Origin of the sequence: Paenibacillus sp. PAMC 26794 (assembly GCF_000316035.1) — a bacterium.
Classification (GTDB): domain Bacteria; phylum Bacillota; class Bacilli; order Paenibacillales; family Paenibacillaceae; genus Paenibacillus.
In genome coordinates, this window is record NZ_ANHX01000040.1 from 57672 (window position 1) to 115342 (window position 57671).

A 57671-nucleotide genomic window follows, 5' to 3' on the forward strand; every position below is an offset into this window, starting at 1 on the left:
ACTTGCGAATGAAAAATTGCAGTTCCCCGCAATCCCACCATTGGAAACCAATAGCATCATGGGTATCTATCTTCAACAGCAGCAACGTATCGGATAGTTCCTGCCATGTCCGATCCTCATCTCCGCCGTAATATTTGGTCAGTTTCTTCTCACATTCCTGCTCATTATAATCGTACCCTTCTCCCAGTGCGATCTGTAACAAGGCACGATGCTCGGCATCCGGATGCTGCCCGTCAGGATATCCAAACATACCGCCCCAATTCAGCGTACTTGGATGATTCCAACTCGACTCGAATTCAAGGTAACGGTCATACAGACTCACTTCCGTTTCGGTCTCATCGGTCTCAAGCAGAGACGGCGAGAGCTCATTCAGCGCGTTGGCGTCTATATATGCATATGTAGGAAACTCAAGATTAGGCAGCACAGTCACCGAATGTGCAACAAACGGGGCTCCATCCAGCGCGGTATCACCTTCAGGCTCTCGCCTTATCAGGTTATGAGAACTCGGCTCAAAAATCACACGATGTTCAATGGGACAAGCAGATTCATCCGTGCCAACGAAAAAGTATAACATGCCACGTTCAGGCAAAGTCCCGCGCCCATCATTCGGCGTATACGGCGACAAATCCACCAGGTTCAACTGGGCCAGGAAAGTCATAGGAATTCCTTTCTGTGTTACGGGCCACTCCATGCGACTTGGCAAATCCGGATGTCCACCCACACGTGAGTTTCCTGTTCTGCGATATTCGTCCAGTGTGGATACATCGAGGCGAATTCCCCAGCGGCTTGAAGATAACAACAGATCGGCAGCGACACCCAAACCATATTCCTCAAGTGTTTTACGGGCTTTTCTGGTTAGACGTTCACATTGTTCTGGCTTAATCATATAGATCCTCCCCTTTTGACAATACACCTATGCTGAGACATATTCAGGTTCACACCTGTATATTCTTCCGTCCTGACGTCTTTCCCTGCTTCTAGCAAAAAAAGAGACTGACACGCTCTGTCAGTCCCTTTCCTTATCCTGTATTCAATTTCAACGATTTGGATCAGAAGACTTTTCCTGGTAAGCGCGTATATGCTCCTCACCGTCCAGGAATTCATGGGCCTGATGGGCTGCCATCACCCCATGATAACTGATATCCAGACCTAGATCTTCCTCTTCTTCTGTCGAACGCACAGGCACAATTTTGCCAATCAACTTTAACCCGATCCAAGTCATGGCGAATCCCCAGATGACCAAGGCTGTAAGGCCAAGTGCCTGAACACCCAGCAACCTCCAGCCGCCGCCCATGAATAATCCACCATCCGTGGCAAACAGACCTACAGCAATCGTGCCCCACATTCCGGATGCGGCATGCACCGGGAAAGCACCAACTGGATCATCAATCTGCCGACGGTCCAGCCAGTTAGTGGCAGCCATCATCAATAAACCGGATACTGCCCCAATGAATATCGCTGCTACATCGCCAACAAAAGCACAGCCTGCCGTAATTCCGACCAGTCCCGCAAGCGAACCGTTAATGACTGATGGTGCATCTGAACGATTGAAGCGGAATAACGTATACAGCAACGTAACCGCACCACCCGAAGCCGCAGATAACATCGTGACAATCGCAATGTGACCAATTCTCACATCCGTCGCGCTGAGAGTACTACCCGCATTGAAGCCAAACCAGCCGAACCATAACAGAAATGCACCTACAGATGCCAGTGGTAGATTGCTCGGGAGTGCAATGGCACTTACGCCAAGTGGCGTGTACTTCCCTTTACGAGGACCAATGATAATCGCAGCAGCGAGTGCCGAGAATCCGCCGAGCGCATGGATGACAGCCGAACCGGCAAAGTCCTGCATCCCCAGCTGACTAAGCCAGCCGCCGCCCCATGCCCAGTGTCCACCAATCGGATAGATGATCGCCGTCATCAATATGATATACAGAAGATAAGCACGGAAGTTGATGCGCTCGGCTACCGCTCCTGAAACGATGGAAATTACGGCAATGGTAAAAGCGGCCTGGAACAACCAGAATGTCTCCAGAGATACCGGTACGTCCAGGTGAGACAAATCCCCATTCAGGAAAAATCCCGTTACTCCCGCAAAACCGCCAACGTCCGAACCATACATCAGTCCAAAACCGATGGCATAGAACAGCAACGTTCCAATCGTAATGTCAGCAAATACCTTCATAATAATGTTCACACTATTTTTATAACGCACAAAGCCAGCCTCGAGCAGGGCGAATCCACCCTCCATCAATAAAATCATCGCTGCACTCAGTACGACCCAGACCGTATCAATCCCGGTGCTTAACGTCTCCAAAGTCATGCTTGTACATCCTCCGTTTCACTAAGCTGTCTGAGCTCACGGATTGTATCGGGCGCAAGCTCAATCTCGTCCCGCTCAATGCTGTCCGGATGCTTAATTCGTTCTGCGATCTGTTCCAATTCACGTATGCGTCTGCGAATCTGTTCCATCTTGCGAAAACGTTCCTTCACCTGCACCATATACTCTACCGCCTGATGGTGGGATGCGGGATGTCCCGCGAACCATTTGCGTACGGTTGACAACGATTGATAAGCGACCTCTTCCGCTCGACGCTTTTGTTCGAACTGTTCGATCTTCTGCTTGAGCGTTTGGATCTCATTTTCTTTTTTGACCTTCAGCCGTTTGATAAGGTACAATAAATCGGACGATGATATTTGCAATGCTGTATGGTGATACACCTCGTCGATCACTAACATATCATGTCAGGACTCCTTACATATCAAGTTACTTGTACCGATTATAGTTTGCCGGGGTCTGCCCGTCAATCTTTTTTTGGACTTGGGATGGATACAAATGAACCGTTCATAGAGAACGGCTTTTTTTATTAGGCACAGATTACATCTAACAAGGCTAATCTTGCCTATGATTCGCATTCACTCTTTCCATTCTCAATGCTTATAGAATAAGCATCCACATTTTGGGTAATGAACATACACAGACTACCTGTATCATAGAACCTGTATATAAGGAGAGGATTGCACAATGTTTACTCGTAATGACGATATACGCAACCAAATCTGGGAAGCCGTCTCGGGACTCGAAGAAGAACAATTGAACCGAAAACCTTCACCCGAACAATGGAGTATTATGCAAGTATTACGTCATCTGAATCTGATGGAAAATGTAATTGGAAAACAAGCCCGCCTTGCACTTGAGAAGGAACAGACAATGTCTGTGGACAAAAAACCATATGAGTTATCGTTGGATCGCAGCCGCTCCGTCGAGGCACCACCCCATCTTCAGCCTCCAGCAGCGCCTGAAGCACTCGCAGATGTACGCAGTGATCTGGACGAATCTCATCAAGCGTTAAACAACTTTGCATTGGATCATGATCCTGACCTGCTGCACAGCAAGTCCTTTCCTCATCCCGTATTTGGTGAGATGGATCTTACCCACTGGATTGACTTTGCAAGTTATCATGAGGAACGTCATCTGGGACAGATTCAAGAGATTAAACAGCAGCTTGGCGTATAGCACAACTCCCACGTTCACATAGCGAAGAATATACTTGTACGACAAAAAACCTCCAATCCTATTAATTAAGGTTGGAGGTTTCAACGTTCCAATATAGTGTTGAACTATTCAGACATCCCCATGCTCAAATCACAAATAAGCACAGCGCTTATATTTTTTTGCCCAAAATCGCCAAATCTCTATTCACACCATCCAGCACGGCAACTTCCGGATAATATCCCCACTGTTCAAAACCATGCTTGCGCAATAACCCCAGACTCGGTTCGTTATGCCCGAAGACAAATCCAAGAATGGTCTTAATTCCAAGTGCAGGACACGCCGCAAATACCGTTTCGAGCAAACGTCCACCAGCCCCAATTCCGCGGCATTGCTGATCCACGTATACACTAACTTCCACCGTTCCATTATACGCAGGACGTCCATAGAATGAACTGAGACTCGCCCAAGCTACCACCTGTCCTGCCTGCTTCATCACCCACAGAGGACGATGATCCGGTGAATGTTCCTCGAACCACGGGACACGTTGCTCCACTGTCACCGGTTCCAAATCCGCTGTTGCCATACGGCTCTCAATGGTAGAATTATAAATTTCTACAATCCTCGGCAAGTCTTCAAGGCGCGCATATTCAATCTGCAAATTTTCCAGTTTCATCGCTATTCCTCCATCATTTCAGATCGTTCTATTATCATAGAGGATATTATAATGGAAAAGAGAAGCCTTCGTCATCCCTAACATTCTGACAGAGAATTACTCTGCCAGTCCTTGAATTGTGTTTCCACGAGTTAACTGCTGAGTCTGGTCTGCCCAACGAATGTTAATTGAGCGAGATGTGAACAGATCCGGGCCGTCCGATACCTGGAAATGCAGATGAGCTTCACTGGAGTTCCCCGAATTACCAAGCTCACCGATAGGGTCTCCCTGCTTGAGCTTATCTCCTTTTTTGACCGAAACACTGCCTTCCTTGATGTGTCCTGTGATGCTGTATTCACTGTTGCCATGGTCGATCACCACATAGTTACCGGCTGGTTCTTCCGGATTCATGACACCCGGTACATTGTCCGGAATATCGTTTTTGATTTCGATAACGGTTCCATCCGCAGCTGCATAGAGTGGTTCACCAAAAGCATAGTAGTTTTGATTTTCCTTTGCATCACCTTGATAACTTGACTGTTCTTTGGTCCGAACGATATCCAATGCGTAGCGCTGCGTTTCATGCTCATAATGATAGTTCGACAACACATCATTGCCTCCCCAGAATACATACCATTCTCCCTTCATCGGCAATTGAAATTCGGTTTTGGTGAATTTGGCATCCGTGTCCTCATGAGCTTGCAGCGGTTGGATCGACAGAGCCTCAATCTGATTTTCTTCGGAAAAATAGGCTCGAATCCCTTTCGTCCCAGTCTGATCCTTCCAGGCATGCTCAGATAATTGATTCATTTCAGAGTCTACCACTTGCTCCCATGATTCAACACCTTCCAGAAAAGGATCAGCCGTTGTTTTGAACTGTTCAAGTGTTAACGTCCCCTTCAATTCGGGAGAGAATTGATTATAGATTGCATCCTTTGAACCGTTCATCAGCGTATCTATGAAATTGTCCGGTGTAACCACCGCGCTCACCTCTGAACTTGAGTTCTGCTCCTGATTGGAGTTCTCGCTCGCTTCATTATTGGACGCCTGTTCAGCTGACTGCTGCTCCGCCTGGTCGGAAGTAATCGAGTTGCCGTTGCCGCAAGCAGACAATATCACGCAAGCTCCAAGGGTAATCGCAAGCACCTTCCACCCCCTTTTATTCTGTAATTTCGAATGTGTATGTTGCTCTGATTTCACATGACCTTCTCTGTTCATTTTCAACATCCCTTCTGCTAATCGTTATACTTTCCAGTTAAGTGTACAGAATGAGTCTTATCCTTCGTCTAACCCCATCTTACATGCAGTTAAACTTGCAACGCCTTTTGAGGCTGCATAATTAAGATTCCGTTAAGATAGCTTGTAAGCTATACAGCCCTCTTGGATGGTATGATTAGCAATACACACAACGGAAGGATCAGGAGGTCATTTTTAAACTATGGATAACGTCTCATTACTGCTCGTGGATGATGAACAGGCTATTCTGCATATGCTCAAAACCGTTCTGCTCAAAGAGCAGTTTCTCGATATTGATACCGTTACAACAGGCGAAGCTGCCATTGAGGCGTGCAACAACAAGACGTATCATTGCATCGTGCTCGACATCATGCTTCCTGGCAAAAGCGGACTGGAAATCTGTCCTTTTCTACGGCAGGTCACCGATGCGCCCATCCTGTTTCTAACGGCCAAAACAACCGATTATGACAAATTAACCGGATTCGCCGTTGGTGGCGACGATTATGTCGCCAAACCCTTTAATCCGCTGGAAGTCGTTGCTCGAATTAAATCATTACTGAAGCGTTATTTACCTTCTAAAACCGCAGCGATCTCGGATCACGTCCCATCTAACGTAAATGCGTCATCTCCTAGCACATCGGAAGGCGTGTACGACTTTGGACGATTCCAGGTGCTGGAGTGGGCTGGTGAGCTTCGGGTTGAAGGAGAATCCGTATCCTGTCCGGCACTTGTGTTTCAACTGTTACTCTTTTTCTGCAAACATCCCAATCGAATCTTCACCAAATCAGATCTATATGAGCGGGTCTGGGGCTCGGAAGCCATTAGTGATGACAATACCGTGATGGTTCATATTCACCGCATTCGGGAGCGCATTGAAGCCGATCCTTCCAATCCGGTGTTTCTCGTAAACGTCCGGGGTCTGGGTTACAAACTGATTCAGCCAGAACATGTGTCACGCCCATGAGTATTCGTCGCAGGTTAATGACCCGGTTTATCGGGATGCTTGCCGGTGCAGTCGTTCTTATCATCCTGCTTGGGTCCGTAGCCACCTACTGGGTCGTGCAAAAGGTAAATGAAGTGACTCTGGTGGATGACTTTGCTGCTAACGGTCTGGACCAATTGATTAATACAGCAGAGATCCTGCCAGATAATACGATCCGATATGACCCCGAATTGCTAAAGCAAGTGGATAAATATCAAGGCTGGCTCCAAGTTCTGGATGAACAAGGTTACGCCATTGATGAATACCACACACCCGCCGATGTTCCTACTCACTATAAACCGGGGGAATTGATTGCATACTGGGAAGGCCAGAAGCCCTTCCCTTATCAGATCGTCATGCTGATCCGGGAGAAAAACGGGAAGAACTTCACCTTGTTATATGGCGAGAGTAACCCGGCCAAGTCCTTAATGAATAACATTCGTTCAGATCTTGCTTTCACCAACGGGAAGCTTGATCTTCAGCCCGACCAACAGGAGGCCCTCCGTACCGCCAATGCTTATCTTCAAGTATTGGACGCGTCAGGAAGCGAACTCTCCTCCTATAACAAACCGGCCATGGGTGTACCAAGCGAATACACTATTCAGGAACTGGTTCTGCAAATTCGCTATCCGAGTCGATCAGGTATGTCTGTTGCAACGTGGTACGACGAACAGAATGAAACCACCTGGCTGATTAGCATACCTGGTGATCCCTTGGCGACCGGAACTCAAAACCCCTACAGTTTTATTCTGGAACCGGCACTGATCGTCCTGATCGTGTCTATCATCATGCTGCTCATTTTGCTTGCCTTCTGGTATGCCAACCGATTTGGCTCGCCCATGCTGCATATGCTCCAATGGTTACAACGTCTGGAGCGAGGACATTACGAGGAACCTGCCGGAGCCTTTGGAGTGCCTCGCAGTCAGCGTCGTAACGGAAAGTGGAAGCGAAAATACCACGTGTATGCTGAAGTGCTTCGCTCCATGCAGGCCCTGTCTCACACTTTGAAGCAAGATGAAGAACTTCGGAAACAGACCGATTCTCTGCGGGAGGAGTGGATTGCTGGCATAACACATGACCTGAAGACACCCCTCTCCTCCATTCAGGGATATGCTCATATGCTTGAGGCGGATAAGTATAGTTGGACCGCGGAGGAAGTCAGGGAATTCGCAGGCATAATGCTGGATAAGTCCATGTATATGGACAGGCTTGTCAACGACCTTGCCATGACCTATCGATTACGCAGTGGAGGATATCAACCTGTGGTGGAAGAGACTGACGTAAATACGTTGCTCCGTGATCTGATCCAGCGCGCCGAACGGAATCCGGCATATGGGGAAGGTCGCATCATATTCCAACCTTCCGAAGTGCCTGTGTATGGACTTGTCCATATTCCGTCGATTGAACGAATTGTGGATAATCTGACTGCCAATGCCCTTCTTCATAATCCGCCCGAGTCCATCCTGGTTGTCAGTGTGCATTCTGGTAAGCAGGCAGATGAATTCAGCATTCAGTTTGCCGATAATGGAAGAGGCATGGACTCCGAGACGGTATGGAAGTTATTTGAACGATACTATCGCGGTACAGATACAGGTACATCGGACGTTGGATCAGGGCTGGGCATGGCGGTAACCAAAGGTTTGATCGAAGCCATGAATGGTCGTATTGAGGTACAGTCCACCCCTGATGAAGGAACGATCATTCGCTTAATATGGGATGGGTCGTCCGAAACCAATTAAAATGTTCCGCTTGACCTTTCCATTTTCAGTCTATATAATCGACACTCAATAACACCTGTTCCATTATATTGATATTGAATGCAACACATTTCAGGATAACTTTAATGAGTTGATCTAACATATTTGGCGATGACCAGAGACAAGATTTCGTTTGCGTGCTGCCCAGAGAGAGAGGGGATTGGTGAAACCTTCTTCAGCGAACGGACCGGAATTACCCCTCTGCAGCCGTGACCTCGAACCTCAACATATCGAACTTCCCTCGGATGTTCAGCATGTTGCCAGTAGAGTTCACCGCCTGATCCCCGATAACGGATTCCAATGAGGGTTATGATGTTTCCTGTTCACGGCGGCTGGCCGAGAGCAGGGTGAACCATAACCAAAATTAGGGTGGAACCACGAGCCAAGCGCACTCGTCCCTTTTCCGGGACGGGTGTTTTTTGCGCTTTCATTTTAAGAAATGGAGAGTGGTTCACATGAGCAAACAAGAAAAAAGTAACTCAGCAAGCAACAAATCAGGTAACGAAATAAACAACCAAGCAAATGATCTTCAACCATCCAGTCATTCCATTGAGGTCCGTCTGCAAGGTGGCGTGGTACGTTCTTACGAAGCAGGCATCACTGTAGGTGCGGTTGCCTCATCCATCAGCACAAGCCTGGGAAAACAGGCCATTGGCGGTATTGTAGATGGTCAGAATGTCGATCTCGATTGGGTGCTCAAGCAAGATTGCGAACTTGTTATCGTTACTTTGGAAAGTGCGGAAGGTCTGTATCGTTATCGTCACAGCGCAGCACATGTGCTCGCACAGGCACTCAAACGCATCTACGGTGCAGAACAAGTGAAACTGGGTATCGGCCCAGTCATTGAAGATGGATTCTATTACGATGTTGATCTGGAGCATGCCCTGTCCATCAGTGATCTGGCTGCCATCGAGCGGGAAATGAACAAAATTATTCAGGAAAATGAAAAGATCAGTCGGCGCGTCGTTAGCCGGGAAGAAGTCCTCCGTATCTTCAGAGAAATCCAGGACCCTTACAAGCTTGAACTCATTCAGGATTTGCCAGAGGATGCCGAGCTTTCGATCTATGATCAAGGAGAGTTCTTCGATCTGTGTCGTGGTCCCCATCTTCCATCCACTGGTCGGATCAAAGCGTTCAAGTTGTTAAATGTGGCTGGTGCGTACTGGCGGGGGAACTCGGATAATAAGATGCTGCAACGCATCTACGGCACTGCTTTCCCGAACAAAGCCCAGCTGAATGAACATCTGCACATGCTCGAAGAAGCGAAGAAACGGGATCACCGTAAACTTGGCAAAGAGCTTGAACTGTTCATGTTCTCCGAAGAAGCGCCCGGCATGCCCTTCTATCTGCCCAAAGGTATGACTGTTCGCACTGAACTGGAGCAATTCTCCCGTGAGCTGCAATTGCAGGAAGGGTATCAGGAAGTTCGGACTCCTCTCATGATGAACAACCGGCTGTGGGAGCAATCCGGCCATTGGGAGCATTACAAGGACAACATGTATTTCTCCGAAGTGGACGATGCCACTTTTGCACTGAAACCGATGAACTGTCCTGGGCATATGCTGATCTTCAAAAACACACTTCATTCCTATCGCGAATTACCGATTCGCATGATGGAATTCGGTCAGGTTCACCGCCATGAATTCTCAGGTGCCCTGAACGGCATGATGCGTGTGCGGACATTCTGCCAGGATGATGCTCATCTCTACGTCATGCCAGAGCAGATCGAGGACGAGATTAATCAGGCGATCTCACTGATCGGACGTATGTACGATATCTTTGGGTTCGAATATAAGATTGAATTGTCCACTCGTCCAGAAGATTCCATGGGATCTGAGGAACTGTGGGATCAGGCGGAACGCGCATTGCAAAATGTTCTGGATCGTCGGGGCGTGGAGTATCGCATTAACGAAGGAGACGGTGCCTTTTATGGACCGAAAATTGACTTTCATATCCTCGATGCGCTGAAGCGTAGCTGGCAGTGCGGAACAATCCAGCTTGATTTTCAAATGCCAGAGAAGTTCGACCTCACTTACATTGGCGAGGATAGCCTGAAACACCGTCCGGTCGTGATCCATCGTGCCATCTATGGTTCCATCGATCGTTTCATCGGCATCCTGACTGAGCACTATGCAGGAGCGTTCCCACTCTGGCTCGCACCTGTGCAAGTGAAGCTCCTACCTGTATCAGATCATTACGCAGACTATGCACTCCAAGTACAGAGCGAGCTCCGGGCTGCGGGCATTCGGGTAGAAACAGATCTGCGCAGCGAGAAGCTCGGGTACAAGATCCGTGAAGCCCAGATGGAAAAAGTGCCTTATTCGCTCGTGCTAGGTGAGAATGAGAAAAATGCCTCATCCGCCTCTGTCCGTGCACACGGTCAGGGAGATCAAGGCATCCAACGTATTGAAGCTGTTATTGAAATGATCCAACAAGCTGTAAAAGCAAAAGTATAAAAGATGTAACGACTCTATTCATCGGTCACTCATCAGCTTGTGCTGAATTACAACTTCTCGTCATCTCTTAGCCCCACCTGTTCTTCGCTCCACGTCCAGAAACGCTCAGCTGAAGCATCATCAACGGCATGTGCCTTCAGCTGCTGCTCTTTCTGCTGATAGTAGTAACGCCCGGTGATCCCGACAACTTCAGGGCTTGTGGCCAGATAAACAGCCGTTCGCGCACCTTCTTCAGGCGACAAAAAGAATGGAAGTTTACCTGCAAACGCCATAATGCGTGTGCCAAATCCGGTATTGCGATCTACGCCAATACTCGTTCCCACCGCACCAGGGTGTAGACAGTTCACTGTGACAGACGTACCTGACAGTTTGCTTGCCAGTGCACGAGTGAACAGCACGTTCGCCAGTTTGGATTGAGCATAACTTTTGATCGGATTATACCCTTTGTGCAGATGTGGATCTTCGAAGTGGATTTTGCCGGCCTTGTAAGCACCTGACGAAACGTTCACAACCCGTCCCTGCTTCGCAGCTTTCAGTGGTTCTATCAAAAGTAAGGTCAGCAGGAAATGCCCCAGATGGTTAATGCCAATACTCTGTTCGAACCCGTCTGAAGTTTCCTTCCGCTTGACCATCACCACCCCCGCATTATTAACCAGAACGTCAAGGCAATCATGACGCTCGCGGAAAGTGCGGGCAAACTGGCGTATACTTTCGAGTGAACCCAGATCACACAACATCAATTCAATTGCAGAAGAACCGGACTGACGCACAGCCTCCTGAAGAGCATCCTGTCCGCGCTTCTCACTGCGGCATGCCATAATTACGCGATATCCTTGCCTTGCAAGTTCAATGGTGGTTGCCAACCCCATACCTGAGTTAGCTCCTGTTACAATTGCTGTCTGATTGGACATGAGGTACTTCCCTTCTGAACCTGAGGTTCCGAAATTAGAGGCGCGACGACGGACAATATGAGATAATGATAGGATCACATCTCGGTTTCCATGGGAGGACAAGTATGCTGACCAAAGAAGATTTTAAAAAAGTTAAAAAACAAGCCAAACTTGAAATCGCACTACTCGAACAGGAATATCAGGAAATCTTGCAGACCGTTGATTCTACGCTGTATGAAAAATACGGTGTCTTGGACAAAGAAGAAACATGTGAGCTCACCCGAAAACGTAAAAACCGAAGATATGCTTCACTGGTCATCGAACTATGCGCCATTATTGAACAAATGTTACATCAACTGTACAGCGACGTATATCAGAAAAAGTTTAATTCGACTCAGCTGATGAAAACTCCTGCCTACCGTGCACGCTCCAACATGGAGATTATTCAGGCTGAACTGAGTAAAGAGTTCATTGCTCTGGAATCCGTAAAGGAACACTTCGCTGAAGCCCTTAGTCTGGTGTTTCAGACGAGGAACAAACTTGTTCATGAACACTTCTCGTTTGTCTCCATCGTTAAGGATGGCAGTAATGAAGAAGAAACGTTCGAAGCGCTACTCCATACTGTAAAAAAATATAGAAAACATTTAAAATATAATCGCCCTGAATAACAACAATCATCGCTGAAAAAGAAAAGGAGGTGTACCGGACTACGGTCCGGATCACCATGAGCCATCCAACAACTTCGATTACTGTGCTAAATCTTCAGATTCCTACACCTTCTGGGAACAGCCCCATATTCCCCGTCATGCTTCGTGATGTAGATGGCGTTACCCTGGTGGATACAGGCATGATTGGACAATTCGCTGAACTTCAATCCGCATTGGAACAAGAGGGCGTACAGCTCTCGGACGTCAAACGTGTGATTATTACTCATCAGGACATCGATCATATCGGTAACTTGGGTGCTCTTTTGGATGCCATTCCTGATCTGGAAATCTGGGCACATGCCGATGAGATTCCATATCTAACCGGTGAGAAGCCTTTGATCAAGTTCATGCCTGAACGTCGTGCTCTGCTGCCCGCACCAGTTTTGGCACTGGCAGACCAACTGCTCTTGCAGCTGCCTGAAGTGAACATTAGTAGAACTCTGGCGGACGGAGACTTGTTACCCCTTCAAGGTGGTACACAGGTCATTCACACACCGGGACATACCCCAGGCCATATCTGCCTGTATTTCGGGGAGCAGCAGTTCCTTCTCGCTGCCGATGAACTTCGTGTGGTCGATGATAAACTGGTTGGCCCTGCACCACAAGCGACACCGGACATGCCTGAAGCGCTGCGAAGCCTGAAGAAACTGACCGACCTGAAGCTCAATAAAGTTCTCTGTTATCACGGTGGAGAGTGCATGAATGATCCGGCTCAGCGTATTGCCACACTTGCGGAGAGCGCAGAGTAAGTAAATAACGCGGAGCTGTGAGTGTTTTTGGAATGACACAAGCATCCTATTAACGCTGTTTCTCTTCGTGCGGCATTGTGCGGAGTAGCTCATTCAAGATTAGGATGACACATACATTACAATCAAGGAGCTGTCCCAAATGTCATGAATTTGACGGGGACAGCTCCTTTGATTAGTTAACCACGCACTTCTACTACTGCACTGGTGTTGACCGTATGGTAGCTCCTATTGCGCACGATATGCATACAGTATGTACGCAGTATCTTATATTGCACCGCGGCATGTGCACAGTATCTTTCCCCTGCCCGTTTGGCAAAACAATTCACCGGAAAATCCGTAACGTAGGTGTCTACTTATTGACTGAGGTCCGCCTCTAATGAATTGGGCACAGTCTAAACGCTATAGTTGTTTTGTAACGAATCTCAGACACCCTATACGCAGTATTTTGAGTATCAAGATTTTCTAACGAACTCCAGACAGCTTAGTTACTCATTTCATTGGTTTTGCCGCAGGTTTCGAGTGAATTTTGGCGATATAGCGCGGCTGAGGTTCGTTAAATTCTACGATCGTCACCAAACCTCTATTTAAGGTGCGTCAGGTTCGTTAGAAAAATTTTATTTAGAGCGATTTAGATTCAGGGCACTTCAGGGCTTTGGCTCAAGATAAGCGGCAACCGTTCGTTTTAAACTCACTCCATTCGCTACCTTACGGCGGGACCAATTCGGTTCGATGCTGTCCTGCAACACTGATTTTATATCCCCTGACTCCCAACTCAACTCTCCGGAGTAAGTAAAATTAGTTTGTCATCCCCATCACGTGGCGATCCCCGTCCATCCCGATTGTTCGTAAGTACGTATAACTTTCCGTCCTCTCCAGCACTTACATTGCGAATCCGGCCCCATTCATCTTCGAAGATGGGTTCCACCTTCTCCACCTGTGTGCCATCTTCCGAAAGAGTAACCTTCAGCAGCTGCTCTCCACGCAGATTCGCAGCAATCAGTGATCCAGCCCAAGGTCCTTCCTCAACAAAAGCTACACCAGACGGCGCCCATGTATCATTCCCACTATGTGCAAGCGGAGCCTGATATGCGCCATTGTCATCATCGTCTCCTTCTACCTCGGGCCAGCCATAATTCTCCCCGGCCACAATCCGGTTGATCTCATCATGATTCCGCTGACCATGCTCAGTGGAATAGAGGTAACCGTTATCCGGGTTCCATGCCAGTCCCTGTGCGTTGCGGTGTCCCATACTGTATACGGGTGAATTCGGCCATGGGTTGTCTGCTGGGATCGATCCGTCGAGACCAATCCGCAATATTTTACCCCCAAGGCTATCTTCGTTCTGTGACAATTCCGGTTCATAGCGCTCACCTGTCGTGAAATAGAGCAACTTGTCCGGGCCAATTTTGATCCGCCCACCGTTATGATTCGTTCCGCCTGGAATGTTACCAAGCAACTCTTGATCTATGACGGCTTTGCCATCATTCACCTTGAGGCGTAACACACGATTGGCAATGTCGTCGCCTTCCAGATAGGAGTGGTATGCATACAAGTAACCGTTCTCCTCAAAGTCCGGATCTGCTGCAAGGCCCAATAGACCTCCTTCACCTTCTTCATTAAACGGAGCTGAGAATTCAATCAGTGGTTCAGAGACTAGTTTTCCATCCTCAATGATCCGAATCGCACCAGGGCGTTCCGTTACAAACATCCGACCATCAGGCACACTCACAATCTCCCATGGTGCATTCATTCCTTCAACCAGAACGGAAGCCTGATAGGGAATACCCACCTCTCCCTGCGCTCCACTCTCGTCTCCACTTGCACTGGTATTGCCTCCGTTGGCTGTCTGTCCCTGACCGGTTCCCTGTCCCTGAGACGACTGCCCTGTTCCTCCCGTAAAGGGTTCGCCTGAAGAACATGACGCTGTTAACAGTGCCACACTTAATAATGAAGCATACAGTGGAACGGTTACTCGATTATTCATGATTACATCTCCCTTCGCATATCGTTCTTTTGTATCAAATAAATAAGCCATGCTTCAACGTATTGTTAATGTATTGTTCTCTATAGTTGTGGTGTTATTATTCATCTGTAAAGCGGTTTCGCCCTGTATTACCCTTCATACCAGCCGCTTAAACCGAGAATTCAAGGTATTCCGAGGATATGAAATCACCGCAGTTTGGAATTCCATCATAATCTTTTATAATAGAAGGATAGTATGAATGGAAAGGTGGACAACTACACTTATGAATCAAAACCCTTTATCTCGTCTTGAAGCCGATCTGTCCGGGCAAGGATTGGACGCCATGCTGATCACAGATCCGAAACATATCTACTATTTAACTGGATTTGCGAGCAATCCGCATGAACGCTTCCTTGGTCTGGTTCTCGCACGCGGCGAAGAACCATTATTGATTGTACCCGCTCTGGACGCTGAAGCTGCTGCAGCCGCTTCCTCGGTATCCAACATTGCTACTCACACGGATACGGATAATCCATACGCTTTGTTTGATCGTTATCAGGGGCGCTTGGCCCGAGTAGGTCTCGAAAAAGAATATGTGACAGTATCACGTTATGAGCAGCTGACCGCCGCTCTCGGTACTGCCAGCTTTGAAGATGTTGGCCCCCTGCTTCGCACATTACGTGTGAAAAAAACACCGGATGAGGTAGCCCGCATTCGCCACGCCATTTATCTGATCGAAGAAACATTGCGTCAAGGCCTCTCTCATGTTCGCACAGGCGTAACCGAGATTGAACTTGTCGCTGAGATGGAGTATCAGATGAAAAAGCTGGGTGCCGATGGCCCTTCCTTTGATACCATGGTGCTCACAGGACCCAAAACAGGTCTGCCACACGGTACACCGGGTGAACGGAAACTGCAACATGGTGACCTGTTAATGTTTGATATGGGTGTCTATGCTGAAGGGTATGCCTCGGATATCACACGTACATTCGCTTTTGGTGACATCTCACCTGAACTCAAAACCATCTATAACACCGTGCTCGCAGCGAACGAAGCTGCTATCCAAGTCGTGAAACCAGGCATCACCTGCGCCGAAGTGGATCGTGCAGCACGCCAGGTCACGGAAGAAGCGGGATACGGCGAGCGTTTTATGCATAGAGTAGGCCATGGATTGGGTATCGACGTACATGAGTATCCTTCTCTCCATGGAGAGAATATGGACATCCTTAATGAAGGTACCGTATTCACGATTGAACCGGGCATATATACCGCAGCAGGCGGCGTCCGTATCGAGGATGATGTAATTGTGACTGAGACGGGTGTAGAAGTTCTGACAACATATCCAAAAGAACTGCAAATTCTTAGCGACTAATCCAATTGGATTTATGTCAAAAACAGCCCATATACATCAATGCTCAGCCGATATTATGCATCATGAACTAAACTGCACGAAACTGTGCTGAACTGTATCTTCAAAATAATATACTCCTTTCGCGTACGCCTCAGGCCTGTATACAGAAAAAGTAGCAAGTACACACGCGAACGCAAAAATCCCGCAAATCCATGAATATCATGGGTTGCGGGATTTTAATTAATACGAAGCATATCCTAAATTACTCCGTCTGCATTCTACGTAATCTTATTCCTGCTCACTCATTTACCATTAGTCAAACTCATGCGTGATATCCTGCCAAGACTCCAGCTGTGGCAGCTGTTGCTTCCCCTAGTAATCCAGAAACCATTGAATAATCCCAGTCGTATCCGTTGTTCTGCAGCTGTAATGTCGGAAACCGTCCTCGCCTTCCTGCAAACGAATCTCTGCCACCATTTGCCCTGGTTCCTCAAGCGCAGCAGCCTGCATATACATACTTCCCTCCACCAGCTCCGAAGGTTCAAGTACTACGTATTCCTGCAATTCCAGATTGGAGATCAACTCCACCAATAACGAGGCATTAATGCTATCATTCTCGTAGGTTGTGCCATTGCTTTCCAGTGTATAACGCAGTGTAGAGTACATGTGCGATTCCCCTTTGTATGAAATCATCGTTGGCTAATGATACACGCTCATAACGACAGGTCGTTATACTCTTTGAATATTGTCTAAGCTTCATCCTTAAACTTAAAGCTACGTGCAGCATACAGAAACGGCGTTCCAACCGCAGTTAATACAAATTTGATAATATACGTCGTCAGGAAGATTTCCAGCCAAACATCCCAAGGATAGATGAACGCAAACGCGATCGTACAGAACACCAGTGTATCCACAAATGAACTGATGATCGAACTACCGTTGGTGCGAATCCACAACTGATTGCGCCCTGGGGCTACCTTGCGTAACCAGGAGTACAATCGAACATCCAGGAACTGACTGATGAAGTAAGCGGTCAGACTTCCGAGGGCCAGACGTGGCAGCAGACCGAACAGCTTCGCCATGGATTCCTGTGCAAAGTCCGTCGGTGCCGGGTCAAAAAACAACACCATCTGCATCAGAACCGTCGTCATGATGAGCGTGAAAAATCCAAACCATACGGCTTTGCGTGCCTCACCTGGTCCATATTTCTCATTGAGAAGGTCACTGGTCAGGTACATGCTGACATACATCGTGTTGCCTAACGTCAGCACGATCCCCATTATATCTATCGTTTTGGTCACCTGAATGTTGGCTATAACCGTAGCCACACCAATCCAGGCATAGAGACCTTTTTTACCGAACAAGCGGTAACACAGCAGGAAAAATCCATAAGTTACGAGAACAAAAACTGCTCCCCACCCTAAGTTAAACATAAATACATACACTGCCTTCCTAGTTTTGATTACGCGGGATGGTTACGAACCGCGGTTTGGCTCAGGGCCAAAACATGAATACTCTATCACATTTCTCGTCCCATGAACAGAACTAAATAACTCCAAGTGTGCCTGAGTGACTACGATCCCGCCTATATTCCTCCCGTGTCCCTCTCGACCATACGACTGTTTTTGTATCTCCTTGCCTTGCACCATGTATCGAAAAAGAAGACTGCATCACACACCGTGTAAAGTATAATTTGATTGCCGCAAAAAAACCGCCCTCCGGATTCCTCCGAAGGACGGCTCTAGCTATCTTAATGTGAGCTTCTATCTAATCCATTCTGTATTAAGCCTGAGCCGCAGAATCCAGCTCACGGCTCTGATCGTTAAACGTGTCCCGATCGTTTTCCTTCAAAATTCTGCTCGTCACGAGTCCTGATGTCATCGACCCGTTCACGTTAAGCGCTGTACGACCCATGTCGATCAGCGGCTCCACGGAAATGAGCAGTCCAACCAGAGCCACAGGCAGATTCATGGTGGACAATACGATCAGGGAAGCGAAGGTTGCCCCGCCGCCAACGCCAGCCACACCAAACGAACTGATCATGACTACGAGGATCAAAGTCACAATGAAGTCCCAGCTCAGCGGGTCGATGCCGACCGTCGGAGCAATCATAACCGCCAGCATGGCCGGATAGATCCCGGCGCAGCCGTTTTGCCCAATTGTAGCCCCAAAGCTTGCAGACAGGTTCGCAATGCCGTCCGATACGCCCAGTTTCTTCGTCTGTGTCTCCACATTCAGCGGAATCGCCGCTGCACTTGAACGGGAGGTAAAGGCAAATACCAGTGCTGGCAGAACCTTTTTCACATACGTAATCGGGTTGAACCCGGACAGCGAGATGATGATCAAGTGAATGATAAACATCACGATGAGTGCCACGTAGGACGCAATGACGAATTTGATCAACTTGAGAATCTCATCCGGATTCGTTGTCGCCGTCACCTTGGTAATGAGCGCAAGAATCCCGTATGGCGTAAGCCTGAGCACCAATGTTACAATCCGCATAACGACGGCATATACCGCATTAACCATACCTCGGAAGGTTTCCGCCTGCTGTGGTTTTTTGCGATCCAGTCCCAGTACAGCTACACCGATAAACGCGGAGAAGATAACCACCGCCAGTGTGGATGTACGACGTTCTCCTGTCATATCTGCAAATGGATTCGAAGGAATGAATTCCAGCACTTGCTGCGGGATTGTCTGATCCTTCACATCAACAAGCCGTTCCTCCACCTTCTGAATCTGCGCATTCTCCCGGTCTCCTCCTTGAATCTCAATGGAAGTCAGGTTGAAGCCCAGACTGGTCACAATGCTGACCCCTGCGGCAATCGCTGTGGTGATCAACAGAATGGCAATAATGGAAACACTCATCTTGCCGAGATTTTGTTTGCCCTTCAGATTCATAATGGCCGAGATGATGGACACCATGATCAATGGGATCACGACCATTTGCAACAAACGAACATATCCTGAACCGACCAGATTGAACCAATCGACTGATTTCGTAACTACATCAGAACCTGATGTGTACACCAATTGAAGAATAACCCCGTACACAACCCCCAGTCCCAGACCCGCAAATACGCGTTTCGTAAAGGAGATATGTTTTTTCTGCATCCAGTAGAGGATGCCAAGTAAGGCAAGCATAACCACTACATTCAATATGACTAGAAAAGTATCCATTTCTTTAAATCCTCCTCAGGTATGTGTGTAACCGGAACATATCCGATTTTCTCTTCTATCTTTTGTACTTCCGATAAAGACATTTTACAATATATCATATAACAAACTATTCTGGTAGGTATTAATTGATATTATGTAATATGCATGTAACAGATTCATCTATTTCTGAAAAAAATACACCAAATCGTGAAAATTGTGCTATTCAACCTCCGGTTAATTCGGTAATATAGGTATATCCGCTTATTCCCAAGATTTCTCAACGTAAAATTTAGGTCTTTCTTCATTGATAGATAGGTCTAATAATTACGGAAAAGCGACAATGTTAATGAACTTGACGTGAAAGGATGATCATATGTTTCGTAATCGCACCGTTGCCGGTAAAATCAGAGGCACCTTGTTCCTCGTTCTGCTGGTTGCTTCCCTGTTGTTCAGTATTAGTTTTTATGCCGTATCGATGAATATTATTCAAAGCTACGTTCTTCCGCAGTTTGACAAAGTCCTAAACACGTCCATTCAGGATATATACAAAAATACTTCAGCATCCAAAATCCTGCAGGTACAGAGTGGCGGAGCCGGTTCTGAGGGTGCTGCCATGACCGTGGAATCATATCTGGCAGATAAAGCAAAAGAACACAACCTCGATGCCGCTTACGTTGTTGCTATACAGGACGGCTCAGCCAAAGTTGTTGTGGCCAGCTCTTCCTCAGGCATGAAAGCCCAGGATGAGATTAATGTAGAACCAGCAATGAATGCGGCTATTGAGAGCAAAGAAATGGTAATCAGCGAGGTCTACTCCGATTCCTTTGGTGTACATAAAGCAGCCTTTATTCCCATTGCAGGAAGTAATATGATTATGGCTGTAAGCATGGATGCTCAGTTCATTCAGGATAAGATTACCCAGATTTTCTGGTTGTGTCTTGGAATTACAGCATTAGTGTTCGTGCTCGGCTGGCTTATCTCCACTAGTATGATCAAAAGAGTGACCAAACCAATCATCAAGCTCGTTCAACATAGCAAACAAATATCCCAAGGTGATCTAACCGCTGAGCTAGAGATAAAAGGTAAAGATGAAATTGCCCAGCTTGCCGCAAGCTTCCAGACGATGACGCATAATCTGAAAGAAATGATTAGCCGTGCCTTGTCCACGTCCAATGAAGTTGTGTCAGGCTCCAATGACCTGCTTCAGCGGGTTGAATCGATGTCCGGTATGGTTCGAAACTCCAGCCGCTCCGCAGAAGATGCAGAAAAAGGCAGCATCAGCATTGCGTCAAGCGCATCCGAGAACGCCAGAGCTATGGAAGAAATTACGCAAGGTATCATGCATATTGCTTCTTCTTCCGCTGAAGTGTCTGAGCAGATTGGTGAAGCAGCCAACGAGGCAGTTAACGGTAACAGACTGGCTCAGAATGCCGTTGAGCAGATGGAGCGTGTAGGCCAGACAGCAAGTGAATCGTTGCGTTATGTTGAAACTATGAATGAACGTTCAGTAGCCATCGGCACCATTGTTGCTTCCATTTTTGAAATCACCAAACAGATTAACATGCTGTCACTCAACGCCTCCATTGAAGCAGCACGTGCCGGAGAGCATGGCCGCGGATTCGCTGTTGTTGCCGGAGAAGTTCGTAAACTTGCCGAGCAATCCAAGACAGCCACCGAAGAAATTTCGGATTATCTGGGTACCATTCGTGAAGACGCTGAACGCTCCGTTGATGCCATGAACCGTGTAACCCAGGAGATTGGTTCAGGCACAACTGTCGTTCAACAAGCAGGCTCAGCCTTCCAGCAACTGAATGAATTGATCCAGAACGTGAATCTGACCATTCAGACCGTCTCGGCTTCTACACAACAAGTATCTGCTGGTGCTGAAGAAGTGAGTGCGTCCGTTGAAGAAACGGCACAGATTACGACCAAATCCCGTGAAAGCATGTTACAGATTGCTTCAACAGCAGATCTTCAGCTTAGCGAGATGGATTCACATTCGAATACGGTTCGTCATCTGCATGAACAAGCTGTAGAGCTGCAATCCGCTATGAAGAATTTCAAAATAAACTAACAGGTTAACCATTAACCTATCATCACCTGTTTTAAACCTCATTTAATCATAGGATATACAATACCCCCATGCCGCTAACATTCCGTTTCTAGAGAACGGTTTGTCGGACATGGGGGTATTGTTGTTTCACTCGGGTGCCTGAACATCCATAATCTCGTACACGCGCTTCATATCCAATGCCGAACGCAATGATTCGGCTACCCGATCAAACTCCATCTCCTTACGTTCATGCGCACTATATGTCTCCTGAAGCGGAGCCAGTCCCTTTCCTGCACGCAAGGCATTCAGCCACGAACGCCGGAATTGATCACTTTCAAACAAACCATGCAGGTAGGTTCCCCACACGCTGCCATCTACTGAGCCCCAGCCTTCTTGGAAAGGTTGACCACCTGGATGTGAGATTTCAAACAACGCGGTTACACGTTCAGGCTCGTGACACTCCGTAACGCCCATATGAATCTCATATCCATTAACAGGTAATGAAGCATCTGTTACATCTCGCTCACCATACAGACGAATCGGGTGATTAGGCTGCACCCGTCCGGATGCTCTGAAGGTCTGCTTTTCCTGAAGAAACGTTGTCGATAGTGGGAGCCAGCCAAGTCCTTTTGCTTCCTGGATCTGATTCGCCTCCACAGCGAACGGGTCCTTCAGATGACGTCCCAGCATCTGGTATCCGCCACATATCCCTACGAGCTGAACATGCTCACGCTCGGTCTGGCTGGCAATCGCCTGCTCCAGACCAGACTCACGCAGAAATGCCAGGTCACCTATGGTATCCTTCGTACCCGGTAGAAGAATGGCATCCGGACTGCCCAATTCCTCTGGCGAGGTCACGTAACGCACATTCACATCTGGTTCACGGGAAAGTGCATCAAAATCTGTAAAGTTGGAAATTCGCGGATATCGGATCACCGCCAGATCCAGCTCGGTTTTGCCGGTTTTCCCATGACGCATAGAGTCCAGCACCACTGAATCCTCTGCTTCAATCTGAATATCTCTTATGTAAGGCAATACACCTAATACTGGAATGCCTGTCCGTTCTTCGAGCCAGTCGAGTCCTGGCTGCAACAGGGACAGATCGCCGCGGAACTTGTTGATAATGAACCCTTTGACACGCGCCACCTCATGGGGTTCCAGCAGCTCCAGCGTACCTACAATGGAAGCGAACACCCCGCCCCGATCAATATCGGAGATCAGAATCACCGGCGCATCGGCCCAGCCTGCCAGATTCATGTTGACGATATCCCGGTCCTTCAGATTGATCTCGGCCGGACTGCCCGCTCCTTCCATCAGCACAATATCATAGGTATCCCGTAGCCGGTTCAACGCATCCATAACCGTCTGCTTTGCTTCAGGCAGGAAATGCTGACGGTAGTCGGATGCACTCATCTGGGCAAAAGGTACACCATGTACCACGATCTGCGAATGCATGTCCCGTACGGGCTTAATCAGGATCGGGTTCATGTCGGTTGTCGCGTCAATACCGCAGGCCTCGGCCTGTGCTCCCTGAGCCCGACCAATCTCCTTGCCATCTTCCGTCACATAGGAATTCAGTGCCATATTCTGTGACTTGAACGGAGCAGGCTTGAAGCCATCCTGCTTAAAAATCCGGCACAATGCCGTTGTGATGACACTTTTGCCCACATCAGAAGCCGTTCCTTGCAGCATCAGTACCGCCGCTGGTTGTGATGGCCTATCTTCCACGCTCTCTCCCCCTGTCTCCGTGTTATATCCAGATCACCTTGCTCCCAACCTCATGCGTAACACTTTCCATACTGCTTCTTACTTCAAAAGTTACAGCCAGAACAGTCCTTGAAGCACGCTCAGCACGGTCAACAAAGCCGCCTCCAGCAGCTCATTCATGGCACCATACGTATCCCCGGTTAAACCGCCGAGCCGTTCACTGATCTGGGCAGCCACGAATCGGCCGATATAATAACACGCCACAGGCAGTATAATAACTGCCGTCACCGGGTATAGCCACCATGGCAGTGTTCCCAGCCCACTCACCATCGCATCCGCAATCCCCATATCCGGCTTGAAAAGCCACACCGCGGCAAACGTAAGTGCCCCTGCGACCAAGGTCAGGCCCACAGCTGAACTTCGTGCACGCTGGACCTCCTTCCGCTTACCCAGACCTTTAAACAATACGGCAAGTCCATCATCTCCGCGTGCATTCGGCCAGGCCGACATCGCATACACCATGAACCAGCGGCTCCAGATCATGGGGAGGATCAGCAGCGCACCGTACACCCAGTGGCCCCGGGCAATAAAATCGGCGATCAGCGCCGCTTTCATCATCAGCAGCAAGACGCAGGCGATCACACCCATGGCCCCTACACGGCTGTCCTTCATAATCTCCAGCATCCGTTCACGGGTACGATAACTGAGCAAGCCATCCGCCGTATCCATCCATCCGTCAAGATGGAGCCCTCCGGTGAGCCATACCCATAACGTCAAGGTCAGGACAGCAGCCGGAAAGGCGGGAAGCACTGCACCACTTAAGGCTCCCGCGAGCCAGACACACAGACCAATAGTAGCACCGACCAGCGGATAAAAAACTACACTTTCCCGCAGCAGCGGCGGGACAAAATCGATTTGCATTTTGACAGGGAAACGGGACAAAAATTGAAAAGCGGCTGCCGCCGCATGTTTGCGCTGAGGAGCAGGCGTGCCATCCTTCATAAGCGGTACTCCTTGCTTTTTAGTTCAATCGCAATGCCTACGGTCACCAGAAACACTTCACCGCATATCGCCGCAATGCGCTGATTCAGTACACCGGCCAAATCCCGATATTTTCTGCCAAGGGCATATTCCGGTACGATCCCGTCTCCCACTTCATTCGTAACCAGAACAAGCAAACCGGGATAGGTTCGAATCGCTTCAACCATCGCGTCCAAATGTGCCTGTAACAACTGCTTCTCGTCATGCTCATGCGCTAACAAAACATTTGTCAGCCACAGCGTCAGGCAATCCACCAGAATGGTGGGTGCAGAAGTCCCTGTATGCCCTTCACCCATGCGGTTTATCAAAGCAGGCAGATGTATCGGTTCTTCCATCGTGTGCCACAGATACCCTGATGCCTCGCGCTGATGCTGATGCATGGCGATACGCTCACGCATTTCATCATCATACGCCTGAGCTGTCGCCACATACCAAGCCTCCGAGGAACGCTGCATGCAGAGACGCTCGGCAAAGGAGCTTTTGCCACTGCGTGCCCCGCCCGTCACCAGTACACTCATCGGGAACCCTCTCTTTGCAGGGATGAAGCACCAGTAACATCAGAGTCCGCTACATCTCCCTCACTTCCACAGACTTCGGTATCCGAAGCCTTGTTCGTTCCATCCGATACCCCTGCACTTGCAAAGGTCGCCATCTCATTCAGAATGAGACAGGCTGCATCAATCAGATGAAGACTGAGCACACCGCCTGTGCCCTCACCCAGACGCATGTCCAGATCCAGCATCGGTTTCAGATCAAGTTCACGAAGCAGAGTTGCATGTCCACTTTCATGTGAAGTATGAGAAGCGACCATATAGGCTGTGCTCAGAGGTGCAAGTTGTCTCGCAACCAGCGCGGCCGCGGTCGAGATGAACCCGTCTACAACGACCGGGCAACGATGAGCAGCGGCCGCGAGAATAACCCCGGTGAGTCCAGCAATCTCCAGGCCACCCACCTTGCACAGAACATCCAGTGCATCTTCCGGGTTCGGTGCGTTTACGCTAAGCGCCCGGCTGACTACAGCAGCCTTGCGCTGCAAGCCTGCATCATCAATGCCGGTGCCTCTCCCCACGGCGGCAGCTGGTGCAACTCCGGTTAACGCGCTCATTACCGCAGCACTTGCGGTGGTGTTGCCAATCCCCATTTCCCCGGTGACAAACAGTTGTGTTCCCTTCGCCACCTCTGCCGATACAACTTCGGCTCCTGCAAGGATAGCGCTGACTGCCTCATCCCGGGTCATCGCTGCACCTCGGGCCATGTTGGCCGTGCCTTTGCGAATTTTACGGGAAAGCAGGTCCGGATGTTCAAGATCGGCATTCACACCGATATCCACACAGATCACATCAGCTCCGGCGTGACGGGCAAGCACATTCACCGCAGCGCCTCCAGCGAGGAAATTCAGGACCATCTGCGGGGTCACTTCAGCAGGAAAAGCACTGATGCCTTCTTCCACTACGCCGTGATCTGCGGCCATGACAATGACCGCTCTGTGATCAAAACGTGGACGTGCATTGCCCGTCATACCTGCCAGACGGATCACCAGCTCTTCCAATTTGCCCAGACTTCCCGGTGGCTTCGTCAACGAATCCACATGCGCAGAGGTTTCTGCCGCCACTTGCTGATCAGGAGCAGTAATCTTACTTATTAAATGCTCCAACACCTGTTCATTATTCATACAACCAGCACTTCCTTCATCAAAATATGGGTTGCCCCGCTTCATTTAATCGATGTCCCGCCGCAGCAGCAGTTGAGGTATGGCATGGTCGGGATGAGAGACAATCGCGGGTTTGACGCGAAATATGTCCTGGATATTCTCATCGTTGATCAACGTATGAGGCGTGCCCTTTCCAACCACCATGCCCTCACGCAGCGCCAGAATGTGATCGCAAAATAACGCGGCCAGATTCAAATCATGCAGCACAGCCACAATCGTAATGTTAGTTCTCTGTCGCCATGCCGATAACAATTCCATGAATTGCAATTGATATTTAATATCCAGAAACGTGGTCGGCTCGTCCAGCAGCAGCAACCGCGGCTCCTGAGCCATAACTTTGGCAAGTGCGACCCGCTGCCGTTGCCCGCCGCTGAGTGCATCCAGCGGTCTGTCCGCCAGCTCTGTCAATCCCAGGTCTTCAAGCACCCTGTCCACCACAAGTGCCCCATCGCCCGCTTCCCGCCCCAACCAGTTCTGGTACGGATATCGCCCCATCTCCACCACGTCTCGCACGGGATAGGAGATGGCTGGCAGGCCGTCCTGCTGCAATACAGCGATCATGCGCGACAGGTCCTTACGGCTGTAAGAGCCGATGTCTCGACCATCGATACGGATCTGACCTTCGCTTAACTGTTCCGTTCCGGCAATAAGCTGGATCAGGGTGGACTTGCCACTGCCGTTTGGTCCGACAACTCCCCACCAGTCACCTTCGCCAACATGCCAGTCTACATTGCGCAGTGCCTGATGATTGCCATATGACTTCCCTGCTCCCTTAACGGAGATAAGTGAAGTCGAGTTGGAACTGGTACTGGAATTCATGGCATCATCCCCTTCTGCAACTTTTTGTTCCGGTGCAGCAGGTAAGCAAAGAACGGCGCACCAACAAAGGCGGTGACAACACCGAGCGGAATTTCAGTTGGCGCCAGCAACGACCTTGCGATGGTATCGGCCCACACCATGAAGATCGCTCCGCCAATGGCAGACAAAGGTACCAGCAGTCGGTAATCCGATCCCACCAGCAGCCGCAACATATGCGGGATTACCAATCCAACGAATCCGATGACACCCGATACGGAGACAGCACCTGCGGTCAGCAGTGTGCCAACTGCCAGCACGGACAGCTTGAGTCTGTCCACTCCGATCCCGATATGTGCCGCTTGACGTTCTCCCAGTGCAAGCACATTCAACGAGCGTGCGCGGCTCCATAGAAAGACCAGCCCTAACAGAAAATACGGGAAAAGGATGGCCGTATACGACCACCCACGCAGAGCCAGACTTCCCATCGTCCAGTATATAATTTCATTAATCGTCTGTTTCGACATGGTCGACAGGAAGGAAACAACTGCGCCCAGGAAACTTTGCATGACCACACCAGCCAGAATGAGGCTATGTGTAGGTATTTTACGCCCTTCACGAGCCAGTGCCATAACAAACCATAACGTGATGACACCCGTCAAAAACGCCACCAGTGGCAACGTCCAGATTCCGATTAGTGCATACTGCAATCCGAAGAAAATCAGAAAGGCTGCACCCACCGAAGCACCGGATGATACGCCCAGGGTGAACGGGTCTGCCAGCGGGTTCCGAAGAACCCCCTGGAATCCCGCACCGGCAATCGCCAACGATGCGCCCACGAGCACAGCAAGCAGTACACGTGGGAATCTGACTTTCCAGATAATCTGTTCGGCTGCCTTATTCCAATCCGGTGTAATCCAATCGCCCACCCAGGGAATTTTGTGAATCAGGATGCCTGCAATATCCCGGATCGGCAACGCTACTGAACCAATGCCCAAGCAGATGAGCACGGTGAGCACCAGCAGCACCATGCCCGTCGTTCCGAACAGGATCAGCTTTTTACTCATTGGAACAAGTCAGGGTAGATCGCTTTGGCTACTTCTTTCAACCCTTGAGTTACCCGTGGACCCGGACGGCTCAGCAGGTTGGCATCCAAGCCAATAACCGCGTCGTTTTTCACAGCCGTAATTTGATCCCAGCCGCTGCGCGCCTTGATGATCTGATCCAGTGTTTTGGAGTTTTCGTCAATTACATCGTTGGCATACAAAATCACATCCGGGTTGGAGGCAATCACGTTCTCTTCGTTGATCTGATACCAGCCTTCGTTGTCCGAAGCAATATTGGTTCCTCCGGCTACGGTGATCAGTTCGTCCATGAACTCACCTTTACCTACCGACCAACCTGGGGAGAATTCAACGTATACTTTTTTCTTCTCTTCCGGTTTAACTGCCTTCACCGCTTCGGTTACATCCGTCACGTCCTGTTTCATCTGAGTGATGATTTCTTGTGCTTTTTCCTGATGATCGGTGATTTTACCGAAGGTTTCGATATTATTCATCACATCGTCAATGGATTTAGGATCCGTTTTGAATATGGTAATACCCAAATCACGTAGCTTTTTCACCGCATCCTCGCTCATTGAAATACCTGTGAAGACAATGTCGGCTTCAGCGGCAATGATGGACTCTTCATTGGGCTTGCTGATACCGCCCATTTTAGCTTTGGTTGTTGCCGCTTCCGGATAATCGTCATAGTCGGATACACCAACAATTTGATCGTCCAATCCAAGGGCAAACAGGGATTCCGTCTCAGCTGGAGACACGGATACGATTTTGGCCGGTGCCTTTTCAAAGGTGAACGATTCACCCGTTGCATCCGTAACGGTAAGTGGATATTGTGTTTTGAGATCCGTCTGCGCCTGGCCTTGTGACTGCTCCTGTGCCGGTTGCTGTGAAGTACCTGTGCCCTCGTTTGTTGTTGCATTGCCACATCCGGCCAAAGCCAGTGCGAGTGCCGCTGCACTTAGCAGGGACGCTACGTTTTTCCAATTTTTGAAATTCATTCTGTTATTCTCCCCTTCTCTATTTGTACTATTTTCTTGCATCATGCTCGAACTCTTACTCCCCATGCCTTGGTGTTCCTGTACAATAAAAAAATCCCTAATCCTTACGTCTAGGATCAGGGATGACGTCTCGCATATGGCGATCTGTACATGTTCAACAAAGGGTTGTCCATGCGCATAGAATAGCCCGAAACGCTGTCCTTTCCTCGAAGGAACACCGGTTTGTACGTCCAGGGCAGGTAACCTGACTTACAGGAATCATCCTGTTTTACAGTGGCGGGACCGTGCCGGATTTGCACCGGCTTCCCCATTTCACCCTTGTGTGTTTCATGACTCATACTAATTTGCCATGAAAAAACAGCCTTCACACGCGGGACCCTTGGTCGCTGATATGGTAAACCATTGCCGTGTAATTTCTGCATGTTGCATACTCCTTCAGGCTTCACAGCCTGCAGCGAATCTGCATCCATGCTGGAGTCACACTTCTGTTGTGATTATAGGGTATATTGTACATCCTTACAACCCGATTAGCGGAAAAGTCACTCTGCTGCCAGACCACTGATTCCCCTGTTGATCAAGCTGAACCTGAATCGCCTGTCCCGGTACGACATGTGTATCCCAGAACCCAAGCCCGGCAATCAGACGGGACAAGGCATACCGGATGACACCACCATGCGTAACCACAACTATGGTTGGCACTCGCCCCTCATCAACGTGCATTGAAGGACGACCCTCCAACAACATCTCTTGGAGAAAGGAATCCAACCGTCCGGTAAACTCCTGCCACGATTCCCCTCCGGGCGGAGTGACCTCCTGCGGCGCATCAATCCAGTTTCGGTACACAGGGTTATCCTTGAGCTGATCATACGTTAGCCCTTCCCACTGTCCAAAATCATTCTCACGCAGACGCGAGTCGAACTTCACCTGTCCGCTGGCATCAGGAAGAATCTGTTCCAGCGTCTGCCGGCAGCGAAGCAGATCACTGCAATATACCTCGTTCCACAAAACACCGCTCAATTGTTCATGAAGCGGAGCCAGTTCTTCTTTGGCATTTGACAGCAGACCGATGTCGGTATGCCCCAGGTATCTTTTTTCCACATTCCACAGCGTTGTCCCGTGACGGACCCACAGAATGTTTCGTTTCAGTGGGCCAGGTTGATCCCCATGTACTTCATGACCTGCATTCCCTTCATTTACGACCATAACAGCGTCCCTCCTGCCAGCCACACCCCCAGCGTTATGAACAGGCACAGTACCACAAAAGCCCCTGCCGACCAGAACATCAGGCGTGATGTTTGCACAATATCCTCGGCTTCCATCGGCCGTGTGGCCTCGCCCATGTAGGCACGAAATGAAGCAACTCCGTGATACACGTTATGTCCGCCAAGCCGGATGCCCAGTGCTCCAGCCACCGCAGATTCGGGAAAACCGCTATTCGGACTTGGATGCAGTCTTGCATCCCGTGCAACCATGCGCGCTGCTCCTTTGGCGTCCAGCTTCATGACCCAGGCACCCACGATTAACAGAATCGCGGTCAGCCGGGCAGGTATCCAGTTCGCCACATCATCCAGACGGGCCGAGGCCCAACCAAGATGCAGATACTTGTCATTTTTATATCCGACCATGGAATCCAGCGTGTTGACGGCGCGATAAGCCATGGCAAGCGGAGCGCCTCCAATGAGCGCATAGAATAACGGGGATACAATGGCATCCACGATATTTTCGGCAACCGTCTCTACCGTTCCACGCACAACCTCGGGTTCATCCAGATGCGCCGTATCACGTCCAACAATCATGCCCAGTGAACGTCTGGCCGCCGGCCAATCCTGCTGCTTCAGATGACGATATACTTCCATACCTGCATCCTTTAGCCCTTTTGAAGCAATGGTTGTTGCGATGAGCACCACTTCAGCTACCGCTGCAATGACAGGATGAATCAACCAAAGCACATATACGAGTCCCCAGGTGATGGCAAAAGAACCCCCCGCAATCACAATCGGGAACAACATCCCTGCTCTCTTCAGACCCGAATCTGTGCGCACACGCGAGCGAATGACACGCTCCAACGCCGAGATGCCTTTGCCCATGCCAATCACCGGGTGGGGAATCCAGCGCGGATCTCCGATACATCGGTCCAACAGGTACGCCAGTATAATAATCCAGGCTCCTGCCATGCCTGTCCAGAACGGCCAGGTCCATAGATGTTCCACCTCAAAAGTCATTTGTGCCTGATCCTCTCTTTCCATAACAGTCCGGCCTGAAGGCTCTCCGTCACCGTGTCGTATACCAATCTGCCAATCGCTGCCCCTGCCGTAGTCGCTGTCCCGGCATAAGTGATCATCGGCTGAGGTTCCTCCACTGCCTGACGTACCGCAAACACAATGGCATCGGTTGTGGTTCCGGTGGCGGGCAACCCGTTCTCCGAATCCAGAACACCCGCATCCGCCAGCGCGGCCGCTTTGGCTTCCACCACCGTCTGTACTGCATTCACCATCGCCCCGGTGGTCATGCGTCCATTCAACCAGAGCATGATGTTAATTGTACCCGGGACATAGGATGGCATCGTTAAATTCCGTGCTGAAGGAGCAGAACACTCCCTGCCGGAAGACATCGTCTTATTTCCCGCCGCATCAAATACCGTTCTCTCCGACCCCGCTCGTGCGGCATTCGATACACCCGCCGTGGTGCAACACAGAAGACCAAATTCATCACTTGTATATTCCTGAATGGAGGTATGCTCCAGCCTCACGGCCGTCAATAATCCGGCACATTGATCGCGTGGCTCATGCCATTCGTTCAGCGCTTGTTCGATATCACGCGGCGGATCATCACAGCGGTAATGCCTGTCCACATAGATGTTAAATATGCGATCCAGTTCTAGCATCCCACCGCCATATACCGCACTCGATAGCGCTTGGGCAGCCAATGGGCTCTGTGCTTTGATATGTCGTTCATGTGCAGATATGTTCAGTCCCGGCCAGGAAGAGGCCGCATATTCATTCTCGTCTGTTTCTCCATTCGTAAAGTAGTTATAAAACGGGAGTGTCACTGCCGCATCCCTCCCAGTTCCTGTTCCGAATCTTTCGTCTGCTCCTGCTGACTTGATTCATGAATGGAGGACTGATCGACATTCGGATATCCCTTGGTCTCCAGCACGCTGCCCAGCACTTCGAGCAATGTAGCATTGGCATCTGCATCCTTGACCGCGAAACGTACATGCCCTTCGTCAAGCCCCGGATACATGGCACAGCTGCGAATCAGGATACCCCTTCGGCCCAGCGCCTCCTGCATTGATGCCGCTGTCCAAGGGGCCGGCACACGTACCAAAATAAAGTTCGCCTCTCCCGGTGTCACCGCACATCCATACGCCTGCAGTCCTGCGATGAGATGCCCCCGTTCCCGCGTGATCTGTGATATGGTCTCCTGTTCGTACCGTTCTCCGCTTCGCAGACAGGCTTCACCTGCCATGAGGGCCAGACCGTTGACACTCCAGGTCACCTGTTTCTTTGTCATCGCCTGAATGTATTCCGCACGGCCCAAAGCATATCCGAGACGCAAGCCCGGAATAGCATAAAACTTTGTCATCGAGCGAATGATGATCACATTTGGATAGTCATTCAGATGTGCTGACAGGGACTGGCGCCGGGCTACCGGAATAAAATCCATAAATGCCTCGTCAATGACGAGTACGGTTCCCGTTTCTTCCGCTTTGCGTGCAAGCCTTTGTAATACCTCAAGCGGATATTGTACACCGTTTGGATTGTTGGGCTGTCCGAGGAAGAGCAGGTCGACCTTTTCCATGAGCTGCTCGATGTCCTCGGGTTCCGCTCGCCACGCCAGTTCTTCTCTTCCCTCCGTATGCACAACCTCGGCACCGAATTGTCGTGCCAACGACCGGTACTCCGAAAATCCCGGTTCCACCGTACCCACCTTGCGCGGGGCAAGCCCCAGCAGAAGGAGAGCCATGCTTTCGGCTGCGCCGTTGCCCACGGAAATCTGCTCCTGCATCACACCAAGACGCTCGCTCAGCAGTGCTTTGAATCCGCGATGCGCCGGATCGGGATACCGAATCACCGACTGCAATCCTTGCTGTATAGCCTCCAGCACCTCTCTGGGCGGACCGAGTGGATTAATATTGGCACTGAAATCCAGAAAATCAGCGGCTTGCCTCCCAAATCGTGACGCAGCCGTCTCCACGTCCCCGCCATGTCCGAACACTTCGATATAACCGGTCATTCTTCCGTCATCCTTTCTGTATGTCCTTTTTATTATGGATGGCACGGGAGGTGTGGGTCAATCCTGTTTTCTTTGTGTCCCAACCATAATTCGTTTACAATAGAAGAGGAATTTCGGTTCCTTTTGATATACAAGGTTCACTACATAAGGGACTAGCAATCCCTCACATACATTAATGGAGGAATGACCATGCTGTTTGTAGACAACCAGGGCATTACAGATCCTTCTGTAAACCTTGCCATTGAGGAGTACATTCTGAAGCATCTGCCGATGGAGGATGACAGCTATCTGCTGTTCTACATCAACCGTCCGTCGATCATCATCGGAAAGCATCAAAATACGATTGAAGAAATTAATATCGAGTACGTTCAGGATAACGGTGTGCAGGTGGTTCGTCGTCTTTCGGGAGGCGGAGCGGTATATCACGATCTGGGCAACCTGAATTTCAGTTTTATTACAGCGGATGACGGTCAATCCTTCCACAATTTCCGCAAGTTTACCCAGCCTGTAGTTGAAGCTTTGCACGAGCTTGGTGTAAATGCCGAGTTGACCGGGCGTAATGATCTGCAAGTCGGCGAAAAGAAAATTTCGGGCAATGCCCAGTTTTCCACACGTGGGCGCATGTTCAGTCATGGCACATTGATGTTTGATCTGAATCTGGAGCATGTTCAGGCTTCCCTGAACGTCAATCCCGAGAAGTTCAAATCCAAGAGCACCAAGTCCGTCCGCAGCCGGGTCGCCAACATACGGGATCTGATTGACACCAACCTGACGATTGAGCAGTTCCGCGATGAGCTGTTACGTCACATTTTCAGAATGGAGCCACAGGACGTCCCGCAATACAAGCTGACTGACAAGGACTGGGACAAAATCAAGGAAATCTCCGCTGAGCGTTATAACAACTGGGACTGGAACTATGGCTTGTCTCCGGAGAGCAATGTGAAGCACACTCGCAAATTCCCTGTTGGCATCATCGATCTGCGCATGAACATTAAGGATGGACGCATCGAAGATATCAAAATCTTTGGTGACTTCTTCGGTGTAGGCGATGTAGCTGATATCGAAAATATGCTGTGCGGCAAGCGGTATGAGGAATCCGAGGTGCGTACTGCACTTGAGGGCCTGGACGTAAAACATTACTTCGGCAACCTTGAGCTGGAAGACTTTATTGGCCTTGTTTTTCTGGAAGAGTAAAATTTAGATGTAAGTATAGTTTTAGAACGAAGTCTAATTACACGTTAACGGAGAAGACAGAATTCATCGGGAGAAGCGAAGCGTTCGCTTAAAGCTTTTTGAAAAAAAGCTACATCGGAAGCATACGCTTATCAACGGATTTCCCCTTAGGGGAATGGAATCAAAAAATCCGGGGATAACAGCGATCGAAAGATGAATCTGTATTCGGAGTGGCCTCGTGTAAAACTTATTTTTTCGTTCGTTAGTATAGATACAGATAAAAAAAGGAGAGAAACACAGATGACCTACAAATTAATCGCAATCGACATTGATGACACACTGATCAACGACAACAAGGAAGTAACCCCTGCTACACAGACTGCACTGGAACAAGCGGTTGCCCATGGTGTAACTGTAACGCTGGCGACTGGACGTGCTTATGCTTCCGCACAAGCGCTTGCTCGTCAAACCGGACTTAACGTGCCGATCATTACGTATCAGGGCGCATTGGTGAAAAACCTGCTGGACGAAAAAGTACTTTATGAGCGCTACGTTCCACAGGAAGCTTCCCGCAAATTGTATGAATACTGCCTGGAGAACAATCTCCACCTGCAAACATACATTGACGACAAGCTGTATGCGCGTGAGGAAAACGACAAGCTGCGTGATTATGCCAAATTAAACGGCACCCAATATTACATCGAATCTGATTTCATCAAAGTCATCGAACAAAAAACACCAAAGCTGCTCATTATCGATGAGCCAGACTACTTGGATAAGGTTGCCGTTGACCTGCGTGAATTGCTCGGACCTCAAGTGCATATCACAAAGTCCAAACCTTACTTCCTAGAGATCATGCATAATGAAGGAACTAAAGGCCACGCCCTGACCTTCCTGGCTGACCATTTCGGTCACCAGCTCAGCGAGTCTATTGCCATCGGCGACTCCTGGAATGACCATGAGATGCTCGAAGTTGCTGGTCTTGGTGTAGCGATGGGGAATGCCATCCCTGCGCTGAAAGAGCTGGCGGACTACATTACGGCAAGTAATAACGAAGACGGCGTTAAAGAGGTTATCGAGAAGTTTGTGCTGAACGCAGAGTAAATAAGATCAACGAACAGCCCAGTCGGCGAATTTCGCCGTGCAGGGCTGTTTTTGATTTTAAAAATATGTTCATTATTCTGTTTAAACGATTATATTAGGTATATTTCTCTGTTATTTTTTATGTTTTGAGAGCAATAATGCGCTGACTTTCACGCACCACGAATTATTATCTTACTTGCTCATGGCATGCTGGAAAGTCTCCAGCAGTTTCTTGATTTGCCCATCAAATTCCAGTTGAAATGACGGAATGATCTGATCTATTTTTTGCTGGAACAGCTCCGGATCTTGGACACCAAGCTCTGCTCTTAACTCCATTTCTTCTTTGGAACCATTGTCGTTCAGGATCATGTTCAGGATTTCACCTTTAAAGTATTCACTTGGAGGAAGGATTAGAGCATTCATCAGGAACTGAGTAAAAAAGAGATGATTATTATTTTCCTGACTCGCCTTTTTCATCGCCTGCTTCGTAAACAAATTTATATACTTCTGAGCAAACGCAACCCCTTTCATTCGGGTAGGCCCAACATGTTCGACCCCTTTCCAACGCAGATCGGCCACAGAACTAAGCCACCAGGCCGGTTCAATCGCCTGCTGCATACGAAGCAGCACTTGGCGCTCAAACTGCGGCTCAGGATGCATTCGCTGCTCATCCAAGCATTTTCCTATGGTCTCGGCTTCAATTGCAGCGACCGTCATGCCTTGGCCATGGATCGGATCGAAGCTGCAAAATGCATCGCCAAGGACGAGTAATCCGGAGGGCCAATTCTCCATGAGTTCAAAATGTTGACGGACAGACTCGGAAATACGGTATCCCCGCGGCCCTTGAAAAGGCTCCAACTGGTCTGCCAACGCTACGATTTCATCCGAAGCAAACAGATGATTGATTTGCTCTTGGAACTCATCCGGATGGGTTGAAGGATATTCATCTCCTCCTGCGTTGAACAGTAATAGTCCAGCGATATCATGTTCAATGCGCCACAACATGCCTGCACGAATTCCTTGCACAGGATCGGATTCTGTGATCACCGTTCCCCAGTCATTTTGAATAGAGGATGGTATCTTATAATAGCGGGTGCTGTAACCAAGCGACACCTTCAGCACTTCCGGCTCAGGCACGGACAACCCTATCTGTTCAAGCCATCTGATCAATTTGGAAGAACGTCCCGCTGCATCAATAACCATATCCGCCGCAAGCATTTCTTTCCGATTATCCCGGCCTCTTTCTTTGGTATACACGCCCGTAATCGAACGCTGATCTTCTGATGCCATTAACCCGGTAACTTCCGTACTCGTTATGAAGCTTATATGATCTATGTTCTGGACTCGCTGACGCAATACCCATTCCAGCAGAGCTCTGCTGCTCGATGCAATTTTGAATGAGGAATCAGCATTCGCCTTATTAACTAATGTACCGTAGCGATTGGCAATCATAAACTTCTCTTCATGTGAAGGAATGGCGCCAAGCGCGACCAATTCGTCATTGTATCCGGGAAAGTAATGTTCCAAAATGAGTCCGCCGCGCGGTAATACACGATGTGGATGAAAGGATTGAGGCACACCCTGCCGATTTGCCGGCTCAGAAGGCAATTCATCTCGCTCAATGATACATACCTCATCATAATAATCAGATAACATCCTTGCAGTGATTAACCCTGCAATACCTGCCCCGATTACCACAGCTTTTTTCATGTCGGGCATCGCCAATTCATCCTCTCTAATCCATCATATTTTATCTATACTTGTAGCACTATCAAAAAATTACTTATAATACCAATATACACTCAGAATCTCGTATCAAGTAAGGATCAATATCAGGATACTATATAGCTAAACTACAATAAGGAAATGATGTAGATGAAAATGGTTGGTAAAAAGGTGGATTTGAGAGTTACCCGAACTCATAAATTGTTAACTATGGCGCTTCTCGATCTGTTATGTGAGAAAGGTCAGCTATTCAGCAACATCACAATTAATGAATTATGTGACAAAGCTATGGTTCACCGAACAACGTTTTACAAACATTTCAAGGATAAATTTGCTCTTCTGTCCTCTACCCTAACTTGGGTCCTTCTGGATTATTTACACATGAATGTAGAAGAGCGGCTACAACAGCCTTTGCAAAGCGTATCTAAAATTCTGTTTGGAAATGTACTGGAGACCATCGTGCAGAACCAACAAAAGGATGAGGGGTTTAACAATTTTTTCATACATTATATTGGAGAGATATTCAGACGAAATTTTCTCGAATTGAAGCGAAGAGGTAAACAATTTTCACTTCCCATAGAACTGGTAGCCGAGTTTCACTCGGGGGTGATTCGTTTACTTGTGACGTGGTGGATACAACATTTCGAAGAAAATGTTACTGCAGAACAGATGGATGAATATTACTACCTACTGGTTAACGAGAACATCATGTTGGAATAACAAACAGCTCAACCTAAAATCAAGGGCTGATTTTGAGCTTGAGCTGCATACCTTCAAACTTTACCTATTTTAAAACAGATTCGGAAGCCTGCACTGTCATCCTCGCACGCTTTCCTTTCTTCAACCAGCCGCTCACCTTCTCATTCATCGCCAGCAGACCTGAAACGACCAGCACCACACCGATCCATGTAACCCAGCTGACATGCTCACCATATACAACAGCGCCAAGCCCAACGGCAATGGGTGGTGAAATGTATAACCAGGTTGCTGGAAACAACGGGTTGGTACGCGACATAATCCAATAGAACAGACTATGCCCCACCATGGAGCCGATGACAGTCAGATAGATCACCGACGAGACGGCAGGCACCCAGTCCAGAGCAGACATATTCCAAGATTCCGTTCCGACCGAGAGCAGGGATAACAGCAGTCCCCCATACATCATCTGCACCGCATTAATCGCTACAGGACTAGCCTCCTTGAACTGATGAATAACCTTTTTGGAGTACAATGCACCTGCTGAATAACAGACTTCCCCTACCAGTACCGCGATACAGCCCCACATAAACAGGGAACCTGCACCAAGCGATACACCTGGCAACACAACCAAAACCACACCGGTGAACCCGATCAGGCAGCCCACAATCATACGGGCAGATGTTTTTTGCCGTAACAGCGCCGTCTGCATCAACATAATCATCAGCGGCCCTGTCGCTGACAAAATGGCACCCACACCCGAGCTCACATGCTGTTCAGCCCAATATAATGTGGCAAAGGTGCCGAAGGTCAGCCCCGCTCCCGTTAACAACATCTCCTTGCGGAACAGGAGCGACCAGCTCACTTTGCCCTTCATCCTCATCCATGCAAACATCAGCGCTCCCGCGATTACAAATCGCAATCCGGCTGACAGAAAAGGCGGCATGCCTGCCTCTACTCCAATTTTAATAGCCAGAAATGTTGTACCGAAAATAAGACACATAACCGTAAATGCAATCCCTACCATGATAACCACTCCTTTATCTGTTCTCCATCATATCTCATGGTCTACAGAACAGAATGAACAAAACAGAACAGTTTTCTCCCATTAGCTGTTACAATAGAGTTCAAAAGGAGTGTGAGCCGGGTGGGCAGAACCATGATGATGACAGATAACAGCCTGAAATTATATGAGCAAGTAATCCATTATCTCGTTGTACGTATAGAAGCGGGAGAGTGGGCCGAACATGAAAAACTGCCATCTGTACGAAGCCTGTCCGAGCTACTCGGCGTACATCGTCTGACCGTATTCAAAGCCTATCAGGAGTTAAAGGAACGTGGGAATGTTTATGTGAAGGATAAGTCTGGCTATTATGTCAGCCCAGCAACTCCATTCTCAGTAACGGATCAGGCGGATGATCCCGCCGTGTCTGCCTGGCTGCATTGGGATTCACTTGCACGTGTACAATCTCTAGAAGCAGAATACCAATTTTCCAAATCGTTAATCGATCCCTCTCTGTTGCCCAACCGTTATTGGGGTGAACTGATGCGTGATCTGCTAGATCAATATCCCCGTTTGCTCGGAACGTATTCCACAATTCAGGGTGATCTGGAATTGCGAAGTGCGCTGGCAAGCCATCTAACGAAAAAAGAACGCTTCTATCTCTCCGCAGACGAGGTGTTAATTACATCGGGTGCCCAGCAAGCGATCGATGTGATCTCCCGCAGCTTGGTCAAACCCGGTGATCGTGTTCTGATGGAACGGCCCACGTATGGACCGGCAATGGAGATTTTCCGCAAACAAGGTGCTCGTCTGATCTTTACGGATATTCACTCGGACGGGTATGATCTGGAGCAGATCGAACATCTGATGAAGAGTGAGAAGCCGCGTCTCTTTTATATGACACCGACCTTTCAGAATCCAACCGGCATTAATGTTCCAGTAGAACAGCGCAAGCAATTACCCGAACTTGCAGAACAGTATGGTTGTTTTCTACTCGAAGACGACAGCACCTATGATATCTATTTTAAGGAGAAACCTCCTGCACCGATTTTCACCTATGACACCACCGGACACACTCTGTACATTCGCAGTTACAGCAAGTATGTTGCACCCGGGCTACGGATTGCAGCAATAATATGCCGTCAGCGTTTCATGCCAGGACTACAGGCTGTAAAATCACTGACAGATAACGGATCGCCCCTTCTGAACCAGAAGCTTTTTCTCCGTTATTTTCAGTCAGAACGCATGCATCAGCATCTTTCCAAGCTGCGGACCGCCATCCAGCTACGGATGGAAGGGATGGAACAATCTCTGCTGGAAACGGACTGGACGTGGACCCGGCCGGAGGGTGGACTCAACTTTTGGGTAGAGCTTCCTGAGGGTGTGGATACAGGGAGACTGCTTCACCGATGCATGGAACAATCCGTTGCCTTTGTACCCGGAACCGTATTTGATCCTTCGGATCATTCAGCCAGTCGCAAGCTGCGCCTGTCCTTCTCTTATGCACATGAGCAGCAGATTCGGGAAGGCATGAGCAGGCTTATTACACTGGCTAAAGAAATGTAAGGTTTGGTTATAAATCGAAAAAAGCCCGAAAGGTCACATGACCTTCCGGGCTACTGTTATGAGCTGGATATGACCTTATCCACCAATCCATATTCGACTGCTTCAGCAGCGGTCAGGAAATAGTCTCGATCCGAGTCCTTCTCAATCCGCTCAATTGACTGTCCTGTATGGTCGGCTAACAGCTTGTTAAGACGTTGACGGTGTTGAATGATGCGGTTAGCATGAATCAGCATATCGGATGCCTGCCCTCGCGTACCGCCATGTGGCTGATGGATCATGATCTCACTGTTGGGCAACGCCATACGTTTGCCTTTTGTTCCACCTACCAGCAATATCGTGCCAAAGCTCGCCGCCATACCTGTACAGATCGTGGAGATATCCGGCTTCACAAATTGCATCGTGTCATAGATCGAAAATCCTGCGGTCACCGACCCACCAGGACTGTTGATGTACATCTGGATGTCCTTCTCCGGGTCCTCTGCAGTCAAAAACAACAACTGGGCCACAATGGCATTTGCCATCTGATCCTCGATCTCCCCGGATACCATAATGATCCGGTCTTTGAGTAAACGTGAATAAATATCATAGCTCCGCTCTCCGCGAGCTGTTTGTTCCACTACATACGGCACTACATTCATATGTGTCGCCTCCTCGATTTAGGCAACCATGTTGACCGTGTACCCACCTCCATACGACATCGAGTTCATACTAGAAGCGGAATACCCGTACATCATTGGCTGCATGGATGGAGACGGCAAAGCCTGCTGCAGAATAGTCCCCGCCACAGCCATCGGATCATCGGTCCGGTTCAGGCACAGATCAATGATTCGGGCTGTATCCCCATTACGAAATGCCAGCAGATAGCTGCGTAGTTCCTCCCGATTGTCCTCCACTGTGCCTTCCTCATACTGCAATTCTGTGTCCGATTGTTCCAACCTGTTCCTCACTTCAGCTATGGCAGAGCGGGCACGACCTAACGCTGCTTTCACAGCACCTTCTGTCGTATCCAGCATTTCCGCAGTCTCTGCCGCCTTATAACCCATTAATTCACGTAATACATATATCACTCGCTGCCACGGTGGTAACTTATCTACAAGAAGTTGAACGGCAGACTCCAATTCCTCGAATCGCCTTTCCTCCTCCATTTCATGCAGGAGCGGCTTCAAGCTATCCAGTTTATATGCCAATCTCTCCCGCTGACGTAGGATATCAATCCAGCTGTTGCGTGCAATACGAATCAGATAAGCTTCCCAGTTTATATCTTTATTCATCCCATAAGTTCCAACTACACTCGACGACAACACTTTGAGACAGGTCTCCTGAACCAGATCCTCCGTGTCTGGAACTGATTTCGTCAGAGATAGACAATACGCATACAACGAACCCATCAGATCGGGTAGTACGGTATGGATGCTTGGGTTCAATTGATTTTTTCTGTCGTTGCCATTGAATTCAATATCGAATTTATCTTGTTTACCATCATCATGTGGTCTGTTGATTCTGCAATCCACGGACTTCACAAAGGCCATCTTGGGGGCCCCCCTTTGCTGGTTCCTGATTGATTTTGACTTACACTATGTAAACGAAGAACCCCTTGTAAAGGATACGCTCTTCTGAATTTATTTTTGATCCCCTCTCCCACTTGAAGTCTATAAGGTTCCAAGCGGCACCTTCATCCCGGTAAGGGCAATCGTAATACCTTGATCCAGGTTATAATTCTGCTGTACATCGACGTCATGAGACATATGTGTAAAATAAGTATGACCCGGCTTCAGTTCCCACAGCAGCTCCTGCGCCTCACGCATATCGTACACGGAACGTGTTGAGAATTCCGCAAGTTCATGCACAAAGCTTGTTCCAAGCACCAGTAGATCCAGTCCGTGCAACGACTCTTTTTCGGATGTCTTCAGGTCAATAGCATCTGAACAGTACGCCCAGCTATACCCGTCTCGATCAAATCGATATGCGTACGAATATCCGTTATGTCCATGGCAGACTTTCCAGGAATGTACCTTCCAGCCGCCTAGTTCAATACCGCCATCCGTTTCCATAAAGTCCATATGACGACCCAGCCAGGGAAACTGTCCCTTAATGGTAGCAATCACTTCACGTGGTGCATACAAACGCCCCTTTACACCCAACCAGCGGCATGCATCCGCCCATTCTGGCAATCCTCCAATATGGTCAAAATGGGCATGGGTGATGAGCAACGTATGCACCATACGCAACCCCTGATCCTCCATCTGTGATCTCCAGTCTGGTCCGCAGTCAATCATGAACTGTTCACTCGCACCATCCCCACCACCGTCAATCAGAACAGAAGAGCGTTTCCGTTTATTCTCTCCCGTAAGCCTCGCCTCTGTACATACTTCGCAATCACAATACACACGTGGAACGCCCATCGCATCGCCAGTGCCCAGAAATGTTAGCTGATTCAATCCGCATTCCCCCTGAATTAATGATATGTAGATTGTAATCGTCCACCTCCGTTTTTGCAAAAAAAAGACCATCCCGCTGCAGTTCTCCAACTGCAATTCGGGACAGTCTGTGGTCTGACCGTTCACCGTCAGACTTTAATTCCATGCTTCGCTCCATTCGGGAGCGTACGCTTCGTCAGCATGTGGTGCAACCTTATAAGCGGGTCATCCGCTTGAAGATCAGGCCTTACCTTTTAAACAGGCCACGACCGATTAATTCGAGTCACATCCACTCGGCGCTGGAACTATACCAGTGCCCGCAGCTTCAACGTCAGTTCCTGACCCTCAGGTACATCCTTCGAATCCGTAATCACCCAGTTCGACGCAAGCCGCTCTGCCAGCACCTCTGCCTGCTCCGGTTTCAACTGTAATCCGGTAACGATTCCTTCACCCACCGTGAAATCTTTCTCTGGCTGCACCATAAAGGCCTTCTCCAACCAGATTCCGAGTCCACCACGCGTATTAAAGGTAATCCGGTACCCGTCTTTTACTGCTGCCTCCAGATTTTCACCATGCTCGTCCGCATACGAGAAAAATTCGTTATATCGGTATTCCTCTTCAGACACGGCGTCAAAAGCGGAAACATCTTTGGCTTGAATGGCTTTTAATAGTTCTTCCTCAGGCATCCCCTTACCGCGGGCCTGCTCCAGTCGAATCGCTGTACTTTGGGATAATTTAATCTCTGAACTCATTCAACTCACACCTTCCTGCAGATACTATGTAACAATCATGATTCAGTATACCTCTATTATAACCTTTTGGCAGTAAAAAACCTCCATCTCTACTTCCATTGAAATGAAGGTTTAGTATCCACATGCTTGGTTACCTATTCGATTACATCAGCCATACTCATAATCCAGCAAGCACCTGATACCACACGCCGCGTTTGGAGTACAACGTATTGCGTACCTCGTCCCATCCACCCAGATAGTTGATATCAAATAGTCCTTCTGGCGTTGGGAATGTCGACTCGGTCTGTGCAAATACATCCGGATCTACTGAACGAAAACCATGCTTGGCAAAAATACGCTGTGCTTCTGGTGTACGCAAATATGCGACAAAAGCTTCCGCCAGTTCACGATTCCCATGTTTATCAGCATAATTATTCACCACAACTGCCGGGTTCTCAATCAGGATCGTATTTTTAGGAATGACGATGTCATAATCTACACCTTTGGCGATCCGGGCAAGCAATTCATTTTCATACGTGACGATTACATCACCCACACCATACTCGAATGCCGCCATCGAAGAACGCCCACTCTTGTCCAATGATTCAACGTTACGATGTACCTGTTCGAGAAAAGCCTTGGCTGCGGCAGGATCTTTCTTCCCCTCTTGCTCCTCCGACAGTTTTAATCCAGCACCGTAAATGGCATTGATATCCCATTGTGCGCCCCCGGATGTCTTTGGATTAGGGTAGAGCACCTTCACTCCCGGCTTGGTTAAATCCTGAAAATCACGAATCCCCAGCGGGTTGCCTGCTCTTGTGCCCAGAACAACAATCGAACGGGTGATCATACCCTCATTCGGGGTCTGTTTCCAATCGGAGCTAACCAGATCGGCTTTGACCAGCTTCTCGATATCACTCTCCATCGCGAGCAAGGCCACATCAGCCTCGAATCCACCAACGATGGCTCTTGCCTGTGTACCTGAAGCTTCATAGGATTCCTGGAAGTTAATTGTCTGTCCGGTTTTTGCCTTCCACTCCTCTTGGAACTTGGGTAGCAACTCGCCTACAGCGTCTTTTGCTACACTATAAGCGCCAATCACCAGCGTATTGGATGAATCGTTACTAGAGGGCTCGTTCTGTTCGCTTGACTCCTCCTGCTTGCTGCATCCAGCGGTCATGCAGACGAGCAGAAGCATGAGGGCAACGTATAAGAGTATGGCTTTCTTCTTCCTCGTCTGCATGGGCAGCCCCTTTCTTCCACTTGATCTAAATCATCACCGGCATCGGATCTTCCTTCAGTCGGTTCTCAACCACCCAACTGTTGGAGTCATTGAACAGGTATGCACGGTGTACAAGGACTCGAATTTGTTGACCGATCTCCAATGTCGTCTTCTCCAGGGAACGGTATGTGATTAACTTATGACCCTGTACGTCCACCTCTACCATCCATTCACTGCCGCGGAAATGAAGATGTTTGACTGTACCTTTTTCCGTTGCAGACAACATGGTGAACTCATTTTTCAAGCCGATCTCAATATACTCCGGTCGGATCAGCGCTCGTGTACCTTCACCCTCGACGGCATGTTCGAATCCTTTCAATTGGGAGGCATCCTCCACAACCGTAGACTCCCCGATAAATGTAGCCACAAACGGTGTCTGCGGGTTTTTGTAGATATCCCAAGGTGTGCCCTTCTGCTCAAGACGACCTTGGCTGATAATCATAATCTCGTCCGCCACTTCAATCGCTTCATCCTGGTCATGCGTTACAAAAATCGAAGTGATTCCTACCCGCTCGATTAGCTCACGTAACCATGAACGCAGTTCCTGACGGATCTTGGCATCAATGGCCGCGAACGGTTCATCCAGCAATAACAGCTGTGGCTCCGGGGCGAGTGCTCTGGCAAAAGCAACACGCTGACGCTGTCCACCAGATAACTGATGTGGATACCGCTGTTCAAAACCTTTTAACCCGGTCAGTTCAACAAGTTCCATCACCCGATCACGGATCTGGGCTTTTGGTGTCTTCTTGACCTTGAGTCCAAAGGCGATATTCTCAAATACCGTCATATGTTTGAACAAGGCATAGTTCTGAAACACGAATCCGATGCCCCGCTCCTGTGGAGGCAGATGGTTCACGACTTTTCCATGGAAACGAATCTCACCAGAACCCGGATTCTCCAGGCCCGCCAGCATCCGCAGAATGGATGTTTTCCCACCTCCGCTGGGTCCAAGTAGACCGATCAGATGGCCTTTGGCAATATCGAATGAGACATCTTTTACCGCATGAAAATCACCGAAATGTTTGTTCAGATCACGGACTTCTACATGCATATCAATGCACTTCCTTTCGCTTCTTGGCCCATTCCATCATGAGCAACAGCCCGACGGAGAAGGTAACCAGCACCAATGCCACACCATTTGCGGCAGCCACATTAAAATTCTCAACATCCTGATACACCAAGGTTGTTGCTGTCTGCGTTTTGTTCATAATATTACCGGATACCACCAGCACTGCACCGAATTCCCCAAGCGAGCGCGCAACCGTCAAGACTAGACCATACACTACCGCCCAGCGGATCGAAGGCCATGTCACACTCCAGAACGTTCTCCAGCCGTAAGCGCCAAGTGTAGATGCGGCCTCCTCTTGCTGAGAACCGAGTTCCTGCAGGACAGGCATAACCTCTCTGACCATCAGTGGAAAGGTAACAAATAACGTTGCGATTACCATACCCGGGAAGGCATAGACCACATTGAATCCAATCCCTTCAAAAAAAGCACCCATAATGCTGTTAGGTCCCAACATCAACACAATCATCAAACCGCCAATGACAGGAGATACGGCATAAGGCAGATCTACAATGCTGTTCAGCAGCCCTTTTATCCGTTCACTCAGCCATCCGGCACGAACCAGATACAGAGCCATCATGATGCCAAACAATGTATTTAACAGGGTGACCACCAGGACCACCAGTCCGGTCATCATCAAAGCGTGTAACGCCTCAGGGCGCATCAGCCCTTTCAGGAATCCACCTGCCCCGTCTTCAAATGCGCCTATAAAAATGCGTCCAAGCGGGATGATCAGCAGTACAATAAATACCGCAAACGTCAGTCCGATTAACAGTCGTCTCATCGTCTTCTCCCCCGCATCTGCACCAGATTGATCAGCCAGAGGATCAGGAAGGAGAGCGTCAGGAGCAACACGGATACCGCAGCGGCTCCCGTTGGATTATCACTTTCAATCTCCCCGTAGATAAATACGGAAGCAGTCAGTGTTCTTCCCGGAATGTTACCAGCCACCAGCACAACAGCCCCGAATTCAGCCAGTCCTCTCGAGAAAGCCAGCATCCCCCCACTGATCATGCCAGGTGCCATGGACGGCAGAATAACCTGCATGAACGTGCGAGCCTTGGATGCTCCCATCGTGTACGAGGCCTCTTCCTCGGAAGGATCGATTTCTTCCAGCAAAGGCTGCACCGCACGGATAACAAACGGAAACGTGACAAAGGTCATCGCGATAACAATTGCGGGCTGGTGAAATACAATCTCAAATCCCATGGATTCTGCCAGTTTCCCGATGGCACTGACCGGACCCAAAAGCAGCATAATCATTAATCCGCCTACCGCTGTTGGTAGCGCAAACGGGAGATCAACCAGACTGTTAAGAAACGATCGGCCCACAAAGCGATACCTTGTCAGCACCCAGGCGATCATCGTGCCCAAAACCACATTAATCAGCGTGGCAATGACGGCCAGCCGAATGGTCAGCAGTACGGCTTTCCACGCGATGGGGTCCATAATGCTCTGAACAAAGTTGCTCCATCCTTCGGAGAAGGAATTGACGTACACACCGATGATTGGAAGTACAATAAGTACGATAAAATATAACAATACGGTACTGCGGAATCCCCAAGTCCATCCCTTATGACGAAGAACGGTATTCATTGCTGCGTTCCCTCCCAGCCTCCGGCTTTAGCTCCGGTCGGCAGTCTTTCTGGATTCAATACGACATTTTTTCCTAAGTTGGATGATATTACTTTAATATTATTCCCATTAGTCTACTTGGTTTTGCTTTTCTGATACTTTACCAGTTTGCAGTGCTAATCGTCAATGCTTTTATTGAATATAATTAGGCCACATATAAGAACGATTAATAAAAATCGCACTGTACACTGGGCGGCCAGAACAACCTTCCGATCACTGTTATCCCCAGATTTCTTTGATCCCCTTTTTTAAGGGGAAATCCGGTGATAAAGGCGAGGCTTATGCTTCCGAAGCAGCTTTCTTACAGAAAGCTTTTAGCTTCCGCTTCTTCAGGTTATTTCTGACCTCTCCGTTATTGTGCGATTCACATATCCGTCTTCATATGTGGTTTGTTTGGTATGTAGTGGTTAAGGTACAATCGAGGGTATGAAATGAAATCATAAGGAGCGATCTAACATGTTATATACGAAGAATATATCCACTTCCACACGAGATGAAATGAAGGATATCACATGGGACGTAAAGCAGGTTGTCCAGAGTAGCGGGGTTCAGAATGGGACGGTGCTCATCTACTGTCCACATACGACGGCAGGTATTGCCATCAACGAAAATGCAGACCCGGATGTGAAACACGATGTGTTGTTGCGCCTGAACGAAGTGTACCCTTGGGAGCATCCCGAGTATCGACATGCCGAAGGCAATACAGCCTCTCACCTCAAATCGATCACAACAGGGCCATCACAGACGGTGATTATTCACGAAGGCAGGCTGCTGCTTGGCCGCTGGCAAGGCATTTACTTTTGCGAATTCGATGGACCACGTGAGCGGGAGTATTTTCTCAAAATCATGGAAGGTTAGTTGTGTCCAATAGGCCTGCCACCCACTCATTCATTTTTGCAAACACAAACAGGCGGTCCACCCTCATTCCGGGTCGGAGCCGCCTGACTTGGTCTGCTGCGCATACTAACTTTCGCGAGACAACGTTATAAAGAATTAAAGTTATGACAAATCACCGCCCTGAAGTGTAGGGGTGCAACAATAGCGCCATTATTGGACGCCAGGCTGCTGACCCAGATTGCGGCACAGCACTTTGACATGAGACAGCGCAGACGATTCAATCTCCACAAACGTTAAACGGTCCTGAATGTAATAAGAAATGAATCCGTGCATAGCCAAAAATAGCGTACGCGGTACCCTTTGAATGTCCTCTTCTGTACAATTCTCTTCATTCATGTACTGCCTTATAATGGATGCAAACAATTCGAAGCAGCGTCCCTGTTCGGTACGACAATAAGACAACAGTTCTTCGTCCCTGATCATAAACATAATTTCGTATTGGTAAGGGTTCTCCAGACCAAAGCGAATAAACTCCATCATAATGTGCTCTACCTTGCTCACATCATCACGAACCGGCCTGACCATGGCTTGCAGCAGTAAATGCCCCAGATGATTGAAATCCTCAACCACGATGGCATAGAACAGCTCTGCCTTTTCCTTAAAGTGATAATACAGCGACCCATGACTATAGCCCAGATGCTGGCCGATGCTTCGCATCGAAATGGCGCGGTATCCTTTGGTAATAAAAAGGTGCCTCGCCGCCTCCAGTATCCGCTCCCTCGACAACTCCTGTTCGACTGCTCTTCTAGCCATATATTTTATTCCCCTTCAATAAAATAAAGCCGCTGTCCCTCCGTGATCCGGGATTGCCCTTGCGTCAAATCCGTGATCCAGGCTATAAAAGCCTCGGTTTCACTATCCGGCGGAAGACAAGTCAACGTAACCTTATCGGTGAATCCAGTTTCACCTGTACGGACTTCCCGGCTTCTTAACTCATTTTCCACTTTACCCAGCCACGTATAATCCAGTTCAACAAACACTTCACGATGCAGCACGTTGGTAATGGCTTCTCCGGCTTCAATGGCTGCTACAGCTCCATCCGTATAAGCACGAATTAACCCGCCAGCTCCAAGCATAATTCCCCCGAAGTATCGCGTAACCACAATTGCCACATTTTTTAATTTCTGATTTTTGATCACTTCAAGAATGGGTTTCCCTGCTGTTCCGCTGGGTTCACCGTCATCGGATTGCTTCTGGATCTCATCCCGCTCCCCAATCATGTATGCAGAGCAGTTATGAGTTGCATTCCAATGTTTTTTCTTGATCTCATCAATAAAGGTAACAGCCTCTTCCTCTGTCGTGACCGGCATAATATGACCGATAAATCGCGACTTCTTGATTACAATTTCCAGATTGCCCGGTCCTCGAACCGTGCGATAACGTTCAATCATTCCTATCCAACTTTCTAATTTGATCCATTTTACAAGAAAGCAGTTCACCGCGCGAACGCGGACGAACTGCCCTGGTTATCTACACCCGGAAACCCTGCATCTTACTTGAACAGTGATTCCCGGATAGATTTACATTACCTTATTCAACTATATGAGCAGACCGATGAATTATTCGGAAAGTCTCGCTTCGAGCGCTGCTTTCTCTTCTTCAAAGCCTGGTTTGCCCAGCAATGCGAACATATTTTTCTTGTAAGCTTCCACGCCTGGTTGGTCAAATGGATTGACGCCCAGCAGGTAGCCACTGATACCGCATGCTTTTTCAAAGAAGTATACCAGATATCCGAAAGAATATGGAGTCATATCTGGAATGTTCACAATCAGGTTTGGTACTTGACCATCCGTATGTGCAAGCAGTGTTCCCTGGAACGCTTTTTTGTTAACAAAGTCCATGGTTTTGCCTTCAAGGAAGTTCAGGCCATCCAGATCGTCCGGATCGGATTTGATCGAGATATGCTCTGCAACTTCAGTAACCTGAATGACAGTTTCGAAAATATTCCGGCTACCTTCCTGAATGAATTGACCCATGGAGTGCAAGTCTGTGGAGAAATCAACAGATGCAGGATAGATCCCTTTGTAGTCTTTACCTTCACTCTCTCCAAACAGTTGTTTCCACCACTCGGACACGAAGTGCAGGGATGGCTCATAGTTTACAAGGATCTCAGTGCCTTTGCCTTTGCGATACAATGCGTTACGAACAGCAGCATATTGATATGCTTCATTCTCAGCTACGTTCGGGTTGCTGTATTCTTTGGATGCGTCAGCCGCACCTTGCATCATTTCTTCGATGCTGATACCAGCTGCTGCGATTGGCAGCAAACCTACAGCTGTCAGAACGGAGTAACGTCCGCCTACATCATCCGGGATAATGAAAGATTCGTATCCTTCTGCATTTGCCAGTTCTTTCAGTGCACCACGCGCTTTGTCTGTTGTAGCATAGATGCGTTTGCGAGCTTCTTCTTTACCATATTTCTCTTCCAGTGCTGCACGGAAGATACGGAATGCGATTGCCGGCTCTGTGGTTGTACCGGATTTGGAGATAACGTTGACGGAGAAATCTTTGCCTTCAACCAGATCCAGCAAATGAGTTACATATGTGGAACTGATATTGTTTCCTGCAAAATAGATTTCAGGCGTTTTGCGTTTGTCTTTTGGCAGATTGTTATAGAAAGAGTGAGTCAGCATTTCAATCGCTGCACGTGCACCTAGGTATGATCCACCGATACCGATAACGATCAGTACTTCGGAGTCGCTTTGGATTTTGGCAGCCGCTTTTTGAATGCGAGCGAACTCTTCTTTGTCATAAGCCGTTGGCAGGTCAATCCAGCCCAGATAATCGGAGCCTGTTCCTGTTCCGTTGTGAAGCTGCTCGTGAGCCAAACGAATCGGTTCTGCGAAATAGTCCACTTCGTGCTGATTTACAAATTGCAATGCCGTGCTATAGTCAAATGTCACTTTTTTTGCCATGATCTCAAAAACCTCCTGATTTCGGTTATATTATTTCCGTATCCGTATTCCATTCTAAACAACTTGCCTTAAGGATACTTCAAATCCACGGGGCTGACAAGCTTGCAGCTCGAAATTTGTCGTTAGAATTCAAGAAGCAAAAAGGGTAAACCGAATCCGCGGGTTGCGGTTCTGCTTACCCTTCTTATGTTATTCCGCCGGGTACGAGCAGACGTAGTCAGTAACGCTGCGTATCTCCAGTTTAAATTTGGATTCGGCAGGCACGTGGAACGTAGCTTGACCTTGAATCTCTTGCCACTCTTCTTCTCCGGGAAGCAATACTTTCAGATCTCCGGACAGAATCTCCATGATTTCACGGGAATCCGTACCGAACTCATAACTGCCTGGAAGCATGATGCCCAGAGTCACTTTGCTGCCATCCCCCAAAATAACCGTTCTGCTGGTTACCTGACCATCATAATAAATGTTGGCCTCTTTCACTACACTGACTTGATCGAATTGTGACATGCGTACCCGCTCCCCTGAAGTTAATGAAAACAAAAGGCAAAACAGATCAGGGCGATAACGAGTCACCGCCCATCTCTGCGGAAATAACTTACTGCCATGGATCAGGACAGCATGATGCCCTCCCAACCATAACAGCGCTTATGAAGCTATAAGTGCGTGTTCAAAAAGTCAGGTTTTCAGTACCGAGAAGATGGGATGAAGCTAGAAATGGAGTAGCGGAGCGTAGGAGAAAACTACGTGAGCAACGGACATTTCGGCTGAATCCCATATTCGACGCTGATGATGCCGTGAGGCATCCTTCGTAATCAAATGCAGACTTTTTGAACAACCTCTATTACAGCAATGCTTTTACGCGGCTAACCACGTTATCCACTGTAAAGCCATATTCTTGGATAACACGGTCGCCAGGCGCGGATGCACCGAATGTGCTGATTCCGAGAATGTCACCTTGATCGCCAACATATTTCTCCCAGCCCATTGGATAAGCCATTTCAATTGCAAGACGAGCTTTAACATCCGGAAGAAGAACGGACTCTTTATAAGCTTTGTCTTGTTTCTCGAACAGATCCCAGCTTGGCATGCTGATTACGCGAACTTGGATGCCTTGTTCTGCAAGTGCTGCTTGAGCTTTAACAGCCAATTGCACTTCAGAACCTGTAGCGATAATTTGTGCTACCGCTTTGCCATCTTTTGCATCAGAGACAACATAAGCACCACGTTTCACGTTCTCACGTGAACCTTCAACCGTACCTTCCAGGATCGGCAGGTTTTGACGAGTGAGTACGAGTGCAACCGGGTTGCTCTTGTTCTCAAGCGCGTAAGCCCAAGCAGCCGAAGTTTCATTACCGTCAGCCGGACGAATAACCGTCAGGTTAGGAATGATACGCAGGGATGCCAATTGCTCGATCGGTTCGTGCGTAGGACCATCTTCACCAACAGCGATACTGTCGTGAGTCAGAACATACGTTACAGGTAATCCCATCAGGGCAGCCAGACGAACAGCCGGACGCAGGTAATCGGTAAATACGAAGAACGTACCTCCGAATACTTTCACACCGCTGTGCAGTGCCATACCGTTCATTGCTCCAGCCATACCGAATTCACGGATACCGAAGTAGATGTTACGGCCGGAGTAATCTTCAGGTGTGAAGTTCTCTAGGTTGTTCAGGTGAGTCATTGTGGAGCTTTCCAAGTCAGCAGATCCGCCTGTCAGTTGTGGCACGTTGTGCGCCAGACCGTTCAAAGCGTTACCGGATGCTACACGAGTGGAAAGAGCTTTGTCTGTTGCTGCATATTTAGGAAGATCACGGTCCCAACCTTCTGGAAGGTCGCCGTTAATCGCTGTTTCGAATTGAGCTGCCAGCTCAGGGAAAGCTTTTTTGTACTCGGCAAATTTCTCGTCCCAAGCTTTGTTAGCAGAGATACCACGATCTTTCACTTGTGCAAAGTGATCGCGAACTTCAGCTGGTACGTGGAAGTTTTCTTCGTAAACCCATTTGTAATACTCTTTAGTCAATTTGGCTTCGTCTGCACCCAGTGGAGATCCGTGAGTACCGCCGTGGCCGCCTTTACCTTGTTTGTTCGGGCTACCATAACCGATAACCGTTTTAACTTCGATCAGTGTAGGACGCAGTGTATCTGCTTGACCTTCCTGAATTGCTTTTTCGATTGCAGGCAGATCATTACCATCTTCAACGCGCAGCACTTGCCAGCCATAAGCGTCAAAACGCTTCGCGATGCTTTCGGAAGAAGACAGATCCAATTTACCATCCAACGTGATGTCATTGGAGTCGAACAACATGATCAGTTTGCCCAAGTGCAAACGTCCAGCCAAGGAAGCTGATTCATGAGATACGCCTTCCATCAAGTCACCATCACCACAGATTGCGTAAGTGTAGTGGTCAACTACGTTGAATTTGTCTTTATTGTATGTTGCACCCAGTTGAGCTTCAGCCATCGCCATACCTACAGCCATTGCAATACCTTGACCCAGTGGGCCTGTAGTTGCATCAACACCTGCAGTATGTCCGAATTCCGGGTGACCCGGAGTTTTGCTTCCCCATTGACGGAACTGTTTCAGTTCTTCCATTGGAAGATCATATCCGCTCAGGTGCAGCAAGCTGTACAACAACATGGAGCCATGTCCTGCAGACAGGACAAAACGGTCCCGGTTAACCCAAGTTGGGTGGTCCGGGTTATGAGTCATCGTTTTTGCAAAAAGTTGGTACCCCATTGGAGCGGAGCCCATAGGCATACCCGGATGTCCGGAATTTGCCTTCTCAATTGCATCAATCGCCAAAGTACGTACGGTAGTAATCGACAGGTTGTCGATTGTAGTGTTCTCGTCCTTTTGAATCGCTTCGTTCTTGTCCGTCATGGTTTGTCCTCCTCATGTCTTTAGATAAGTCGGGTGCGCAAGCGAATCCCTCTCATCATACAAGCAAACCGAATTTCACAATAAGTGAATCCGCTTGAGTGTTTCATTTTGACTTATTCACTTTTGTATTGTATCACTTGGCGTGGAGCTTTTCCATAACCTTCTTTTAGAAGTTCGTGAAAAATCGGTGGTTTGTGATGAATAATCCTTGGCCTATCAAGCAAAAATCGTACTGTACAAGGTACTAAATTCCAAAAGCAGACTTAAGGAGCCTCGCAAATCCATCGCATGAAGTATAACCTTTAACCTGAAAACCATGCATTTTTTAGATATTCATCCTCAATTCACATATAATGTTCCTTAATATGGATTACGAAATTCGGGCTGTGCTTTACTTTTTTATAGATGTACACGTGTCAATCATAGGAGGTCGCGATTATGCCAGATCCTGCTGCTCACCCATCAACATCGGTAAAACACTCATTACCCTGGCTATGCGGTATTTTAACGGGAATTCTCTCGGGAGTTGTCCTGGGATTTTTCCTCAAAATGATTCAGGCCAACACTGGTGAACAAGTATATACTCTGCTGCTGAATATTGATTTTGTGCCTGGTCTTCCGCCAACCTTACCCGAATTCATTGAATTTGCTTTGCATCTCATCGTGTCCGTTGTCATCGGTATCTTCTATCTGTGGTGGGTAAGGCATTCAGGCCGCCCTATGATCAAAGGAATTTTACTTGGTGCAGTTTCGTCCCTGCTCTATATCCCACTCTCTCAATTGTCATCACGTGTGCCCGACCTGTACGATGTGTCCGCCATCCTCTATTGGATTATTGGACATCTGCTGTTTGGTATTGTGCTTGGCTTGTGCGGAAAGTATATCAACACAACAAAAAAAGCGACTCCCGTTTCGTAAACGAATTGGGGTCGCTTTATTGTTAGTCTATTACGTGGTTCCGAATCAACCTTGCACAGTATTAAAGCGTGAGCTTAAAATACAACGGTTTTATTTTCATGAACAAGAACACGGTCTTCGACATGCCATTTCACGGCACGTGCGAGCACAACACGCTCAATGGTTCGTCCAATACGCTTCAGCTCGGTTACATCGTCCCCATGGCTAACTCGCTGCACGTCCTGTTCAATAATCGGGCCACCATCCAGTTCTTCCGTAACATAGTGCGCTGTCGCACCGATAATTTTGACACCGCGGTTGTACGCCTGCGCATACGGTTTACCACCCACGAAGGCTGGCAGGAACGAATGGTGAATATTAATGATTCGATTGCGGTAATGCTCAATGAACATCGGAGAGATAATCTGCATGTAACGAGCCAGAATGATCACATCCACATCGTTGCCGATGACGTCCAGTTGGCGCTGTTCCGCTTCTTTTTTCGTATCTGCTGTAACTGGGATATGATGATATGGAATGCCAAATGATTCTACATAGTCCTTCATGTCCAGATGGTTGCTGACCACAAGCGCAATATCTGCATCCAGGTCGCCTGCCTGCCATTGCCACAACAATTCAACCAGACAGTGATCTTCTTTGGACACAAAGATAGCCAGTTTCTTCTTGCGGCTGACCGCAGATAACGTCCATTCCATCTGGAAACGGCTTGCTACTTCTGCAAAATCAGCTTCCAGTTTCGGCAAATTGACCAACAATTGCGGAAGATCAAACTCAATCCGCATAAAGAACATGCCGCCAGCAGGGTCCATTGTATACTGGTCCGACTGAACAATGTTTGCACCATGCTGGTGCAGGAAATGAGATACGGCAGCTACAATTCCTGGACCATCCGGACAGGAAATAAGCATGCGCGCACGATCGGCGCGGTTTTTAGAATCAGGGCGTACTTGTTTAGCGTGGATCTCCATCGGGTTATTCTTCCTCCTTCAATTAAGCCATGACCTGCGGGATTAACCCGCAAGCCATGCAATCAAGCGATGATTCAGTTGTTCTTCATTCAAATGCGGGAATAGTGCAGCTTCAGTCACCATGTCATAGAGGCGTTCCAGCGGTTCGCGCGGATCTGCCTTTTTGGCTTTGGCATCATTTTTGAGCAACGTCCACACATCCAGAATATACGAACGAGACTCAATCTCTTTACCTTTGAAAAAGTGTTGCAACTGTTCTACTTCTGTCAGGAAATCCTGGCCGAATCGACCGGCAACATCCCCACGAAGCAGCGCAATCTCCACCTCATACATTGGACGCTGTGTCTTGGCCTCTTTACCAATCCAAGGTGTCTCCAGAATAAATGGACGTCCTTGAAGCTTCTCATGGTTGACGATGCGGTTAATCGCTTCAAACCCGATCCAGCCAGAGCCAATTGGTGTATGACGGTCCTTGTGCGCACCCACAGCATTCTTACTATCATTAATATGCATTACGGCAATGCGGTCAAGTCCTACCGTGCGATCGAATTGTTCCAGTACACCGTCAAAATCATTAACGATATCATATCCGGCATCATGAATGTGACATGTATCCATACACACAGTCAGGCGCTCGTTATATGTTACTTTCTCGATAATCTGAGCGATCTCTTCGAAACTGCGACCCATCTCCGTACCTTTGCCAGCCATAGTCTCCAGAGCGATGTTCACATCCGTGTCTTTCACACCCTCCAGCACTTCATTCAATCCTTCTGCGATCCGTCCGATCCCATAGTGGGCATCTTTGTCTGTAAATGCGCCGGGATGTAATACGATGTTCTTCACACCAATAGCATGTGTCCGACGAATCTCTTCCTGAAGGAAATCTACAGCCAGTCTAAACGTATTATCTTTGTATGAGCCAAGATTAACAATGTACGGTGCATGAACAACGATATCTTCCATTCCACCCTCTTGCATGGCAACCTTGCCTTCTTCAATATACATGGACTCAATTGGCTTGCGACGTGTATTCTGTGGTGCACCCGTATATATCATAAACGAACTGGAACCGTACGAGGACGCTTCCTTCGTTGCACTCAATAATCCCTTGTCCGAAAAGGACACGTGGGAGCCGATTTTCAGCATTATTGATCCCCCTTATTCTGAATTATCCCTTATTCTAACGCGATTATCGAAATAAATCTAGAAATGCGCTATAATTCGGGATAGAGGCTATTTTTGACAGCTAATATGTGGAACATGGGTAGACGGAATCCGTCTTTCCGTGAAAATCAATGAACCGAGGTGACTCCGCAATGATTTTCGACTCCTACGCGATGATACTGAACAGCTATTCCCCCAGCAATTGGTTTATGAATACGATCGCATTCTGGACTTTTTTATTGCTTGGGAGCATGTGTATCGGTGGATTTTTTATGATGCGCAAGTTTTTGAAAGTGCTACCAAAAGCAGACGGAAAGTCCAAACTGGATTGGCAGAATTATTGGGTTGAAGCCAGCCGTCACTTATGGACAGATGAAGCCAAAGCTTTTTTGGATCAACTAGTGGAGCCTGTGCCCGGGCCATTTCGTGACATCGCCAAACATTCCATTGCTGCAGAGATCGGTAAGATTGCAGTTGAAGACAACGCCACGGAAGTATCGAGAGATCATTGCATCAAAGGTTACATTATTGCCACACCG

The 57671-nt window shown here is 48.5% G+C and carries 53 protein-coding genes and 1 riboswitch (2 of these 54 cut by a window edge); of the genes, 15 read left to right on the forward strand and 38 right to left on the reverse strand.

The window, feature by feature from the left end:
• From D829_RS0116055 to D829_RS0116065, 3 genes are all read right to left on the reverse strand, one after another.
• On the reverse strand, positions 1–886 hold the 5' portion of the coding sequence (locus D829_RS0116055) for a YwqG family protein (RefSeq protein ID WP_017689935.1). It extends 56 nt beyond the left edge of the window; 886 of the gene's 942 nt are visible here — the first part of the coding sequence; the start codon lies at positions 884–886; its stop codon lies beyond the left edge, outside the window.
• Positions 887–1036: 150 nt separating this feature from the next.
• Positions 1037–2326, reverse strand: coding sequence for an ammonium transporter (locus tag D829_RS0116060; RefSeq protein WP_017689936.1), 1290 nt, complete (start codon positions 2324–2326; stop codon positions 1037–1039).
• Positions 2323–2742 (reverse strand): hypothetical protein, encoded by a 420-nt coding sequence (locus tag D829_RS0116065; protein WP_017689937.1) that lies wholly within the window; start codon positions 2740–2742, stop codon positions 2323–2325. The genes D829_RS0116060 and D829_RS0116065 overlap by 4 nt, the downstream gene beginning before the upstream one ends.
• A 286-nt stretch (positions 2743–3028) precedes the next feature.
• Between D829_RS0116065 and D829_RS0116070 the strand changes: the two genes are divergently transcribed.
• Positions 3029–3520 (forward strand): DinB family protein, encoded by a 492-nt coding sequence (locus D829_RS0116070; protein ID WP_017689938.1) that lies wholly within the window; start codon positions 3029–3031, stop codon positions 3518–3520.
• Between the two features lie 148 nt (positions 3521–3668).
• Here D829_RS0116070 and D829_RS0116075 read toward each other — a convergent pair whose 3' ends face one another.
• Complete coding sequence (locus D829_RS0116075) at positions 3669–4172, reverse strand: GNAT family N-acetyltransferase (RefSeq protein ID WP_017689939.1); 504 nt, start codon at positions 4170–4172, stop codon at positions 3669–3671.
• A gap of 96 nt (positions 4173–4268) precedes the next feature.
• A complete protein-coding gene (locus D829_RS31210) occupies positions 4269–5369 on the reverse strand; it encodes a M23 family metallopeptidase (protein ID WP_017689940.1) in 1101 nt (366 codons plus the stop codon).
• 220 nt (positions 5370–5589) lie between these two features.
• On the opposite strand from D829_RS31210, the gene D829_RS0116085 reads away from it, so the two are divergent.
• The 3 genes from D829_RS0116085 (at position 5590) to thrS (ending at position 10582) form a co-directional block, all read left to right on the forward strand.
• A complete protein-coding gene (locus D829_RS0116085; RefSeq protein WP_017689941.1) occupies positions 5590–6351 on the forward strand; it encodes a response regulator transcription factor in 762 nt (253 codons plus the stop codon).
• Positions 6348–8108: a HAMP domain-containing sensor histidine kinase gene (locus D829_RS0116090; protein WP_026081206.1), complete on the forward strand. Its 1761-nt coding sequence runs from the start codon at positions 6348–6350 to the stop codon at positions 8106–8108. The genes D829_RS0116085 and D829_RS0116090 overlap by 4 nt, the downstream gene beginning before the upstream one ends.
• A gap of 473 nt (positions 8109–8581) precedes the next feature.
• The gene (gene thrS, locus D829_RS0116095; protein ID WP_017689943.1) at positions 8582–10582 is read left to right on the forward strand and encodes a threonine--tRNA ligase; all 2001 of its coding nucleotides are present in this window, start codon (positions 8582–8584) and stop codon (positions 10580–10582) included.
• Positions 10583–10629: 47 nt separating this feature from the next.
• On the opposite strand, the gene D829_RS0116100 is transcribed toward thrS, so the two are convergent.
• Positions 10630–11493 carry an SDR family oxidoreductase gene (locus tag D829_RS0116100; protein ID WP_017689944.1) on the reverse strand — a complete coding sequence of 288 codons (864 nt, stop codon included), beginning with the start codon at positions 11491–11493 and terminating at the stop codon, positions 10630–10632.
• 104 nt (positions 11494–11597) lie between these two features.
• Between D829_RS0116100 and D829_RS0116105 the strand changes: the two genes are divergently transcribed.
• Positions 11598–12140, forward strand: a complete 543-nt coding sequence (locus D829_RS0116105; RefSeq protein WP_017689945.1) for a hypothetical protein — start codon at positions 11598–11600, stop codon at positions 12138–12140.
• A 29-nt stretch (positions 12141–12169) separates the two neighbouring features.
• Entirely contained in the window at positions 12170–12928 is a 759-nt protein-coding gene (locus D829_RS0116110) for an MBL fold metallo-hydrolase (protein ID WP_036661245.1), read from the forward strand.
• A gap of 772 nt (positions 12929–13700) precedes the next feature.
• On the opposite strand, the gene D829_RS0116115 is transcribed toward D829_RS0116110, so the two are convergent.
• A complete protein-coding gene (locus tag D829_RS0116115) occupies positions 13701–14912 on the reverse strand; it encodes a PQQ-dependent sugar dehydrogenase (protein ID WP_017689947.1) in 1212 nt (403 codons plus the stop codon).
• Between the two features lie 262 nt (positions 14913–15174).
• Between D829_RS0116115 and D829_RS0116120 the strand changes: the two genes are divergently transcribed.
• Positions 15175–16263 (forward strand): Xaa-Pro peptidase family protein, encoded by a 1089-nt coding sequence (locus D829_RS0116120; RefSeq protein WP_017689948.1) that lies wholly within the window; start codon positions 15175–15177, stop codon positions 16261–16263.
• A 351-nt stretch (positions 16264–16614) separates the two neighbouring features.
• Here D829_RS0116120 and D829_RS31215 read toward each other — a convergent pair whose 3' ends face one another.
• The 3 genes from D829_RS31215 to D829_RS0116135 all read right to left on the reverse strand — a co-directional run bounded on the left by D829_RS31215 (position 16615) and on the right by D829_RS0116135 (position 19422).
• The gene (locus D829_RS31215) at positions 16615–16908 is read right to left on the reverse strand and encodes a hypothetical protein (protein ID WP_017689949.1); all 294 of its coding nucleotides are present in this window, start codon (positions 16906–16908) and stop codon (positions 16615–16617) included.
• A gap of 83 nt (positions 16909–16991) precedes the next feature.
• The gene (locus tag D829_RS0116130) at positions 16992–17675 is read right to left on the reverse strand and encodes a queuosine precursor transporter (RefSeq protein WP_017689950.1); all 684 of its coding nucleotides are present in this window, start codon (positions 17673–17675) and stop codon (positions 16992–16994) included.
• 349 nt (positions 17676–18024) lie between these two features.
• Positions 18025–19422: an L-cystine transporter gene (locus D829_RS0116135; RefSeq protein WP_017689951.1), complete on the reverse strand. Its 1398-nt coding sequence runs from the start codon at positions 19420–19422 to the stop codon at positions 18025–18027.
• Positions 19423–19774: 352 nt separating this feature from the next.
• On the opposite strand from D829_RS0116135, the gene D829_RS0116140 reads away from it, so the two are divergent.
• A complete protein-coding gene (locus tag D829_RS0116140) occupies positions 19775–21475 on the forward strand; it encodes a methyl-accepting chemotaxis protein (protein ID WP_017689952.1) in 1701 nt (566 codons plus the stop codon).
• A gap of 126 nt (positions 21476–21601) precedes the next feature.
• On the opposite strand, the gene D829_RS0116145 is transcribed toward D829_RS0116140, so the two are convergent.
• The 11 genes from D829_RS0116145 to cobD form a co-directional block, all read right to left on the reverse strand.
• Positions 21602–23146: a cobyric acid synthase gene (locus D829_RS0116145; protein WP_051153983.1), complete on the reverse strand. Its 1545-nt coding sequence runs from the start codon at positions 23144–23146 to the stop codon at positions 21602–21604.
• 126 nt (positions 23147–23272) lie between these two features.
• Positions 23273–24163, reverse strand: coding sequence for an adenosylcobinamide-GDP ribazoletransferase (cobS, locus tag D829_RS0116150; protein WP_017689954.1), 891 nt, complete (start codon positions 24161–24163; stop codon positions 23273–23275).
• A complete protein-coding gene (gene cobU, locus D829_RS0116155; RefSeq protein ID WP_017689955.1) occupies positions 24160–24720 on the reverse strand; it encodes a bifunctional adenosylcobinamide kinase/adenosylcobinamide-phosphate guanylyltransferase in 561 nt (186 codons plus the stop codon). Before cobU ends, cobS begins: the two co-directional genes overlap by 4 nt.
• Positions 24717–25874: a nicotinate-nucleotide--dimethylbenzimidazole phosphoribosyltransferase gene (cobT, locus tag D829_RS0116160; RefSeq protein WP_017689956.1), complete on the reverse strand. Its 1158-nt coding sequence runs from the start codon at positions 25872–25874 to the stop codon at positions 24717–24719. Before cobT ends, cobU begins: the two co-directional genes overlap by 4 nt.
• A gap of 45 nt (positions 25875–25919) precedes the next feature.
• Entirely contained in the window at positions 25920–26732 is an 813-nt protein-coding gene (locus D829_RS0116165; RefSeq protein ID WP_017689957.1) for an ABC transporter ATP-binding protein, read from the reverse strand.
• Positions 26729–27775 carry an iron ABC transporter permease gene (locus tag D829_RS0116170; RefSeq protein WP_017689958.1) on the reverse strand — a complete coding sequence of 349 codons (1047 nt, stop codon included), beginning with the start codon at positions 27773–27775 and terminating at the stop codon, positions 26729–26731. Before D829_RS0116170 ends, D829_RS0116165 begins: the two co-directional genes overlap by 4 nt.
• The gene (locus D829_RS0116175) at positions 27772–28770 is read right to left on the reverse strand and encodes an ABC transporter substrate-binding protein (RefSeq protein WP_017689959.1); all 999 of its coding nucleotides are present in this window, start codon (positions 28768–28770) and stop codon (positions 27772–27774) included. Before D829_RS0116175 ends, D829_RS0116170 begins: the two co-directional genes overlap by 4 nt.
• Before the next feature lie 216 nt (positions 28771–28986).
• Positions 28987–29105: riboswitch (cobalamin riboswitch) on the reverse strand.
• A 181-nt stretch (positions 29106–29286) separates the two neighbouring features.
• Positions 29287–29973, reverse strand: a complete 687-nt coding sequence (locus D829_RS0116185) for a histidine phosphatase family protein (RefSeq protein ID WP_017689961.1) — start codon at positions 29971–29973, stop codon at positions 29287–29289.
• Complete coding sequence (gene cbiB, locus D829_RS0116190) at positions 29964–30944, reverse strand: adenosylcobinamide-phosphate synthase CbiB (protein WP_026081210.1); 981 nt, start codon at positions 30942–30944, stop codon at positions 29964–29966. Before cbiB ends, D829_RS0116185 begins: the two co-directional genes overlap by 10 nt.
• A 44-nt stretch (positions 30945–30988) precedes the next feature.
• Positions 30989–31819: an adenosylcobinamide amidohydrolase gene (locus tag D829_RS0116195; RefSeq protein ID WP_017689963.1), complete on the reverse strand. Its 831-nt coding sequence runs from the start codon at positions 31817–31819 to the stop codon at positions 30989–30991.
• Positions 31816–33006 (reverse strand): threonine-phosphate decarboxylase CobD, encoded by a 1191-nt coding sequence (gene cobD / locus D829_RS0116200; protein ID WP_017689964.1) that lies wholly within the window; start codon positions 33004–33006, stop codon positions 31816–31818. Before cobD ends, D829_RS0116195 begins: the two co-directional genes overlap by 4 nt.
• A gap of 189 nt (positions 33007–33195) precedes the next feature.
• Here cobD and D829_RS0116205 point away from each other — a divergent pair, with 189 nt between their 5' ends.
• A complete protein-coding gene (locus tag D829_RS0116205; RefSeq protein WP_017689965.1) occupies positions 33196–34200 on the forward strand; it encodes a lipoate--protein ligase in 1005 nt (334 codons plus the stop codon).
• 279 nt (positions 34201–34479) lie between these two features.
• Positions 34480–35283: a Cof-type HAD-IIB family hydrolase gene (locus tag D829_RS0116210; protein WP_017689966.1), complete on the forward strand. Its 804-nt coding sequence runs from the start codon at positions 34480–34482 to the stop codon at positions 35281–35283.
• Between the two features lie 171 nt (positions 35284–35454).
• Here D829_RS0116210 and D829_RS0116215 read toward each other — a convergent pair whose 3' ends face one another.
• A complete protein-coding gene (locus D829_RS0116215) occupies positions 35455–36981 on the reverse strand; it encodes an FAD-dependent monooxygenase (RefSeq protein ID WP_017689967.1) in 1527 nt (508 codons plus the stop codon).
• Positions 36982–37137: 156 nt separating this feature from the next.
• Between D829_RS0116215 and D829_RS0116220 the strand changes: the two genes are divergently transcribed.
• Complete coding sequence (locus D829_RS0116220; RefSeq protein WP_017689968.1) at positions 37138–37707, forward strand: TetR/AcrR family transcriptional regulator; 570 nt, start codon at positions 37138–37140, stop codon at positions 37705–37707.
• A gap of 64 nt (positions 37708–37771) precedes the next feature.
• Here the strand turns inward: D829_RS0116220 and D829_RS0116225 are convergent, their stop codons facing one another.
• Positions 37772–38710, reverse strand: a complete 939-nt coding sequence (locus D829_RS0116225) for an EamA family transporter (protein ID WP_017689969.1) — start codon at positions 38708–38710, stop codon at positions 37772–37774.
• A gap of 138 nt (positions 38711–38848) precedes the next feature.
• Between D829_RS0116225 and D829_RS0116230 the strand changes: the two genes are divergently transcribed.
• A complete protein-coding gene (locus tag D829_RS0116230; protein WP_193748483.1) occupies positions 38849–40252 on the forward strand; it encodes a PLP-dependent aminotransferase family protein in 1404 nt (467 codons plus the stop codon).
• A 56-nt stretch (positions 40253–40308) separates the two neighbouring features.
• Here the strand turns inward: D829_RS0116230 and clpP are convergent, their stop codons facing one another.
• From clpP to cysT, 8 genes are all read right to left on the reverse strand, one after another.
• Positions 40309–40890, reverse strand: a complete 582-nt coding sequence (clpP, locus tag D829_RS0116235; protein ID WP_017689971.1) for an ATP-dependent Clp endopeptidase proteolytic subunit ClpP — start codon at positions 40888–40890, stop codon at positions 40309–40311.
• 18 nt (positions 40891–40908) lie between these two features.
• Complete coding sequence (locus tag D829_RS0116240; RefSeq protein WP_017689972.1) at positions 40909–41781, reverse strand: RNA polymerase sigma factor; 873 nt, start codon at positions 41779–41781, stop codon at positions 40909–40911.
• A gap of 120 nt (positions 41782–41901) precedes the next feature.
• Positions 41902–42690, reverse strand: coding sequence for an MBL fold metallo-hydrolase (locus tag D829_RS0116245; RefSeq protein WP_017689973.1), 789 nt, complete (start codon positions 42688–42690; stop codon positions 41902–41904).
• A gap of 284 nt (positions 42691–42974) precedes the next feature.
• Positions 42975–43421, reverse strand: coding sequence for a hypothetical protein (locus tag D829_RS0116250; protein WP_017689974.1), 447 nt, complete (start codon positions 43419–43421; stop codon positions 42975–42977).
• A 157-nt stretch (positions 43422–43578) separates the two neighbouring features.
• Positions 43579–44643, reverse strand: a complete 1065-nt coding sequence (locus D829_RS0116255; protein WP_017689975.1) for a sulfate ABC transporter substrate-binding protein — start codon at positions 44641–44643, stop codon at positions 43579–43581.
• Positions 44644–44668: 25 nt separating this feature from the next.
• Positions 44669–45733 (reverse strand): sulfate ABC transporter ATP-binding protein, encoded by a 1065-nt coding sequence (gene cysA / locus D829_RS0116260; RefSeq protein WP_017689976.1) that lies wholly within the window; start codon positions 45731–45733, stop codon positions 44669–44671.
• 1 nt (position 45734) lies between these two features.
• Positions 45735–46532, reverse strand: a complete 798-nt coding sequence (locus D829_RS0116265; RefSeq protein ID WP_017689977.1) for a sulfate ABC transporter permease subunit — start codon at positions 46530–46532, stop codon at positions 45735–45737.
• Positions 46529–47344, reverse strand: a complete 816-nt coding sequence (cysT, locus tag D829_RS0116270; RefSeq protein ID WP_017689978.1) for a sulfate ABC transporter permease subunit CysT — start codon at positions 47342–47344, stop codon at positions 46529–46531. Before cysT ends, D829_RS0116265 begins: the two co-directional genes overlap by 4 nt.
• Before the next feature lie 495 nt (positions 47345–47839).
• Here cysT and D829_RS0116275 point away from each other — a divergent pair, with 495 nt between their 5' ends.
• A complete protein-coding gene (locus D829_RS0116275; RefSeq protein ID WP_017689979.1) occupies positions 47840–48241 on the forward strand; it encodes a secondary thiamine-phosphate synthase enzyme YjbQ in 402 nt (133 codons plus the stop codon).
• Between the two features lie 189 nt (positions 48242–48430).
• Here the strand turns inward: D829_RS0116275 and D829_RS0116280 are convergent, their stop codons facing one another.
• From D829_RS0116280 to tkt, 5 genes are all read right to left on the reverse strand, one after another.
• Complete coding sequence (locus tag D829_RS0116280) at positions 48431–49033, reverse strand: TetR/AcrR family transcriptional regulator (RefSeq protein WP_017689980.1); 603 nt, start codon at positions 49031–49033, stop codon at positions 48431–48433.
• 5 nt (positions 49034–49038) lie between these two features.
• The gene (locus D829_RS0116285) at positions 49039–49671 is read right to left on the reverse strand and encodes a YigZ family protein (RefSeq protein ID WP_017689981.1); all 633 of its coding nucleotides are present in this window, start codon (positions 49669–49671) and stop codon (positions 49039–49041) included.
• Between the two features lie 168 nt (positions 49672–49839).
• On the reverse strand, positions 49840–51195 hold the full coding sequence (locus D829_RS0116290; protein WP_017689982.1) for a glucose-6-phosphate isomerase: 1356 nt from the start codon (positions 51193–51195) through the stop codon (positions 49840–49842).
• 189 nt (positions 51196–51384) lie between these two features.
• Entirely contained in the window at positions 51385–51702 is a 318-nt protein-coding gene (locus D829_RS0116295) for a pyrimidine/purine nucleoside phosphorylase (RefSeq protein WP_017689983.1), read from the reverse strand.
• A 334-nt stretch (positions 51703–52036) separates the two neighbouring features.
• Positions 52037–54079: a transketolase gene (gene tkt / locus D829_RS0116300; protein ID WP_017689984.1), complete on the reverse strand. Its 2043-nt coding sequence runs from the start codon at positions 54077–54079 to the stop codon at positions 52037–52039.
• Between the two features lie 438 nt (positions 54080–54517).
• Between tkt and D829_RS0116305 the strand changes: the two genes are divergently transcribed.
• On the forward strand, positions 54518–54997 hold the full coding sequence (locus D829_RS0116305; RefSeq protein WP_017689985.1) for a hypothetical protein: 480 nt from the start codon (positions 54518–54520) through the stop codon (positions 54995–54997).
• 74 nt (positions 54998–55071) lie between these two features.
• Here D829_RS0116305 and purU read toward each other — a convergent pair whose 3' ends face one another.
• The gene (gene purU, locus D829_RS0116310; RefSeq protein ID WP_017689986.1) at positions 55072–55965 is read right to left on the reverse strand and encodes a formyltetrahydrofolate deformylase; all 894 of its coding nucleotides are present in this window, start codon (positions 55963–55965) and stop codon (positions 55072–55074) included.
• Positions 55966–56007: 42 nt separating this feature from the next.
• Entirely contained in the window at positions 56008–57114 is a 1107-nt protein-coding gene (locus D829_RS0116315) for a deoxyribonuclease IV (RefSeq protein ID WP_017689987.1), read from the reverse strand.
• 170 nt (positions 57115–57284) lie between these two features.
• On the opposite strand from D829_RS0116315, the gene D829_RS0116320 reads away from it, so the two are divergent.
• Positions 57285–57671: the 5' portion of a DUF2621 domain-containing protein gene (locus tag D829_RS0116320; protein ID WP_017689988.1), read on the forward strand. The gene runs 81 nt beyond the window's last position; 387 of the gene's 468 nt are visible here — the first part of the coding sequence; its start codon is at positions 57285–57287; its stop codon lies beyond the right edge, outside the window.

Coding starts and splice junctions, on each gene's coding strand:
- D829_RS0116060 (WP_017689936.1), bottom strand. CDS start 2,326: ATGACTTTGGAGACGTTAAGCACCGGGATTGATACGGTCTGGGTCGTA.
- D829_RS0116065 (WP_017689937.1), bottom strand. CDS start 2,742: ATGTTAGTGATCGACGAGGTGTATCACCATACAGCATTGCAAATATCA.
- D829_RS0116070 (WP_017689938.1), top strand. CDS start 3,029: ATGTTTACTCGTAATGACGATATACGCAACCAAATCTGGGAAGCCGTC.
- D829_RS0116075 (WP_017689939.1), bottom strand. CDS start 4,172: ATGAAACTGGAAAATTTGCAGATTGAATATGCGCGCCTTGAAGACTTG.
- D829_RS31210 (WP_017689940.1), bottom strand. CDS start 5,369: ATGAACAGAGAAGGTCATGTGAAATCAGAGCAACATACACATTCGAAA.
- D829_RS0116085 (WP_017689941.1), top strand. CDS start 5,590: ATGGATAACGTCTCATTACTGCTCGTGGATGATGAACAGGCTATTCTG.
- D829_RS0116090 (WP_026081206.1), top strand. CDS start 6,348: ATGAGTATTCGTCGCAGGTTAATGACCCGGTTTATCGGGATGCTTGCC.
- thrS (WP_017689943.1), top strand. CDS start 8,582: ATGAGCAAACAAGAAAAAAGTAACTCAGCAAGCAACAAATCAGGTAAC.
- D829_RS0116100 (WP_017689944.1), bottom strand. CDS start 11,493: ATGTCCAATCAGACAGCAATTGTAACAGGAGCTAACTCAGGTATGGGG.
- D829_RS0116105 (WP_017689945.1), top strand. CDS start 11,598: ATGCTGACCAAAGAAGATTTTAAAAAAGTTAAAAAACAAGCCAAACTT.
- D829_RS0116115 (WP_017689947.1), bottom strand. CDS start 14,912: ATGAATAATCGAGTAACCGTTCCACTGTATGCTTCATTATTAAGTGTG.
- D829_RS0116120 (WP_017689948.1), top strand. CDS start 15,175: ATGAATCAAAACCCTTTATCTCGTCTTGAAGCCGATCTGTCCGGGCAA.
- D829_RS31215 (WP_017689949.1), bottom strand. CDS start 16,908: ATGTACTCTACACTGCGTTATACACTGGAAAGCAATGGCACAACCTAC.
- D829_RS0116130 (WP_017689950.1), bottom strand. CDS start 17,675: ATGTTTAACTTAGGGTGGGGAGCAGTTTTTGTTCTCGTAACTTATGGA.
- D829_RS0116135 (WP_017689951.1), bottom strand. CDS start 19,422: ATGGATACTTTTCTAGTCATATTGAATGTAGTGGTTATGCTTGCCTTA.
- D829_RS0116140 (WP_017689952.1), top strand. CDS start 19,775: ATGTTTCGTAATCGCACCGTTGCCGGTAAAATCAGAGGCACCTTGTTC.
- D829_RS0116145 (WP_051153983.1), bottom strand. CDS start 23,146: ATGCTGCAAGGAACGGCTTCTGATGTGGGCAAAAGTGTCATCACAACG.
- cobS (WP_017689954.1), bottom strand. CDS start 24,163: ATGAAGGATGGCACGCCTGCTCCTCAGCGCAAACATGCGGCGGCAGCC.
- cobU (WP_017689955.1), bottom strand. CDS start 24,720: ATGAGTGTACTGGTGACGGGCGGGGCACGCAGTGGCAAAAGCTCCTTT.
- cobT (WP_017689956.1), bottom strand. CDS start 25,874: ATGAATAATGAACAGGTGTTGGAGCATTTAATAAGTAAGATTACTGCT.
- D829_RS0116165 (WP_017689957.1), bottom strand. CDS start 26,732: ATGAATTCCAGTACCAGTTCCAACTCGACTTCACTTATCTCCGTTAAG.
- D829_RS0116170 (WP_017689958.1), bottom strand. CDS start 27,775: ATGAGTAAAAAGCTGATCCTGTTCGGAACGACGGGCATGGTGCTGCTG.
- D829_RS0116175 (WP_017689959.1), bottom strand. CDS start 28,770: ATGAATTTCAAAAATTGGAAAAACGTAGCGTCCCTGCTAAGTGCAGCG.
- D829_RS0116185 (WP_017689961.1), bottom strand. CDS start 29,973: ATGGTCGTAAATGAAGGGAATGCAGGTCATGAAGTACATGGGGATCAA.
- cbiB (WP_026081210.1), bottom strand. CDS start 30,944: ATGGCAGGAGCCTGGATTATTATACTGGCGTACCTGTTGGACCGATGT.
- cobD (WP_017689964.1), bottom strand. CDS start 33,006: ATGACCGGTTATATCGAAGTGTTCGGACATGGCGGGGACGTGGAGACG.
- D829_RS0116205 (WP_017689965.1), top strand. CDS start 33,196: ATGCTGTTTGTAGACAACCAGGGCATTACAGATCCTTCTGTAAACCTT.
- D829_RS0116210 (WP_017689966.1), top strand. CDS start 34,480: ATGACCTACAAATTAATCGCAATCGACATTGATGACACACTGATCAAC.
- D829_RS0116215 (WP_017689967.1), bottom strand. CDS start 36,981: ATGCCCGACATGAAAAAAGCTGTGGTAATCGGGGCAGGTATTGCAGGG.
- D829_RS0116220 (WP_017689968.1), top strand. CDS start 37,138: ATGAAAATGGTTGGTAAAAAGGTGGATTTGAGAGTTACCCGAACTCAT.
- D829_RS0116225 (WP_017689969.1), bottom strand. CDS start 38,710: ATGGTAGGGATTGCATTTACGGTTATGTGTCTTATTTTCGGTACAACA.
- D829_RS0116230 (WP_193748483.1), top strand. CDS start 38,849: ATGACAGATAACAGCCTGAAATTATATGAGCAAGTAATCCATTATCTC.
- clpP (WP_017689971.1), bottom strand. CDS start 40,890: ATGAATGTAGTGCCGTATGTAGTGGAACAAACAGCTCGCGGAGAGCGG.
- D829_RS0116240 (WP_017689972.1), bottom strand. CDS start 41,781: ATGGCCTTTGTGAAGTCCGTGGATTGCAGAATCAACAGACCACATGAT.
- D829_RS0116250 (WP_017689974.1), bottom strand. CDS start 43,421: ATGAGTTCAGAGATTAAATTATCCCAAAGTACAGCGATTCGACTGGAG.
- D829_RS0116255 (WP_017689975.1), bottom strand. CDS start 44,643: ATGCAGACGAGGAAGAAGAAAGCCATACTCTTATACGTTGCCCTCATG.
- cysA (WP_017689976.1), bottom strand. CDS start 45,733: ATGCATGTAGAAGTCCGTGATCTGAACAAACATTTCGGTGATTTTCAT.
- D829_RS0116265 (WP_017689977.1), bottom strand. CDS start 46,532: ATGAGACGACTGTTAATCGGACTGACGTTTGCGGTATTTATTGTACTG.
- cysT (WP_017689978.1), bottom strand. CDS start 47,344: ATGAATACCGTTCTTCGTCATAAGGGATGGACTTGGGGATTCCGCAGT.
- D829_RS0116275 (WP_017689979.1), top strand. CDS start 47,840: ATGTTATATACGAAGAATATATCCACTTCCACACGAGATGAAATGAAG.
- D829_RS0116280 (WP_017689980.1), bottom strand. CDS start 49,033: ATGGCTAGAAGAGCAGTCGAACAGGAGTTGTCGAGGGAGCGGATACTG.
- D829_RS0116285 (WP_017689981.1), bottom strand. CDS start 49,671: ATGATTGAACGTTATCGCACGGTTCGAGGACCGGGCAATCTGGAAATT.
- D829_RS0116290 (WP_017689982.1), bottom strand. CDS start 51,195: ATGGCAAAAAAAGTGACATTTGACTATAGCACGGCATTGCAATTTGTA.
- D829_RS0116295 (WP_017689983.1), bottom strand. CDS start 51,702: ATGTCACAATTCGATCAAGTCAGTGTAGTGAAAGAGGCCAACATTTAT.
- tkt (WP_017689984.1), bottom strand. CDS start 54,079: ATGACGGACAAGAACGAAGCGATTCAAAAGGACGAGAACACTACAATC.
- D829_RS0116305 (WP_017689985.1), top strand. CDS start 54,518: ATGCCAGATCCTGCTGCTCACCCATCAACATCGGTAAAACACTCATTA.
- purU (WP_017689986.1), bottom strand. CDS start 55,965: ATGGAGATCCACGCTAAACAAGTACGCCCTGATTCTAAAAACCGCGCC.
- D829_RS0116315 (WP_017689987.1), bottom strand. CDS start 57,114: ATGCTGAAAATCGGCTCCCACGTGTCCTTTTCGGACAAGGGATTATTG.